This is a genomic window from Demequina soli (assembly GCF_000971195.1).
Taxonomy (GTDB): domain Bacteria; phylum Actinomycetota; class Actinomycetes; order Actinomycetales; family Demequinaceae; genus Demequina; species Demequina soli.
Map to the genome: position 1 here is coordinate 658338 of NZ_BBLZ01000001.1, position 57220 is coordinate 715557.

The window sequence follows — 57220 nt, forward strand, 5'->3', positions numbered from 1 at the left end:
CGGTGCGCAGCACCACCTTGAGGATGGTGAGCCACTTGGGCACGCCGAGCGCGTACGAGGCCTCGCGCAGCTCGTTGGGCACCAGCCGCAGCATCTCCTCCGACGAGCGCACCACCACGGGGATCATCAGCACCGACAGCGAGATCGCGCCGACGAAGCCCGTCTTGGTGCCCGGCCCGACGATGAGCGCGAACATCGCGTAGGCGAAGAGGCCCGCGACGATGGACGGGATGCCCGTCATGACGTCGACGAAGAACGTGATGGACTTCTTGAGCCACCCGCGGCCGTACTCGACCAGGTAGACCGACGTGAGCAGGCCGATCGGCACGGAGATGACCGCCGCCGTCAGCGTGATGAGGACCGTGCCCCAGATCGCGTGCAGGATGCCGCCCGACGGCATGCCGCCGAACACGCCGCGCATCGACTGCTGCAGGAAGTCCAGGTTGAAGTTGTGGTCGCCGTTGGAGTCGACGAAGAACCGGTCGATGCCCTTGGTCACCACGGTGATGGTCAGCCAGATCAGCGGGATGATCGCCAGCAGGAACGCGAGGTAGACCAGCACGGTCATGGCGCCGTTGGAGGCGCGGCGGCGCAGGCTCAGCGAGCCCATCGGGTTGACGCCCGTGCGGGGGGACGATGCGGTGGTCGTGGCCATCAGTTGGCTCCCGAGAACTCGGAACGGCGCGACACGATCCAGCGGGCCAGCATGTTGACCAGCAGCGTGATGACGAACAGCGCGAGGCCCAGCGCGATGAGCGCCGAGACGCCCTGCGTGTTCGCCTCGGGGAACTGGGCCGCGATGTAGGACGCGATGGTGTTGTGGCTCGACGCGTTGAGCAGGCTCCACGAGTAGCTGAGGCCCACCGACAGGATCATGTAGACCGCCATCGTCTCGCCGAGCGCGCGGCCCAGGCCCAGCATCGTCGCCCCGACGATGCCCGAGCGGCCGAACGGGAAGACGGCCATGCGGACCATCTCCCAGCGGGTGGCGCCCATCGCGAGCGCGGCCTCCTCGTGCAGCTTGGGCGTCTGGAGGAACACCTCGCGCGTGACGGCGGTGATGATCGGGATGACCATGATCGCGAGGACGATGCTGGCGGACAGGGCCACGCGGCCCGTCGCCGAGACGGTGCCGTCCTCGGCGGGCGCGAACAGCGGGAACCAGCCGAACCAGTCGGCGAGCCACTGGTAGAACGGCTGGAGGAACGGCACGAGCACCATGCCGCCCCAGAGGCCGTAGACCACGGAGGGGATCGCGGCGAGCAGGTCGACCATGTACGCGAGGCCCGTCGCGAGGCGGCGGGGCGCATAGTGCGAGATGAACAGCGCGATGCCGATCGACAGCGGGGTCGCGATGAGGAGCGCGACGGTCGAGATCAGCACGGTGCCGAAGATGAGGTAGCCCGCGATCTCGATGAGGCTCTGGCCCTTCTCGGGGCTGATCCACGCGACCTTGTCGAGGTAGTCGCCCGACGAGTCCGTCAGCGCGGGCCAGGCCTCGAGCAGGAGGAACGTCGCGACCGCGGCGAGGACGACGAGGATGAGGCTCGCCGAGGCGGCCGACAGCCCGAAGAAGATCTTGTTCGCCGCCCGCTCGGTGTGCGCGGTCAGGGGGGTCCCCTCCGCCGTCACCTCGCTCGCGGCCCTGGTGGTGCTCACGCTGATTCTCCGTCTACGCGTTGAAGGACGGTGGTGGACTCATCCTTGCGGACAAGCCCACCACCGTCCAATTCAGCCTTGATCAGGCTCAGCCCGCGATCTGGGCGAGGATGTCCTCGACCTGCGCGGAGAGGTCGGTCGGCAGCGGGGCCGAGCCGGAGGCCGAGGCCGCGGCCTGCTGGCCCGCCTCGGAGGCGACGTAGGAGAGGAAGCCGGTCACGTTGGCGGCCTCGGTCGCGTCGTCGTAGGACTGGCACACGATCGCGTACGACAGCAGCATGAGCGGGTAGGCGCCCGACTGGGTCGTGGTGCGGTTGATCGTGTACGCGAGGTCGTTGTCGCCGTTCACCGAGGCGACGGTCGAGTCGGACAGCGTGGTCGCGGCGCCCTCGGAGGACGGCGCGTTGTACTCCTCGCCGACCTTGATGGCGACCTTGCCCATGTCGCCGGCCTTCGAGTCGTCGGCGTAGCCGATCGCACCCTCGGTGCCGGTCACGATCTCCATGAGGCCCGAGGTGCCCTGGCCCGACTCGCCCTTGTCCGTGGGCCACACGCCCGAGGCGTCGTAGCCCCACGCGCCGTCAGAGGTCTGCGCGAGGTAGTCGGTGAAGTTCTTGGTGGTGCCCGAGTCGTCGGCGCGGTGGACGATCGTGATCGCGGTGTCGGGAAGCGTGACGCCGTCGTTCTGCGACGCGATCGCGTCGTCGTTCCACTTGGTGATCTTGCCGTCGAAGATCTTCGCGATGGTCGCGGAGTCGAGGTTCAGCGAGGTCACGCCCGGGAGGTTGAAGACGACCGCGATGGGCGAGATGTAGACGGGCAGGTTGATCGCGCCGTCGGTGCCGCAGCGGGCCGCGGCGGCGTCGTACTCGCCGTCGGCCTCGGACAGCGCCGAGTCGGAGCCGGCCCACGAGACCGCGCCGTCGAAGAACTGGGTGCGACCGCCGCCGGAGCCGACCGGGTCGTAGTTGATGACGAGGTCCGGGTTCTCGGACTGGAAGGCCGCGCGCCAGGTGTCCATCGCGGACTCCTGGGCCGACGAGCCGGCGCCGTTCAGCGTGCCCGAGAGGGCGGCCGTGGTCGCGCCCGCATCGGTGCCGGTGGTGGCCGTGTCGGAGGAGCCGGACGCCGCGGGCTCGTTCGAGGCGGAGCAGGCGGCAAGGGAAAGCGACAGCGCGGCGGCGGTCAGAACCACGCCGGTACGGGTCACAAGCTTCACTTCAGAAATCCTCACGTTGATGTGATGTCCCGGCTCCATGCCGGATGCCTTCACGTTAGGGAGGCCAGGTAACGGCGGACGGGGCGGAGTCTGAACTCACGGTGAACATCGGGTGAACCCGCCGCTCCCGCGTCCGCGCGGGCCCCCGCCACGCCGCACCCTCGGGCGATTTGGTAGATCATGGGCGGTTTCGCGGGATCCCCGCGTCGTATGGGTGGATGGTGGTCGGGCGGCCCGGTCGGCCCGGTCGGTACCTCCGGGGGCGCCCGGGGCGCACACCCCACGAACCCGCCGCTACGCCTCGAACGAGTACCCGACCCCGCGGACGGTCTGGATGAGCGTCGGCTCGGACGGGTCCGCCTCGACCCGCGAGCGGATCCGCTTGATGTGCACGTCGAGGGTCTTGGTGTCGCCGAAGTAGTCCGAGCCCCACACGCGGTCGATGATGACCTGGCGCGGCAGCACCCGCCCGGCGTTCTGCGCGAGCAGGTGCAGCAGCGCGAACTCCTTGGGCGGCAGCGACTGCGCCTCGCCGTCGCGGATCATCTGGAGGCGCTCGGGGTCGAGCGTGATGCCCGCGACCGTGAGCCGCTCCGGCTCGTCGACGATGTCGCGCTGGCCCGACGCGTAGCGCCGCAGCACCGTGCGGATGCGGGCGACCAGCTCGCGGCCCGAGTAGGGCTTGGTGACGTAGTCGTCGGCGCCGAGCTCGAGGCCGATGATCTTGTCCACCTGGTCGTCCTTCGCGGTGACCATGATCACCGGCACGTCGGAACGCTCGCGCACCGCCTTGAACACCTCGGGCCCCGACATCCCGGGGAGCATGAGGTCGAGCAGGATGAGGTCGGCGCCGTCGCGGATGAAGGCCTCCAGGCCGGCCGTGCCGGTCGCCGCGAGCTCGACCGCGAAGCCCTCGCGCTCGAGCAGGAACTGCAGCGAGTCGCGGTACGACTCCTCGTCCTCGACGACGAGGATCCGAGCCTCGGTCATGATGTCCCCTCCTGGTGCACTGCGAGCTTGAACGTGAAGGTCGAGCCCACGCCGGGCTCCGACCACAGCGACACCGAGCCGGAGTGCTGGTGCGCGATGTGCTTGACGATGCTGAGGCCCAGGCCCGTGCCGCCGGTCTCGCGGGAGCGTGCCGGGTCGGCGCGGTAGAAGCGCTCGAAGATGCGCTCCTGGTCCTTGACCTCGATGCCGATCCCGCGGTCGATCACGGACACGGACGCGACGCCGTCGCGCGAGAGGAGCGACACCACCACCTCCGAGCCGTCGTCCGAGTACGCGACCGCGTTGTCGATGAGGTTGCGCAGCGCCATCACGAGCAGGTCGCGGTCGGCGACCACCACCGGCCGGTCCTTGACGTCCGTGACGAGCCGGATCTGCTTGGCCTCGGCGCCCAGGCGCGCGGCCTCGACCGACTCGTGGACCACGCCGTCGAGGTGGAGCTCCTCGTGCTCGATCACGGATCCGCCGCCCTGGAGGCGCGAGATCTCGATGATCTCCTGGATCAGCTTGGTGAGGCGGCGCGACTCCTTGCGCATCTTCTTGGCGAACTTGCGCACCATCTCCGGGTCGTCGGCGCCCTCCTCGATGGTCTCCGCGAGGAGGCTGAGCGCCCCCACCGGGGTCTTGAGCTCGTGCGAGACGTTGACGGCGAACTCGCGACGGGAGGTCTCCGCGGCGCGGGACTCGGTGTTGTCGTTGGCGAGCGCGAGGCACAGCTCGTCGTCGAGCGGCGTCACCCTGACGTGGACGTAGCGCGGGGCCGACAGCACGCCGCGGCTGACCGCAATCTCCCCCTCGAGCGCCATGTCGCGCCGCCACGCCTCCTCGGCGAGGTCCGCGAGGTCGGTGTTGAGCGCGCCGTCGGGGCGCGCGATGCCGAGCGCGGCCGCCGTGTGGTTGCTGTAGGCGCTGCGCCGGTCCCGGCGGATGATCACGGCGCCGGCCTGCAGCACCGCCATGAGCTCGCGGGTGCGGTGCGGCACCAGGGTCGCGGCGATCGCGTCGTTGCGGCGACTCAGCTGCGTTGCGAGGAAGGTGACCAGGGCGCCGACGGCGGCACCGATGATCACGGCGACCCATACCTCCGGACTCATGGCGCCACAGTAACCACGGCCCTGGCAGTTCACCCAATGTTCACGGGCCGCACCGATTGTTCACCGTCGTCCCCGGGCGACCGTCGCATCGTCCCTGCCACGGATGCCAGACTGAGGGGGCTAAGCCAGAAGGAGAGCCATGCGCACCCTGTTCAACGCCGAGATGTCGGAGCTCGCCGACGACCTGATCGCGATGGCGCGTCACGTCGAGACCGCGATCGCCCACGCATCGGACGCCATCCTCACCGCGAACGTCGAGCTCGCGCAGAGCGTGATCGCCGAGGACTCGAAGCTCGACGACCTCGAGAGCGTGGTCGACGAGCGTTGCGTCCTGCTCATCGCGCAGCAGCAGCCGGTGGGCCTCGACCTCCGCACGATCATCTCGTCGCTGCGGATCTCCGCGTCGCTCGAGCGGATGGGCGACCTCGCCCAGCACATCGCCGAGGCCGCGCGCCGCGCGTACCCGGGCTCCGCGATCCCGGAGTCCCACCGCGAGATCATCGAGGGCATGAGCGCGGCCGCCAAGGAGGCCGCGTCCGAGACCGTCAAGCTGCTCGAGTCGCGCGACCTCAATGTCGCCGCGTCGATCGTCGCGGATGACGACAACCTCGACGCGCTGCACTCGCGCGCCTACAAGGGCATCGTCGACGGCGAGTACCAGGGCACCCCGCAGGAGACCCTCGACCTCGCGCTGCTCGCCCGCTACTACGAGCGCTTCGGCGACCACGCGGTGGGCGTCTCGCGCCGCATCGTCTACCTGGTCACCGGCGACCTGTCGGACGCGAGCGCCAAGATCTGACGCTCCCCGAACATAGAGGAAGGCCCCGACCGCATGGTCGGGGCCTTCGTCGTCCCGGTGGACGATGCGCGGGGCGAGCCGCGCATCGTCCCCGGGGCTACTTCTTCTTGCCCTGGTTCGCGACGGCCTGGATCGCGGCCGCGGCGGCCTCGGGGTCGAGGTAGGTGCCGCCCGGGTTGGTGGGCTTCAGGGTCTCCTCGTCGAGGTGGTAGACGAGCGGGATGCCCGTGGGGATGTTGACGCCCACGATCGCGTCGTCCGCGATGTCGTCGAGGTGCTTGACGATCGCGCGCAGCGAGTTGCCGTGCGCCGCGACCATGACGGTCTTGCCGGCCTTGAGGTCGGGGACCACGGCCTCCTCCCAGTAGGGAAGGGCACGCTCGAGGACGTCCTTGAGGCACTCCGTCTTCGGGATGGCCTCGCCGGCGTAGCGCGGGTCGCCCTCCTGGGTGAACGGGTTGTCGGCGGAGATCTCCGGCGGCGGCACGTCGTACGAACGGCGCCAGATCATGAACTTCTCCTCGCCGAACTGCTCGAGGGTCTCGGCCTTGTTCTTGCCCTGGAGGTCGCCGTAGTGACGCTCGTTGAGGCGCCAGTTGCGCTTGACGGGGATCCAGTGACGGTCCGCGGCGTCGAGCGCGAGGTTCGCGGTCATGATCGCGCGGCGCAGGAGCGACGTGTGGAGCACGTCCGGGAGGATGCCCTCCTCCTTGAGCAGCTCGCCGCCGCGCTTGGCCTCGCCCGTCCCCTTCTCGTTGAGGGGGACGTCGACCCAGCCGGTGAACAGGTTCTTCTCGTTCCACTCGCTCTCGCCGTGGCGGAGCAGGATCAGTGTGTAGGTCATGCGGTCAGCCTAGTGGGGACCGCCCGGATCGCGCCCGGCCAAGGTCCCGCCTGGACCGCCGCTCGATTCGCTCCGCACGGTCCTGGGCGCGACACGCCGGTGCAGAAGCGACACGGCGGGCGACACGCCGGGCGATCGCGGAGCAGACCGTGCGGAGCAAACGCGGAGCAGCGGCTCAGACGTCGACCACGCAGGCCGGGCTCGGGACGTCGCCCGCCTCGTAGGGCAGGTCGACCACGTCGCCGATGCCGTTCTCCGCGGGCAGCCCGAGCACGTCGGCCATCGCGAAGGACCGCACACGGTGCCCGCGCTCCTCACCCACGAGCAGCCGGTCGCCGAGCACCGCGAAGTACCGCGGCCAGTGCCCCGCGTCGAACGCACCTCTATAGGTGAGCTCACCCTCGGGCGCGACGTCGAACACGCTGATGACGTCGGGACCGCGCACGCTCACGAGCAGCATGTCGCCGGCGTGACCCGGCACGAGCGCGACGTGCGCGTCCTGCGGCTCCGCGCTGCGGGGCGCGGCCAGGGTCGAGGGGACCTGGGCGACCACCTCGGCGGTCGCGGACTCAGGGTCCCATCGCAAAGTCCTCAACATGTTGTCTAGTTCGCACGACACATACAGAAGGTGTCCCCGCACGGCCGCGTGCCGCGGACCGGCGCCCGGCGGCAGGGTCGCGGCGATGCCCGCGGCCTCGAGCAGGCCTCCGTCGAGGACGCGGTAGCGGCGCAGCTCGTCGGTGCCCAGGTCGATCACGAGCACGTGCGCGCCGCCGGGGGCGAGCACGGCCGAGTGCGCGTGCGGACCCTCCTGGCGGGCGGCGTTCGGGCCCGAGCCCGCGTGCCCGAGCAGCTGGGCCGGCGCATCGTCCACCGGCAGGCCGTCGGCACCGAGCCGCACCACCGCGACGTCGCCGCTCGAGTAGTGGCTGACGTAGATCGCGTCGCCGGAGGGCGCGAGCAGCAGGTGGCACGCATCGGCGCCGCCCGTGGCGAGCCTCGCGAGGATGCGCGGCGCCGCCGGGCGGGACACGTCGAGCACCACAAGCTCGCTGGCGGGGAGCTCGCACGCCGCGTACAGGACGGGCAGGGTGGGGTGCGCGACCAGGAACGACGGCGCGGGCAGCTCGAGCACGCGCTCGGCCTGGGGGGAGTCAGGCGCGGCGGAGCGCCACAGCCCCTCCCCCAGGCCGGCGGGCGTGCCGAGCCCCGCGGCCGGGTAGGTGCCCCAGAGGAGCGCCACTATGCGGCGTCGTAGGCCTCGCGGACCTTGGCCGGGATGCGGCCGCGCTCCGGGACCTCGACGCCGTTCGCCTTCGCCCAGGCGCGGATCGCCGCGGCGTCGCCGCCGGTGGACGATGCGCGGCGGGCGCGGGCGGGCGACTTGCGTGCGGTGGTGCGGCGGCCCGCGGAGATCCACGGCGCGAGGGCGTCGCGCAGCGCGGAGGCGTTGGCCTCGGAGAGATCGACCTCGTACGACGAGCCGTCGAGGGAGAACGAGACCGTCTCGGTCGCGACCGAGCCGTCGATGTCGTCCACGAGGACGACCTGGACCTTCTGCGCCACAGCGATTTCCTTTCACGGGAGGTGCCCCGATATTCGCATTACGGCGTACGCGAGTCAACGCGAATCGCGGTGAATTTCCGAAATCGGCCCCGGAGGGAAAGTCGGCGATATTCTTGCGCCCATGAAAAGGCGCGCGATTATCGGCGTGTGCGGCTAAACCGCGGGATTCTCTCCCGACGCGGCCGGCGCATCGTGCCGCGCCGCCTCGGCGGCCTCGCGGGCGTCCTGCTCGGCCTCCTCGCGGGCGAGCGCGGCGCGCTCGTTGCGGTCGGCGCGCAGCACGGAGCGCATCGCGAACCAGAAGATCAGGCCCACCCCGATGGACGGGATGATGCCGACGGCGACGGCCTGCCAGGTGGACATCCTCAGTCCTCCGTGGGCTTGACCAGGGGGAACAGGATGGTCTCGCGGATGCCGAGGCCGGTGAGCGCCATCAGCAGGCGGTCGATGCCCATGCCCATGCCGCCGCTCGGGGGCATCGCGTACTCCATGGCGGTGAGGAAGTCCTCGTCGAGGGTCATGGCCTCGTCGTCGCCCTGCGCGGCCATGCGGGCCTGCTGCTCGAAGCGCTCGCGCTGGATGACCGGGTCGACCAGCTCGGAATATGCGGTGGCGAGCTCGAATCCGCGGACATAGAGGTCCCACTTCTCGACGACGCCGTCCTTGGTGCGGTGATCGCGCGTGAGGGGGGACGTCTCGACGGGGAAGTCGCGCACGAAGGTGGGCTGGTGGAGCGTGTCGCCCAGGTGGTGCTCCCACAGCTCCTCGACCAGCTTGCCGTGGTTGACGCGCTTGGGGTCCACGGAGACCTCGAAGCGGTCCGCGAGCTGCTGGAGCCGCTCGACCGTGGTGGCCGGCGTGATCTCCTCGCCGAGCGCCTCGGACAGCGAGTCGTACATGGAGATGGTGCGCCAGGTGCCGGACAGGTCGTACTCGGAGCCGTCGGCGAGGGTGACCACCTGGGTGCCGAAGATGTCGTCGGCGGCGCCCTGGACCAGGCTCTGGGTGAGCTCGGCCATGGTGTCGTAGTTGCCGTACGCCTCGTAGGCCTCGAGCATCGAGAACTCGGGGCTGTGCGAGCTGTCGGCACCCTCGTTGCGGAAGTTGCGGTTGATCTCGAAGACCTTCTCGATGCCGCCGACGGCCGCGCGCTTGAGGAACAGCTCGGGCGCGATGCGCATGTAGAGGTCGATGTCGTACGCGTTCATGTGCGTGACGAACGGGCGGGCCGCGGCGCCGCCGGGCTGCGTCTGCAGCATCGGGGTCTCGACCTCGATGAAGCCGCGGCTGTGGAGGCTCTCGCGGAGGCTGCGGTTGAGCTTGGCGCGGTTGCGGACGGTGTCGCGCGCGAGGGGGCGGGCGATGAGGTCGACGTAGCGCTGGCGCACCCGGGTGTCCTCGGCGAGGTCCTTGTGCAGGGTCGGCAGCGGGCGCAGCGACTTGGCGGCGATGGCCCACTCGGAGGCGAAGACGGAGACCTCGCCGCGGCGCGACTTGATGGCGCGGCCCTTGGCGAACAGGTGGTCGCCCAGGTCGACGGTGCTCTTGAAGGCCGCGAGCGACTCCTCGCCCACCTCGGCCAGGCTGAGCATGATCTGGAGGCGCTCGCCGGTGCCGTCCTGGACGGACGCGAAGCACAGCTTGCCCGTGTTGCGGATGAAGACCACGCGGCCGGCGACGCCGACCACGTCCTGGGTCTCCTCGCCGTCCTCGAGGCCCGCGTACTGCTCCTTGACCTCGGCGATCTCGTGCGTGCGGGGCACGGTGACCGGGTACGCCTCGCCGCCGTCGGCGATGAGACGGTCGCGCTTCTCGCGACGCACGCGCATCTGCTCGGGGATGTCGTCGGTGGTCTCGGGGGCGGGCGCGGTCTGCTCAGTCACGCGGACAATTCTACGTGGGACGCCTCCCAGCTTTGCTCGGCACGGTTTCGCCCGCGACACGCGGGGCGCGGAGGGACGGTGCGCGGGATCGGGCGGCGTGTTGCGCGCCGAACCGTGCTGAGCGAATGTGGTGGGCGCTCGCGCGCTACGCCAGGTCGAGCCCCAGGTCCACGATCGGGCTCGAGTGCGTGAGGGCGCCCACCGACATGAAGTCCACGCCCGCCTCCGCCACGGAGCGCACGTTCGCCAGGGTCAGCCCGCCGGTGGCCTCGAGCCACACCTTGCCGGTGGCGTGCTCGCCGGCACGGACCTCGTCGACCAGCGCGCGCATCGTCTCCGGGGGCATGTTGTCGAGCATGAGGAAGCGCGCGCCGGCCGCGATGGCCTCGCGCGCCTGGGCGACGTCCTCGACCTCGACCTGGACGGGCACGTCGGGGAAGCGTGCGCCGATGCGCGCGATCGCGTCCGCGACGGATCCGGCGGCGACGATGTGGTTGTCCTTGACCATCGCGCAGTCGAACAGGCCCATGCGCTTGTTGACGCCGCCACCCGTGCGCACGGCGTACTTCTCGAGCGCGCGCAGGCCCGGGGTGGTCTTGCGGGTGTCGAGCACCTTGGCGTCCGTGCCCGCGAGCGCGTCGGCCCAGCGGCGGGTGTGGGTCGCGACGCCCGAGGCGCGGGACATGAGGTTGAGCAGGGTGCGCTCGGCGATGAGGACCACGTGGCCCGGGCCCTCGAACCGCGCGATGACCGCGCCGGGCGAGAGCCGGTCGCCGTCGCGCGCGACGATCTCGACCACGGGCGGCTCGAGGCCCAGGCGCGCGGCGACCTGGCGCATCGTCTCCCCGATCGCGTCGACGCCCGCCAGCACGCACTCCTCGCGGGTGGCGACCACGCCCGCCACGCGGGCGTCGGCCGCGATGGTCGACTGCGTGGTGACGTCGCGGCCCGGGGCGGCGCCGAGGTCCTCGTCGAGCGCCACGGCCACGATGCGCGCGAGCGCCTCGGCGTCGAGCGGCGCGTCCTGCGGGAGCTCCTCGGGGTGCGGGGTGCGGGTCATGCGCCCATGGTGGCACGGCGGGACGCAAGCCCTGCCGCGCATATACCCCCACGGGGTATCCTGGACCTCTTGAGCCACCCACCCGGAGGAGCACATCATGGCCGAGATCCACCTGAGCCCCGAGGACATGGACCCCGTCGTCAAGCGGCTGCGCCGCGCGCACGGCCAGCTCGCGGGGGTGCTCAAGATGATCGAGGACGGCCGCGAGTGCTCCGACGTCGTCACGCAGCTGGCCGCCGTGTCCAAGGCGATCGACCGCGCCGGCTTCACCATGATCGCGGCCGGCCTCGAGCAGTGCATCAACGCCGGCGAGGAGGCCACGGACGCCAAGGAGCGCCTCCAGAAGATGTTCATGTCGCTGGCCTGAGCCGGGGCCGCCCCGCGGCCCCGCACGAGCGCATCGTTCCTGGTACGTCAGGTCTAGGACCAAGGTCGGAATATACCCCCGGGGGTATCTGTTAGCCTGGTTCCGAAACCTCGACGGAAGGACCTCACATGCGCATCCTGGTGATCGGTGGAGTGGCAGGCGGCATGAGCGCCGCGGCCCGCGCGCGCCGCCTCGACGAGCACGCCGAGATCATCGTGCTCGAGAAGGGCCGCTACGTGTCCTTCGCCAACTGCGGCCTGCCCTATCACGTGGGCGGCGAGATCGAGCAGGACTCCTACCTGCTGCTGCACTCGCCCGAGTCGCTCCGCGCGGAGCTCGACCTCGACGTGCGCACCGAGCACGAGGTCATCTCGATCGACCGCACCGCGCAGACCGTCCTGGTCTCGACGCCAGCCGGCACCGAGACGCTCTCGTACGACGCGCTCGTCCTCTCCCCCGGCGCGGACGCGATCCTCCCGCCCATCCCCGGCATGGACCTACCCGAGGTCACCCACCTGCGCACCGTCGACGAGGCGCGCGAGCTCGCGGGCCGCGCGGCCACGGCGAAGCGCGCGGTCGTCATGGGCGCCGGCTTCATCGGCCTCGAGACCGCCGAGGCGTTCCGTCACCGCGGCCTCGACGTCACGCTCGTCGAGCTCGCCCCGCAGGTGCTGCCGCCGCTCGCGCCCGAGATGAGCGCACTCGTCGCCAAGGAGCTCACCGCGCACGGCATCGACGTGCGCACGGGCGTCGCGGCCACCGGCGTCCACCCCCGCACCGGGGACGATGCGGCGGTCACCGTCACGCTCGGCGACGGCACCGAGGTGCCCGCGGACATCGTCGTGGTGTCGGTGGGCGTCAACCCCAACACCGCGCTGGCCGCCGAGGCGGGCCTCGAGCTGACCGACCGCGGCGCGATCGTGGTCGACTCGCTCCAGCGCACCTCCGACGCGCACATCTGGGCCGCCGGCGACGCGATCGCGGTGCGCCACGGCGTCACCGGCCAGGTGGGCCCCGTCCCGCTCGCCGGTCCGGCCAACCGCCAGGGCCGCCGCGCCGCCGACTCCATCATGGGCCGGGCCGACGAGGCCCAGCCGGTGCTCGGCACGGCCATCGTGCGGGCGTTCGGCCTCACCGCCGCGATGACGGGTGCGTCGCCGCGCATGCTCGACGCCGCCGGCATCGAGTACTTCACGGTGCACACCCACCCCGCGAACCACGCGGGCTACTTCCCCGGCTCCCAGGTGCTCCACCTCATGGGCGTGTTCTCGCCCGAAGGCACGCTTCTCGGCGCGCAGGCCGTGGGCCCCGACGGCGCCGACAAGCGCATCGACGTCCTCGCGACCGCGCTGCGGGCGGGCTTCTCTGCCGACGACATCGCGGAGCTCGAGCTCGCATACGCGCCTCCCTTCGGGTCCGCCAAGGACCCCGTCAACATGCTCGGCTTCCTCGCGCAGAACGTGGTCAACGGGACCACCAAGGTGTGGAGGGGCGAGGACCTGGCGTGGGTCGTGGACAACGCCCTCCTGCTCGACGTGCGCTCGGAGCGCGAGTACGCGATGGGCCACCTTCCCGAGGCGATCAATCTGCCGCACACCCACATCCGTGAGTACATCGAGGGCGTCAAGCAGCTCGCGGCGGGCCGCCCGGTCCGCGTGATCTGCGCGTCCGGCGTGCGCTCCTACTACGCGCACCGCGTGCTCGCGCAGCACGGCCTCGACTCGGCGACGTTCGACGGCGGCATGTTCACGCTCGTCGAGGCGGTCCCCGAGCTCGAGCTCGCGACGGGCGCGTTCCAGCCCGCCTGAGACGCGCACGCCTCGCCGGTTCGCCGGTTCGCCGGTTCGCCGGTTCGCCGGTTCGCCGGTTCGCCGGTTCGCCGGTTCGCCGGTTCGCCGGTTCGCCGGTTCGCCGGTTCGCCGGTTCGCTGCGCACGGTCTCCAAGCCGACACGCCGCATCGTCCCCGCGTGGGGCGGTGCGGCGTCGGCGTGTCCCGGTCCAGACCGTGCGCAGCGAACTGACAGGGGGCGCAGGATGGTGCGCATGAGCCACGTGACCTCCGCCGACGGCACCGCGATCGCGTTCGAGACGACCGGCACCGGCCCCGCGCTGATACTCGTCGACGGCGCGATGTGCTTCCGCGACGCGGGGCCGATGCGCGGCGTGGCTGCCGCCCTCGCCGACCGCTTCACCGTCCACCTGTACGACCGCCGCGGCCGCGGCGCCAGCGGCGACACGCTCCCGTTCTCGGTCGACAGGGAGGTCGAGGACCTCGGCGCCCTGGTCGATGCGGCGGGTGGGTCCGCGGCGCTGCTCGGGATGTCGTCGGGCGCCGCCCTCGCCACCCGCGCGGCCGCACGCCTCGGCGCGGCCGTGACACACCTGATCGCGTACGAGCCGCCGTTCATGCCCGAGCCCGCCCGCGCGGGCGCGGCCGCGTACACCGTGGCGCTGGCCGAGGCGCTCGGGCACGGCGACCTGGACGCGGCGCTGGCGGCGTTCTTCACGCGGGTGGGCATGCCGCCGGCCGGGATCGAGGCGATGCGGGCCTCGCCCGCGTGGGCCGACAACCTCGCGATCGCGCCGACGCTCGCGTACGACGACGCCGCGATGGGTGACTCGTCGATCCCCGCGGCGGCGGGCGAGGTGACCGCGCCGGTGCTCGCGCTCGCCGGCTCGACGACGCCGGAGTTCCTGCAGTGGGGCGCGCGGTCGTTGGCCGGGGCCGTGCCCAACGGCCGGTTCGCGCTGGTCGAGGGCCAGGGGCACGCGGTCGACCCGACGGCGCTCGCACCACTCGTGGTCGGGTTCGTCGCGTAGGAGCGACACTCACCCACCCGTGTGACGCAGGGATCGCCGAAAACCGACAACCACCTACCAATTCCGGTGGCGCGGGGCCGCCTACCCGCCCAGCTCGAGCGGCGCCTTCGCGAACACCAGCTCGCCGTCCGGGTCCAGCCGTGCCGCGAGGTGCACCGCCCACTCCGGATCCGTGGCCGGGAAGTCCTCGCGCTGGTGCCCGCCGCGCGACTCCTCGCGCAGCAGCGCCGCCTCGCACAGCACGGACGCGGAGGCGACGATGTTGGTGGTCTCCCACTCGGCGACCTGCGGCACCACCTTCGCGACCGGGTCGGTGTGGAACCGCGAGCGGATCCGCGACAGCCGGGCCACGGCATCGTCGAGCCCGTCCGCGTCGCGGACCGGACCCGCGCCCTCGTGGGCGATGGCCTGGACGCGCGGGCGCATCGTCGCCGGGACCAGGGCGGACTCCCCCGTGCGCTCGATGGGAGCGACCTGCGTGAGGACCCCGTCCGCGACCATCGACGCCGCGTCGCGGGCCGCGCGGCGCGCGAACACCAGCCCCTCGAGCAGCGAGTTCGACGCGAGGCGGTTGGCGCCGTGCACGCCCGTGCAGGCCGCCTCGCCGATCGCGTAGAGCCCCTGCTGCGTGGACCGGCCGTTGAGATCGGTGAGGATGCCGCCGGAGTGGAAGTGCTGGGCGGGGGCGACGGGGATGAGGTCGTGCGCCATGTCGATGCCGTGCTCCTCGAGCGAGCGCCAGATCGACGGGAAGCGGCGCTCGAGGAAGCGCGCGTCGAGGTGGCGGCAGTCGAGGAAGACGGAGTCGGACTCGTCCTCGCGCATCACGTCGACGATGTTGCGGCTGACCACGTCGCGGGGCGCGAGCTCGGCGAGCTCGTGCCGGCCGACCATGAAGCGCTCGCCGGCGCCGTTGAGCAGGTACGCGCCCTCGCCGCGCACCGCCTCGGAGATGAGGGGCAGCTGGCCGCGCGCGTTGGCGCCCTGCCACAGCACGGTCGGGTGGAACTGCACGAACTCGACGTCCGCGACCGCCGCGCCCGCGCGCAGGGCGGCGGCGAGACCGTCGCCCGTGGACGATGCGGGGTTCGTCGACGAGCGGAACACCTGGCCGATGCCGCCGGTCGCGAACACCACAGCCTTCGCGAGCGCCGCGCCGACGCCGTCGCGCGAACCCTCGCCGATCACGTGGATGGTCGCGCCGCACACGGGGCCGGGACGGCCCTCGGCGTCGGGCGCGCCGGTGAGGAGGTCGACCACCATGGCGTGCTCGATGACCTCGATACCAGGGTCGTTGCGGATCGCCTCGAGCTGCTCGACGAGCGCGCGCGAGACCTCCGCGCCCGTCGCGTCGCCGCCCGCGTGGACGATGCGGTCGCGGTGGTGGCCGCCCTCGCGCGTGAGCGTGAGGTCGCCGTCCGGGCCCACGTCGAACTGCGCACCGCGGCGCAGGAGCTTGCGGATCGAGTGCGGGCCCTCGGTGACGAGGACGCGCACCGCCTCCTCGGAGCACAGCCCCACGCCCGCGACGAGCGTGTCCTCGAGGTGCTCCTCCGGGGTGTCCTCGGGGTCGAGCGCCGCGGCGATGCCGCCCTGCGCCCACACCGTGGACCCGGACGAGAGCAGCCCCTTGGTCACCACGAGGACGCGGTCGACCTTCTCGCGCAGGTCGAGCGCGGTGGTGAGGCCGGCGATGCCGGAGCCCACCACGATGACGTCGGTCTCGATGGTCCAGCCGGGCTCGGGCGCGGCCAGACGTCGCACGAAGGCGGTCATGAACGCCAGGTTACCGGCGCGGATGGGGGACCTTGACCGCGGCCGCCGAGTTCGCTCAGCACGGTATCGATCACGACACGCCGCGGAGATGGGGACGATGCGCGAGCGGCTCGGCGTGTCGCGCGCCGAACCGTGCGGAGCAGATCGGGGGGTCAGGCCCCGTACGCGCCCCAGCCCTGCGCGTGGAACTCGTGGACGGGCAGGCCCGACGGCTCGAGGCCCTCCGCGGACGCGGGCACCAGCCCGGGCTCGTCGGACAGCTCGACCACGCGGTTCGCGGCGTCGACGAACACCACGTGCGGCTCGAAGGTGCGGGCCTCGGCGTCGGCGAGCATGCCGTAGCCGATGATGATGACCAGGTCCCCCGCCTTCACCAGGTGCGCGGCGGCGCCGTTGATGCACAGCACGCCGGTGCCGCGCTCGCCGGGGATCGCATACGTGGTGAGCCGTGCGCCGTTGGTGACGTCGACGATGTCGACCTGCTGGCCCGGCAGCAGGTCCGCCGCCTCCATGAGGTCGACGTCGATGGTGACGGAGCCCACGTAGTGCAGGTCCGCCTGGGTCACGGTGGCCCGGTGGATCTTGGAGATCATCATCGGGCGCTGGAGCGAGGTCATGAGGGGGTCCTTCCGCGCGCGACGCGGAACCCGGAGGCGGGCCCGATCAGTCGATCGGGGGACCGAACCGCGTCACGACGTTGTCGATGAGCCGCGTCTCGCCCACCCGGGCGGCCACGGCGATCACTGCCTCTCCACGGTAGTCCCCCTCGAGCGGGACCGCCGACACCGGGTCGAGCGCCTCGAGGTAGTCGACCTCGACGTCGGGCTCGTGCGCGAGCGCCGCGTGCCCGGCCGCGAGCGCCTCGGCGAGGTCGGCGCCCACCCGGGCCGCCGCATCGGCCGCCTGCAATGCCCGCGACAGCACCAGGGCACGCGCGCGCTCGGGTGCCGACAGGAAGACGTTGCGCGAGGACAGCGCGAGGCCATCCGCGTCGCGCACGGTGGGCACGGCGACGATCCGCACGGGCATCGACAGGTCGCGCGCCATGGTGCGCACGGCGATGATCTGCTGCGCGTCCTTCTGCCCGAAGAACGCGAGGTCCGGCTGGGTCATGTGGAGCAGCTTGCACACGACGGTGAGGACGCCGTCGAAGTGCCCGGGACGATGCGCGCCCTCGAGCACGCGGCCGATCTCGCCGGCGGCGACGGTCACCACGGGGTCGCCCGCCGGGTACATCTCCTCGACCGAGGGCGCGAAGACCACGTCGACGCCGAGCGGCTCGAGCAGCGCGCAGTCGGCGTCGAGGGTGCGGGGGTAGGAGTCGAGGTCGGCGGCGTCGTCGAACTGGAGGGGGTTGACGAAGATGGTGACGACGACCTCGTCGGCCTCCTCGCGCGCGGCGCGCACGAGCGCGAGATGGCCCTCGTGCAGCGCACCCATCGTCATGACGACGGCACGGCTCGCGCGGTCGCCGGCGCGGCGGCCGGGGCGGCTCGCGAGCCCCCGGAGCTCGTCGGCGGTGTGGACGATGCGCATCAGTCACCCATTCCTTCCGTGCCGAGCGTCGCGATGAGGTCGGCGTACTGCGCGGGGCCGATGCGGCCGCCGCTGAGCGCCAGGTCTGCCGTGGCGCGCGCCATGGCACGATACGCGAACAGCGCCTCCGGCTGCCCCTCGAGGGCCCGCAGGTGGGCCGCGACGGTGCCGGCGTCGCCGCGCACCACGGGTCCCGTGAGGGTCGAGACCGCGCCCGGAGCGTCGCGGAGGGCGCCGTCGACCGAGGCGTGGATGAGCGGGCCGAGCACCCTCGCCGGCTCCTCGATCCCGATCCGCGACAGCACCTGGCTGGCCTGCGCCACCGCGGTCACCACGTGGTTCGCGCCGTGCACCAGCGCCGCGTGATAGAGCGGGCGGTCCCACTCCTCGACGACGATCGGCTCGCCGCCCATCTCCACCACGAGCGCCTGCGCGATGGGCAGCAGCCCCGGCGGCGCGGTGACGGCGAACACCGCGTCGATGAGCCGCGGCCGGTCCATCGACGTGCCCGTGAACGTCATGGCCGGATGGATCGCGAGCGGGACGATGCCCGGGGTCGCGTGCTCGGCGAGCACGTCGATGCCGTGGCGGCCCGACGTGTGGACCACCAGCTGGCCGGGGCGCCACGCCTCGACCTTGGCGAGTCCCGCGGCGACGGGGCCGATCGCGTCGTCCGGCACGGTGAGCAGGACGAGCTCGGCGGCGCGCACCACCTCGTCGGGGTCGGCGACGGGCACGCCGGGCAGCAGGGCGTCGATGCGGCTGAGCGTCTCCTCCGAGACGCCGGAGGCGGCAACGATCTCGTGGCCGGCTTCGCGCAGCGCGGCGGCGAGCACCGCGCCGACCTTGCCGGCCCCGACCACGCCGATGCGCAGCCGGCCCGGCCGGCGCGTGTTGCCGTTGACCGCGTGACCGCGGACGTCGTCCATCTCAGGCTCCCGTCTCGAGCCCGACGGCCCGCATCCACTGCTCCGGCGACTGCCGGCGCCTGCCCTCGCGCGCCCGGGCGGCCTGGGCGTCGAGCAGGGCGATCGCATCGTCCACCGCGAGGTGCGCCGCGACGGGCCGGACGGTGCCGGCCGTCGAGTGGACCTCGACGTTCGCGAGCCCGAGTGCGCGCCGCAGCGGGCCCTGGCTGAGCGCGAGCGACTGGGTGCGCTCGTGCGGCACCACGAACAGCTCCTTCTCCCACCGGCCCCGCCGGATGAGCAGCGCGCGCTCGGTCGCGCGCACGCCGCGGAAGCGCCACTGGAACGGGTCGACGCGGCGCGCGGACTCGGGGCTCGCGAGGAAGCCGCCCTCGTCGCCCGCGCCGTGCATCGCGCGGCCGAGCGTGCCCGCGGGGTCCGGGTCGCCCAGGTCGGGCAGCACCAGCCACACCGCGCGCAGCGCCTCCTCGCGGGTCGCGACGGGGTGGAGGACGGTGTCCGTGGACTGGTCGTCGACGCCGTAGCCGGCGACGTTGATGGTGATCCGCCACCACCCGCGACGGCGCCACAGCCAGGGCTGATGCAGCCGGATCGCCTGGACGCGGCCCGGCGGCACGGTCTGGCGGCGGGTCTCGGTGAGGCCGTGGCGCAGGCGCAGCCCGTCCGCGGAGATGCCCGCCGTGAACCCGAACCCGCCGTTGAGGCGGCTCCAGAAGAATCCCAGCAGCGCGGCGAGCGCCGTCACGATCGCGACCAGGCTGGTGCCGACCACCGCGAGCAGCACCCCCAGCACGTCGACGTGCGCGACCAGCGCCACGCCGACCGCGATCACCGGCACGGACGCGAGCGTGAGCGCGGGCCCGCTCAGCACGATCGACCCGATCAGGCGGCCCACCGGCACGCGGTAGACCTCGCGCTCCTCCGCGGCGGCGACCGCGGTACGCACCCGCTCGCGGCCGGCGAGCAGCGCCTCGGGGTCGCGCAGCGCCTGGGTGCGCTCGGCGAGGTGGTCGCGCAGGCCGGTGGACGATGCGGGGGCGGGCTCGGCGCCCGCGGTCACCGGCGCATCGTCCCCGGCCGTGATGCCGGCCGCGAGCGCGAGGATCTCGTTGCGCAGCGCCTCGGCGTCGCCGAGGCGGAGGAACTTGAGCGCGACGCCGGCCTTGTCGCCGCCCGCGACCTGGACGGTGATGGCGGCGAAGCCGAAGACGCGGGCGAGCAGCGGCTGGACCACGTCGACGGCCTGGAGGCGGTCCAGGCGGGCCTGCCGCTGCTGGCGGGTGACGATGCCCTGGCGGAGGTAGACGGCGTCGTCGCCGATCCGGTACTCGGTGCGGCGCCACTGCCACACCGAGATGCCGATGGTGATCGCGAACGCGAGGGCCGCGGCGCCGATGAGCCACAGCAGGGGGAACTGGTCGAAGAAGGCCCACTGCTCGTCGCCGCCGTCGACCCACGCGGGCAGCTGGTTGTGGATCCAGTAGGCGAGCAGGATGCCGAAGAACGCCCAGCCGCCGAGCAGCGGCGACACCGGGTGGAGGCGGGTCCACTCGCGAGGGGCCTGGTAGATGTGGTCGTTCATGCGCGGGTTCCGGGGCCGGTCACAGGCCGGCGAGGCGGGCCTCGCCGCGCGTGGTGAGGCGGTCGCGCAGGCGCGCGGCCTCGTCCGCGGGGACGCCGGCGATGGAGGCGTCGGTGCCGGGGCTCGCGGTGTGGAGCTGGACGGTCGCGAGGCCGAGCATGCGGTCGAGCGGCCCCGCCTTCACGTCGACGAACTGCATGCGGCCGTAGGGCACCACCGTCACGGAGCGGAACATGCGGCCGCGGCGCACGAGCAGGTCCTCGTCGCCCTCGGCCCACGCGTGCGCGGTCACCTGCCGGACGATGATCCAGGTCAGCCACCCGCCGATCGCGGCGAGAGCGAGCGGGACCGTGAGGACCCAGGCCTCGCCGGTGACGGCGGCTCCGACGACGCCGCCCACGATGAGGAGCCCCGTGACCACCCAGAGCCGCGTGAGGCGCGCCGTGATCAGGCGGCGAGAGACGGGGATCCAGGGCGCGGCCGCGTTGTCGTACCAGCTCATGGTTCCCAGTCTGCCAGCGGTGGGACGGGGCGGATGGCGGGGCGGGTCAGGGCGCGGCGGGCCGGGAGCCCGAGTCGTCGTCGCCGCCGTCCTTGCACCAGTGCTCGGCGACCAGGCCCGCGATCACGAGCACCAGTCCGCCGGCCGCCGCGACGAACGCCGAGATCGCGACGTCGCGGCGCGGACCGTGCGACCACTCGTCCGCGATCGCGAGGCCGTAGCCGGCGAACGCTCCCGTGATGATGGCCCCCGTGTACGCGCACGCCTGCGCGAACACCGCCGTGCGGGCGGCGCGCATGCCTGACAGCCCGGGGTTCTTGCCGCGGCGATAGCGGCGCACCGTCCAGCCGAGCCACAGCGCGGCGACCGCGCCCGCGCCCGCCACCAGCAGCACCGTCCACGGCACCGACATCGGCGACGAGCCCGACCCCACCGCCATCCGCGCGATCGCCCACGCGACCACGCCCATGACCGCGGCGAGCGCGGTCAGCCGCGTCCAGCTCAGCGGCGACATGGCACGGAAGACGCGGAGCGCATCGTCACTCCTGGGCGCCCGGCGCCTCGGCGGCGTCGGGCGCCGGGGCCGCCTGCTGGCGCGGCCAGTTGGCCTCGAGCAGCTCGACGCCCTCGGCGCCCACGGCCGCCGCGACATCGGCCACGCGGCCGGCGCCGGGGATCGAGTAGTCCGGCGCCACGGTCGCCCAGGGCTGGAGCACGAACGCGCGCTCCGCGGCACGCGGGTGCGGGATCACCAGGTCGTCGGCGGCGATGGTCGAGAAGCCGTACGCGAGGATGTCGACGTCGAGCGTGCGCGGGCCGTTGGCCTCGAGACGCTCACGGCCGTGCAGCACCTCGACGCCCTGGCACGCGGCCAGCAGCTCGCGCGGCGCGAGCGAGGTCTGGATCTCGATGACCGCGTTGAGGAAGTCGTCCTGCTCGGGCCCGCCGACGGGACGGGTGCGGAACAGGGAGGACACGCGCTGCACCAGGATCCCGGGGATCTTGTGCAGCTCCCACAGCGCCTCGCGGAAGGTGCGGTCCACGTCGCCGATGTTGCCGCCCAGCGCGATGTACGCGACCACGGGCTGCAGCGGCGGGTTGTCGGCCGGGTCGTCGGACTGGACGCGCGGCGCGAACGGGTCGCCCGGCAGGCCCGCCGACGAGCCGATGCGCTTGTCCGCCCACAGCCCGCCCGACTTGAGGTCGCGGCGGATCTTCACCATCACGTCGCGGAACTCGACGTGCAGCGGCGCCTGCGGCTTGTGCACCACGACGTCGACGCAGTGCACGCCGTCCATCTCGAGGATCGCGCGCGCGATGTGCTCGGCGACGGTCTCGAGCAGGTCGGACGGGTCGCCGCCGAGGACGTCGGCGGCGGCATCGGCGATGTCGGAGTAGTTGACGGTGCGCGCGAGGTCGTCCTTCGAGGCGGCGCCGCGGGTCGACACGTGCGCGACCACGTCCGCGAGGAACAGCTGGCCGGTCTGCTTCTCGGGTTCGTACACACCGTGGTACCCGGTCATCCGGATCCCCTGGACGATGATCTGGTCGAGCTCGATCCCGTCCTTGACGTACGGGCTGATCGTGGGCGTCGTCATGCCTGCCATCCTTCCGGTCGGGCGGCGTTCTCCCAAGCCGACACGACGCGGACCGCGTCGACGGCCGCGCGTGCGTCGTGGACCCTGACACCCCAGGCACCTGCCTGGGCGGACAGGGCGGTGACGGCCGTCGTGGCCGCCTCGCGGACGCCCGGGTCGGCGGCGTCGACGCCGGGCCGGGCGATCGCCGCGCCGAGGAACCGCTTGCGGCTCGCGCCGACCAGCACGCGCCGGCCCCGCGACCATGCGTCGAGGTTGGCGAGCAGCGGCCAGTTGGTATCGGTCACCTTGGAGAAGCCCAGGCCGGGATCCAGGACGATGCGGTCCTCCCCCACGCCGGCGGCCACCAGGGCGTCGACGCGTGCGTCGAGCTCCCGGCCCACCTCCGCCACGACGTCCTCGTAGGTGTCGCGCCCGTCCATCTCCGTCGAGTGGGCCCGCCAGTGCATGGCGATGTAGTCGCAGGCGAGGTCGGCGACCACCCCGGCCATCGCATCGTCCGCGAGCCCGCCCGACACGTCGTTGACGATCGACGCCCCCGCCTCGACGGCGGCGCGCGCGGTCGCGGCGTTCATGGTGTCGATGCTCGTCGCGACGCCGGCCTGCGTGAGCGCGCGGATCACGGGCACGACGCGTCGGATCTCCTCCTCGACCGGCACGCGCTCGGCGCCGGGCCGGGTGGACTCGCCGCCGACGTCGACCAGGTCCGCGCCGTCGTGCGCCAGCTGGACGCCGCGCGCGATGGCGGCGTCCACCTCCGCGTAGAGGCCGCCGTCGCTGAAGCTGTCGGGCGTGACGTTGAGGATCCCCATGACGAGCGTCATGCCTGGAAACCTCCTACTTGCCGACGATGAGGCTCATCGCCTCGGCACGCGTGGCGCCGTCGCGCATGATCCCGCGGACGGCGGACGTCACGGTGCGCGAGCCGGGCTTGCGGACGCCGCGCATCGACATGCACAGGTGCTCGGCCTCGACCACGACGATGACGCCGCGCGCGCCCAGCTCGTCCACGAGCGCGTCCGCCACCTGCGTGGTGAGACGCTCCTGCACCTGCGGGCGCTTCGCGAACACGTCGACGAGGCGGGCGAGCTTGGACAGGCCCGTGATGCGGCCGTCCGCGCCCGGGATGTACGCGACGTGCGCGACGCCGTGGAACGGGACCAGGTGGTGCTCGCACATCGAGTACAGCTCGATGTCCTTGACCAGGATCATCTCCTCGTGGCCCAGCTCGAACACGGCGCTGAGGACGTCGGCGGGATCCTGGTGCAGGCCGCCGAAGAACTCCTCGTAGGCGCGCGCGACGCGGCCCGGGGTGTCCTTGAGGCCGTCGCGCTCCGGGTCCTCCCCGATCGCGGCCAGGATCTCCCTGACCGCGGCCTCGATGCGCGGCTGGTCGACGCCCACCGTCACTGGTCCTTCGGCTCGAGCAGGTCGGGCGCGGGGACCGCGTCCTCGTCCGGCTGGTCGCCCGAGGCGACCGGCGCATCGTCCACCTGCTCGGAGGCGGGAAGCTCCGAGGCGGGAAGCTCGATGGCGTCGCCCTTGGCCTCCGCGGGGGCCTGCGCGATCCATGCGCCGGAGATCCACTCGTCGCGGTTGGGGATCTGCTCGACCTCGGCGAAGATCGCGGCGAGCTCGACCTCGTTGAGGGTCTCCTTCTCGAGGAGCTCCTCCGCGAGGCGGTCGAGGATGCCGCGGTTCTGCGTGAGCGCGAGCGTCGCCTCGGCCATGGCGTTGTCGAGCAGCGTGCGGACCTCCTGGTCGACGGTGGAGGCGACCGACTCGGAGAACTCGCGGCCGTGTCCCATGTCGCGGCCGAGGAAGACCTCGCCGGAGCTGCCGGACAGGCGCACGGAGCCGATCTTGGTGGACATGCCGTACTCGGTGACCATCTGCTTGGCGATCTCGGTGGCCTGCGAGATGTCGTTCGACGCGCCCGTGGACGGGTCGCCGAAGATCAGCTCCTCGGCGATGCGGCCGCCCATGGCGTACGCGAGGTTGTCGAGCAGCTGGTTGCGGGTCTTGGAGTAGCGGTCCTCCTGCGGCATCACCATCGTGTAGCCGAGGGCGCGTCCGCGCGGCAGGATCGTCACCTTGGTGACGGGGTCCGTGTGGCGCATCGCCGCTGCTACCAGGGCGTGTCCGCCCTCGTGGTACGCGGTGACGCGCTTGTCGTGGTCGTTCATCACGCGGGTGCGCTTCTGCGGGCCGGCGATGACGCGGTCGATCGCCTCGTCCATCTCGGACGGGCCGATGAGCTGCTTCTCGCGGCGGGCCGTGAGGAGCGCCGCCTCGTTGAGGACGTTCGCGAGGTCCGCGCCGGTGAAGCCGGGGGTGCGGCGCGCGAGGGCGTCGAGGTCGACCTCCGGGGAGATCGGCTTGCCCTTGGCGTGCACCTCGAGCACCTTGACGCGGCCCTTGAGGTCGGGCGCGTCGACGCCCACCTGGCGGTCGAAGCGGCCCGGGCGCAGCAGCGCGGGGTCGAGGATGTCGGGGCGGTTGGTCGCCGCGATCATGATGATGTTGGTGTGGGCGTCGAAGCCGTCCATCTCGACGAGCATCTGGTTGAGCGTCTGCTCACGCTCGTCGTGACCGCCGCCCAGCCCGGCGCCGCGGTGGCGGCCGACGGCGTCGATCTCGTCCACGAAGATGATCGCGGGGCTGTTCTTCTTGGCCTGCTCGAACAGGTCGCGGACGCGGCTCGCGCCGACACCCACGAACATCTCGACGAAGTCCGAGCCGGAGATGCTGAAGAACGGCACGCCGGCCTCGCCCGCGACGGCGCGCGCGAGCAGCGTCTTGCCGGTTCCCGGGGGGCCGTAGAGCAGGACGCCCTTGGGGATCTTCGCGCCCACGGCCTGGAACTTGGCGGGGTTCTCGAGGAACTCCTCGATCTCCTTGAGCTCCTCGACGGCCTCGTCCACGCCCGCGACGTCCTCGAACTTCACGGTCGGGGTGTCGGGCGTCACCATCGAGGCGCGCGACTTGCCGAAGCTCATGAGGCGCCCGCCCCCGCCGCCCTGCATGTTCGACATGAGGAACCAGAACAGGCCCACGAGCAGCAGGATCGGGAGGAACGTGAACGCCAGCGTGGCCCACACCGAGGTCTGCGGGACCTCGGAGTTGTAGCCGCCCGAAGGGTTCGCGTCGTTGATCGCCTGGACCACCTGGTCGCCCTGCGGGGCGACGTAGAAGAACTGCACGGTCGTGTAGTTCTTCCACTCCTCGGGCGTGCCGTCGGGGAACTTGCTCGGGTCGACCAGGGTGAGCTCGACGCTCTGGTCGCCGTCGACGATCTTGGCCTGCTCGACCACGCCATCGTGGAGCATCTCGAGGCCGACGGACGTGTCCACCTTCTGCACATGCGGCGAGAGCAGGCCGGACACGAACCAGCCCACGAGCAGCGCTGCCGCGACATAGAAGAGGATGAGGCGGAGGTTGAGGACGTTCTTCATCGTGTGGTCGACTCTACGCGGTGGCTCCGACGCCATGTAAAGGTTTCGCTAAGGGCTTGGGCCCTCACTTCGCTCAGCACGGTTTCAAAGGCGACACGCGGCGGGATCAGGGTCATATCCGCATGAACGACGGCGTGTCGCATCGCGTTCCGTGCTGAGCGAATCTCGCGGCGAGCTCGCAGGCGCGCAAGCCAGCGGGCGTGCGACTCAGGCCGCGCCAATGCGCCAGAGCATCGCACGCACGTCGGCGATGATCTCGTCGGGCTGCTTCCACACGTCGTTCCATGCGTAGTGCAGCTGCGGAATGCCCCGCATCATGAGAGCGTTGGCGCGCTCGAGGTCGCGCCGGTGGCTCTCCGGATCCGAGTGGAACGCGAACCCGTCGCACTCGATCACCAGCCGTCGCTCGACGACGAAGTCCACCCGGCCCACGCCCTCGATGGGCACCTGGATCGCGAAGCCGATGCCCGCATCGATCAGTGCCGCGCGCGTGAGCGACTCCATCGGCGACTCGCTCCGGGCATCCGCATGCGTGACGAGCCACTCGCGGTCCGCCGTGGGCGCGACGCGGAAGCCGCGGATCTGATCCCTGGTCAGGGTGCCCGCGCGCAGCGCCGCATCGACAGCGGCCAGCAGCCCGGGACGTTGGAGACAGCGCGATGCGAGGTCGACGGCGACCGGCACCCGGCCCATCTGCGCGGACGGGTACAGGTCGCACCGGTGGAACACCGCATCGTCCAGCGTGCGAAGCCCGGGGCGCGCCAGGCTCCGGTCGTTCGGCAGGAGGAGGTGCGGCACCGTGTTCCTCGGTACCACGGGAAGCTGCGCCCGCGTGAGCACCGACAGGCAGCACGGGTCCGCGCGGAAGGAGACGGCCGCGACGTCCACCGGGTCCGCATCAGGAAGCGCGTAGACCCCGCGGTGCGGGCGGACGATGCGGCCCGCGGCCACGCCCTCGCGCACGCGGCTCATCGGGACGCGTGCCTCGACGAGATCCAGGAAGCGCGCCACGCCCTTCCTCGACTGCAGCTCGCGGATCGGGTCCATGAGCCGAATGTCGTGTCCGCGCGTCCCAGGGCCAAGTGGCGCGCGCGGATCTGTGGACGATGCGAGGGCCGGCGGGGCCTGTGGGCCACCGTTCCCGGCAGGTCAGCGCAGCGCCCCGCGGCGGTCCCGCCGTTCGCTCAGCACGGTTTCGCTCGGGACACGCCGACAATCGCTATCAGATCCGGCAATTCCGCGGCGTGGCGGATTGAGAACCGTGCTGAGCGAATATGCGAGCGCGAGCGCGAGCGAGCGCGCGCCGCCCCTACTTGTCCCCGTACACCTCGGGCTTGAGCACCGCCACGAAGGGCAGCGTGCGGTAGTTCTCCGCGAAGTCCAGGCCGTAGCCCACCACGAACTGATTGGGGATGTCGAAGCCGATGTACTTGACCGGCACCTGCGTCACCGCGGCCTCCGGCTTGCGCAGCAGCGCCGCGATCTCCACCGAGGCCGCGCCGCGCGAGCGCAGGTTGCCCAGCAGCCACGACAGCGTGACGCCGGTGTCGATGATGTCCTCGACGATCAGCACGTGGCGGCCCGTGAGGTCCGCGTCGAGGTCCTTGAGGATGCGCACCACGCCGGAGCTCTTGGTCCCCGAGCCATAGGACGAGACAGCCATCCAGTCCATCTGCACGTGCGGCGGCATGCGGCGCGCGAGGTCCGCCATCACCATGACGGCGCCCTTGAGGACGCCCACGAGGAGCAGGTCTTTGCCCTCGTAGTCGGCCCGGATGGCGGCGGCCATCTCGTCGAGCTTGGCGGCGATGTCCGCCTCGGAGACGAGCACCTCCGAGTAGTCGCTCATGTCGTGCTGGAAGCTCACGCTCGTCTGTCCTCCTGGTCGGGGTGGCTGATGACCAGCCTGCCATATTCGCGCCGGGCCTCGTAGCCGCCCGGGAGCGAGATCGCGCCCTGGCCCTTCCACGCGGTGACCAGCCCGTCGAGCGCCGCCACGTGGGTCGCGGTGAGGGGGCCGGCGCCCCGGTTCTCCGCGAGCATCTTGAGCATGCGCGTGCGGATCGCGTCCGGCAGCGCGGCGAGCATGTCGCAGCGCCACTCGTCGGAGCGCACCGTCGACACGGACGTGCCCATCGCGGAGCGCGCCTGCCGGTCCAGCTCGTCCGCATCGGCCTGCAGCAGCGCCGCCGACCGCGCGAGCCCCGACACCACCCCGGGCCCCAGCACCTCGACCAGCGACGGCATCACGCGCGTGCGCAGTGCGGAGCGCCGCGGCCCGTCCTCGGAGAAGTTGGAGGGGTCGTGCCACGGGTCGAGCTCGAGCGCCTGGCACGCCGCCAACGTGTCCTTGCGGCGCACGTTGAGGAAGGGGCGGACGATGCGGCCCCGGCGCGCGGGGATCCCCGACAGCGCCCGGGCGCCGGAGCCGCGCGCGAGCGCGAGCAGCACGGTCTCGGCCTGGTCGTCCATGGTGTGGCCGGTGAGCAGCAACGGCGACAGTCCGCCCTCGGCGTCGATGCGCGCCTCGAGGGCCGCGTACCGCGCCTCGCGCGCGGCGGCCTCCATGCCGCCCGCGCGGCCCACGACCACGCGCTCGATGTGCACGGTGTGAATGCCGGCGCGGCGCACCTGCGCGGCGGCGCGCTCGGCCACGACGGCGGAGTCGGCCTGCAGCCCGTGGTCCACGATGATCGCCCCGGCGAACAGCCCCTGCTTGCGGGCCACGAACGCGACCGCGGCGGCCAGCGCGAGCGAGTCGGGGCCGCCCGAGACGGCGACCCACACGCGCGTCCCGAGCTCGAGGTCCCCGAGGGCGTCGCGCACCGCGACCCTGCACGCGGCTACGGAGGGATGGGGTCCCGTCACGGAAACACCCTCACCCTGCACATCCGCATTCTGCCAGCGCGCCCAGGAAGTCGTCGAACGCGCCCATCGGCCCCACCTGGCCGTAGCCCATGCCGTCGGCGAGCAGCGCGATCGCGAGGGGGCGCCCATCAGCGGTCATCTCGACCCCCACGATGGCGGTCACGCCGGTGAGCGAGCCCGTCTTGGCGCGCCAGTAGCCGGCGGACGGCAGCCCGTCGTAGCGGGTCTCGACGGTGCCCTCGAGCCCCGCCAGCGGCAGCCAGTCGAGCAGCCCGTCGAGCGCCGGCACGTCCTTCGCGGCGAGCAGCGCGCTCGTGAACGTCGCGGGCGAGATGAGGTTCTTGTCGGAGTAGCCGGCGCCGTCGTGCAGCACCAGGCCGGTCGTGTCGACGCCCATCGCGTCCAGCGCGGCCTTGATGGCGTTCGCCTCCCCCTTGGGGGTGACCTGGCGTCCGGTCTCGCGGGCGAGGTCGCGCGCGACCTGCTCGGCGACCGTGTTGTCGGACACGGACAGCAGGTGCCGCACCACCGAGGCGAGCGGCGCGGACTCGACCGAGGCGACCTCCCGGGCCCGCGCATCGTCCGCTACCGGGGACGATGCGCGCGTCACCTCTCCCGTCACGCTCACCCCGCGCTTCTCGAGCTGGGTGGCGAGCGCCTTGCCGGCGTCGAGCGAGGGGTCGTCGGAGCGGGCGGCGTAGTTGTCGTCGGTGAGGCGGCCGGCGTTGATCGCGAGGCCGGTGACCTTGCCGGCGTAGCCGTTGGCGAACGCGTAGTCGGGCCACTCCTTGGGCCACGCGGGGCCGGGGTAGGCGGAGTCGTCGATCTGCACCTTGACGGGACGCGCATCGTCCGCGAGCGCGTCGGCGACCTCGGCGGCGAGGTCGCCGATCCCTGCCCACCCGACCGCGGCGTCCTCCTCGGACTGGACGTCGCCGTGGTGCCCCTCGCCGGCGGCGAGCAGGACGTCGCCGCCCGCGACGAGCGTGAGCGTGCGGGTCTTGGGCACCCACATCACGGTCGTGGTGGTGGTGAAGTCGCCGCCGAGCTCGGAGACCGCGGCGATCGCCGTGAGCAGCTTGGTGGTGGAGGCGGGGGTCTGGGGGTCGGCGGCGTCGACGTCGGCGTAGACGGTGCCGTCGAGGTAGTCGACCACGGAGACGTTGGTGGAGGTGCCGGTGCGGTCGTCCTTCCGGACCTTCTGGGCGAGCCGCTGGACCTCGGCGGCGGACGGCTTGGGGGCGTCGGGGTCGACGTCGGTGACGGCGGTCTCGGGGCTCGGCGAGGCGACGGCGACGGGCTCCTGCGTGATGAAGGGCGCCTGCGGCACCTCGGCGGGCTGGACCGTGAACCAGCCGGGCACCCAGTCCTGCGCGTCCGCGTACAGGTAGCCGCCAGCCACCACGAGGGCGCCGACGCTCACGCCGACGATCAATCTCCGCACCCAGGACCTCCGAACATGCGCCACACTAGTACCGTTCCTCACCAGGACCTCTGACCTAACCCGTAAGGACGCCAGGCATGGAATTCGACGTCACCATCGAGATCCCCAAGGGCTCGCGCAACAAGTACGAGGTGGACCACCACACCGGTCGCATCGTTCTTGACCGGATGCTCTTCACCTCGACGCGCTACCCCGATGATTATGGCTTCATCGACGGCACGCTCGGTGAGGACGGCGACCCGCTGGACGCGCTGGTGCTGCTCGAGGAGCCCACGTTCCCCGGCTGCCAGATCCGCTGCCGCGCGCTCGGCATGTTCCGCATGCGCGACGAGGCCGGCGGCGACGACAAGGTCCTGTGCGTGCCGGTCGGCGACCAGCGCCAGACCTGGCGCCAGGAGCTCACGGACGTGTCCGACTTCCACCGGCTCGAGGTCCAGCACTTCTTCGAGGTCTACAAGGACCTCGAGCCGGGCAAGTCGGTCGAGGGCGCCAAGTGGGTCTCGCGCGAGGAGGCCGAGGAGGAGATCCGCGCCTCCTTCGAGCGCGCCAAGGGCACGCCCTTCGCGAACCTCAACCCGCTGCTGCCGCCCACCGGGCACTGACCCCGCTGACCCTCGCCCCCGCGCCGCCCCCCGACCTCTTCCCACACAAGATCGGCACCTCGGGGCGCTCTGGTCGAGGTTTGCCGCGCGAGTTGCATCGCTGGGGACGATGCAGGGCCCACGTGTGTGGGAAGAGGTAGGGGTCACCTCGGCGCGCCACGGGCGCTCATGGGTTCGACGCCGATGTCCCCGGCCCCTCACGTCCGTCTGATCCGTCCCCAGCTCAGGCGTGACGCCGGCGCCAGCATCCGCGCCGCGCGCACCCTGGCGCCATGGATCCGACCATCGTTCTTCGCACGTATCGCGGCGCCGCTCGGCGCAAGACCCTCCTGAAGAAGGGCGTCACCCGCGGCGTGCTCGCCCGTGCCGTGGCCGACGGCCGCGTGGTCCGCGCGCTCTACGGGGTCTACGCGCTGCCGGACGCCCCGCGTGCGCAGATCCTTCGCTCGGCCTATCAGGCACGCGTGTCGTGCCACAGCATGTGCGAGACGCTGGGGCTGCCGATCATCAAGGCGGACGCCAGCGTCCACCTCTGGGTGCCGCGCGATCGCGCCCGGCGCCACGATGACACCCGCCCGCGCGACGGCGTGGTCATCCATCGGCACGACCACAAGGCGCCCCAGGGGCGCGAGCAGATCGCGATCGCGCTCGACCTCCTCGGCGTCTGCCACGGACGCCTGCAGCAGATCGTGGCCATCGACCAGGCGCTGCGCCGTGGCCTGATCACGCGTGAGCGGATCGCAGCGTTCAGCCACACCCCTCCGGATCAGGTGGCGTGGCTGGTCGCGCGATGCGATCCCAAGGCGCAGTCCCTGATCGAGACCATCACCCGCGTGACCCTCGCCGACGCGGGCTTCCGGGTGAGCTCGCAGGTGGACGTGCGCGGCGTCGGCCACGTCGACCTCGTGGTCGAGGGGATTCTCGCGGTGGAGACGGACGGCGAGGAGCACCACAACAATCCCACCGCGTGGGCCGAGGACATCCGCCGCAACAACGCGTGCCTCGATGCTGGCTTCATACCCGTGCACTTCACCTACAAGGACGTGATGTTCGGGCTCGCTGGCGTGGTCGCCCAGGTCCGCCGGCTGCTGCCGCACATTCCCACCACCGACACGACCGACCCGTGACCTCTTCCCACACACCGCACCGACTCCGACGCCGTTCTGGATGCAACTCGCGCGGTAAACCTCGACCAAGAGGCTGCCAATGGCAGATCTTGTGTGGGAAAAGGTCAGGCGGGAGGCGGGAGGCGGGAGGCGGGGGCAGGGTCAGGGCCGGCCGATGTACGGCATCATGTTCGACGTCATCCACGCGTAGAGCGGGCGCACGCCGGCCGGCTTCGAGTAGTTGACCGCCTCCATGACCATGCCGTTGCCCACGTAGATGGCCACGTGATAGATGGTCGACGGGTCCGACGGGTTGGTCGCGTAGAACACCAGGTCGCCCTCGCGGATCTGCGAGTACGGCACGTGCGACACCGCCGCGTACTGCGACCGCGACGAGCGCGTGATCCACAGGCCCGCCGAGGACCACGACTCGGACGTCACGCCCGAGCAGTCGTACTTGGGGCCCGAGCCGCCCAGCAGGTACTCCCTGCCCACGAGCGTGAGCGAGTGCGCCGCGGCGGTCCGGCCCTGCGCGGCCGTCGAGCGCCACGAGGTCGACACCGGCGGCGTGGTGGGGGTCGGCGTCGGCTTCGGGGTGGAGGTCTCCACCGGCGCCGGCGTCTCCACCGGGTCCGGGGTGGTGACCGGGTCCGCCGTCTTGGAGGGCGTGGGCCGCGGGGTCGAGGTCGCCGTCGCGGACGGCTTCGGCGTCGAGGTCTCGGAGGGCTTGGGGGACGATGTGCCGGTCGGCCGGGGCGTCGACGTCGCCGTCGCGGTGGGCTGCGGGCGCGTGGGGGTCGGGTCCGCCGTGGCCTGCGCCGCGGCCTCCGCCTCGCGCTGCCTGCGCTCCGCCTCCGCCTGGGCCGCCGCCTGGCGGTCGGCCTCGAGGCCGGCCTGACGCTGCTCCTCGAGCGCGACGGTCACGCCGCGCATCGCGGCCAGGCGGGTGACGGCCTCGGCGCGCGTCTCGTTGGCGACCGCCACGGCCTGCTCGGCGTGCGCCTGGGCGTCCCGCGCCTCGACGTACTTGGCCTGCGCATCGTCCGCGGCCTTCTGCGCGGTGGTCGCCGCATCGTCGGCGTACTGGCGCATGGTCGACGCGACCAGCTCGGCCGCCTTGACGCGCTGCACGTAGATGTCGGCCTGGTCGGAGCCGCGGTCGAAGGCCTCGGAGCGGGTGATGACCTGGTCGACGGTCTCGGCACCCACGACGGCGCCCAGCTGGGTCATCGACCCGCCGTCGCGATACGCGGCCTGCGCGACCCCGGCGAGCGCCTCGCGCGCCTTGGCGAGCTCCTTCTCGGCCGCGTCGGCACGCTTGTTGGCGGCCTTGAGGGTGTCCTGCGCGCTGTCGGAGGCGTCCTTGGCCTGGACGTAGTCCTCGCCCGCGCTGAGCGCGTTGGCGGTGGCCTGGTCGCGCGCGTCGGCGAGGGACGCGATCGCGCTGTCGAGGTCGTCGATGCCGGCGGCGAGGTCGTTGGCGGCCTGCTTCGCGGCATCGATCTCGGCCTGGCCCGGGTAGTCCTCGGCCTGGGCACGATGCGTCGGTCCCGCGACCACGATCGAGCCCGCCAGAGCGAACATCGCCGCGAGCGCGAGCACCCGTCTCATCGCTGCCGTCACTTCCACCACCTTTGTCACATCTGTCACACAGGCCACGCCAGTGACCGACCCTAGCCCGGTCGACGCGATCCGTGAACCCCCCTGTGACCCAGAACACGGCCGCGCCCGCGGCGCGAGGCGGCCGCGCATCGTCGCAAAGGGGCTCGAACCGGACATCGGCAGGCGGGCGCGAGGGCTTGAGGGCGGACACACGTCGGCGGCGCCCGGAGGAGGGTCCGAGCGCCGCCGAGGTGGGCTTGTCAGAGCGTCCGGAGGAACGCCTCGTACTTGCGCGCCGCGTACTGGTGGCCGACCACGGACAGGTGGGTGGAGTCGTAGCCGAGCGCGTTCTTCTGCGCCGCGATGCTCCAGTCGAGGCCGCCCCGGTCGCGGTTGTTGAACACCGCGATGCCGTGGAGAGCACACCGGGCGACGATCGCGTCGATATACGGGTCGAACGCCGCGCTGTACCGGTACGGCGTGATGAAGGCGACCCGCGAGATCGGGTACTTCGCCAGCAGACCGTCGCACAGCACGTTGAGGGCGCCGTTGAACTCGGCCTTGTTGGTCGAGTCCTCCGCGCCGAGAGCGACGTTGCCGTTGGCGTCGTTGGTGCCCGCGAACACGGTTACGTAGTCGGCGCCGCTGGGCATGGTCGAGTACCGGTCGACCACCGCATCGGCCCCGTTGCTGGACAGGTACGTGCCCGCGACGCCGTACGCCTGCATCGTCATCGAGTTGCGCGTGGCGAGCACGCTCCCCCAGTCCTCGGTGCCGAAGGTGACGCCGTAGCCGGAGGCCATCGAGTCGCCGTAGATCGCGATCGACTTGCCCATGAGCGGGTTGAGCATGCCCATGAAGGTGGTCATGGAGTCGGCGACGTCGTACGGGCTGGTGAGCGTGAACGCGAAGCCCATGGCGTTGCCGTCGAGCGCGGTCATGCCGGTGATGACGTCGTTCGCGGCGAAGGTGAAGATGTCCGACCTGTTGTAGTCGTAGTAGTACCCGATGCCCGAGCCCACGTTCGGGTCGTAGCCGACCGAGATGCCGGACTGGATCTGCAGGCCGACGTACTCGCCCTGGGCCACCTCGAAGTCGGTGGCGAGGCTCGCGACCTGGCCGGTGGGGCCGACGGGCAGCGACATCGTCGGCGAGACGTGCGTCACCACGAAGTCGCCCGACGTGTTCCTCGTCATCGCGAGCAGCTGCACCTGGGCCGTCGAGAGCCCGCCGGAGTTGCGGGTGATGCGCACACGGATCGAGGACACGGTGCCGGTGTCCGCGACGGGCACGTTCGGGATCACGATCTCGCCGCGGCCGTCGGTGTCGAACGTCGCGGTGGTCGCGTCGCCGTACGCCGTGTCCTGGGTCGCGCCCGGATCGGAGACGCCGGTCGCGTCCGCGATCTTCGCGTCGATGTCGTCGGCGTTGATGAACGCCGGCAGGTTGATGTACCTCGTGGTGCCGTCGCCGACCCGGAGCCGTCCGGTGTCGGTCTCGTACCCGGGCTCCCCGAGCTTGAGGACGGGATTAGCCGCCTGCCACTCCGCCCACGTCCCTCGCCGAAGCAGGATTGTTGCCACGTCGCCCCCCTCAGTGCGTTCGCGTCCGCCCCCGGCTAGGGACGGCCGCCGTCGATCTCGTCGGTGTCGTCTGCCCCGTCGGCCACCAGGCCCGGCGCGGGCGCGGGTGCCGCCGCGACCGAGGCCGCGCTGCCGATCAGGAGCGCCCCGAGGACGCCCCGCCGCCCGATCACGGCGTGCCCCCGTCCACGGTTCCGTCGCCGGGATCCGGCGTCGCGGTGACCGTGACGGTCGGGTTCGGCGTCGAGCCGCCGCCCTGGAGGCTCGCGAGCCACTCGTCGAGCGTGCCGTCGAAGCCCTCCTGGACCGCGAGGTCGTAGGCGGAGAGGCCGGCGGATCCCGTCGCGCCCTTGGCGCCGGTGAGGCCGCGCGGGCCCATCGACCCCGTGAGGCCCTGCGGACCGGTCTTGCCGATCGAGCTCAGCGGCACCTTCTTGGTGGTGGACCCCGACGGGCACCGGCCGTTGACCGGCGGGACCACGTAGCTGGTGGTGGTCCGCACGCACACCTTGACGTAGCCGCCGTTGGTCCCGATCGGGACGCGCGTCTTGACGGTGCCGCTCGGGCACCTGCCATGCGACGGCGCGACCACCATGTTGTTCGAGCTGCGCACGCACGCGTATGTCGCGCCCGAGCTCGACGAGGTGGTGGCGGCGGTGGCGGCACCGATGCCCGCGACCCCCAGCAGCACCACGGTCGCGGCCGCGATGATCCCCCAGCGCTTGTTCATCCGAAGACCCCCCAGTCCCCTGCCTGTGAGTGGAGGCTATACCCGGACAAATGGGATTACCAGGGGTCACAACGGACTTTTTTGGGAATCTTGCGCAGAGGCACATATTCACCCCCAGCTGGACACGTGTACACCCGCAAGCGACGCCCCCGGCGACCCCCGGAGCGGCCCCCGGGGCGGCGCATCGTCACCGTCCAATACGCTTCAGCCATGGATGACGACGGCATCGAGACCGACGCGCTCGCCGCGGACCAGGGCCCCGGCCCCGGCGCGCCGATCCCCGCGAGCGCCGCGTGGCGCGAGGGCGACCACCCGGGCCGCCGGCTCTTCCTGCCGCTGGGCGACCTGCCGCTCGAGGCGGACCCGCTGGGGTCGCTGCCCGGCGCCGTCCTCGCCTACGAGACGTGGGGCGAGCTCAACGCCGCGCGCGACAACGCGGTCTACGTCGCGCACGCCCTCACGGGTGACAGCCACGTCTTCGGACCCGCCGAGCCCGGCCACCACACCGGCGGCTGGTGGAACGCGATGGTGGGCCCGGGCAAGCCGATCGACCCGGCCCGCCACTTCATCGTCTCCGCGAACGTGATCGGCGGCTGCCAGGGCTCGACGGGCCCCGCCTCCGCGCACCCGGGGGACGGCCGGCCGTGGGGCTCGCGCTTCCCCTACGTGACGATGCGCGACATGGCCCGCGCGGAGATCCTCCTCGCGGATCACCTGGGGATCGACCGGTGGCGCCTCATGACCGGCCCTTCGATGGGCGGCATGCGGGCGCTCGAGTGGATCGCGATGGTCCCCGAGCGCGTGGGCGCGATCGCGCCGGTGGGTTCGACGGGCGCGACCACCGCGGACCAGATCGCGTGGTCGACGGCGCAGGTGGCCGCCATCCAGGCCGACCCGCACTTCAACGCGGGCGACTACTACGACGCCCCCGACGGCCTCGGGCCGCACGTGGGGATGGGCATCGCGCGCATGATCGCGCACACCACTTACCGGTCCGCGGGCGAGCTCAACGAGCGCTTCGACCGCTCCTACCAGGGGGAATCCGACCCGCTGGGTCGCGGAGGGCTGTTCGCGGTGCAGTCGTACCTCCAGCACCACGCGCGCAAGCTCGCGCGCCGCTTCGACGCCAACACGTACATCCGGCTCGCGCAGGCGATCCAGTCCCACGACGTGGGCCGCGACCGCGGCGGCGTCGAGACGGCGCTCGCGCGCTACACGGGCCCGGCGCTGGTCATCGCGATCGACTCGGACCGCCTCTACCCCATGGCCAACTCGCAGCGCCTCGACGCGGCGCTATCGGGCTCGGACGGGATCAAGGTGGTCCACTCCAAGGTCGGCCACGACGGCTTCCTGGTCGAGACGGCGCAGATGAGCGCGTTCATGGAGGAGTTCGAGCGCTCGCTCTGAGCCGCGCGGCACTCGGTGCCGTTACCTTGCTCCACACGGCACTGGCGCCGAGAGCGCTCTCCGATGCAACTCCCGCGCCATCGCCCGACCAGAGCCATCGCAACTGCAGAATCCGTGTGGGAAGGGGTCGGGGCGGTCGAGCCGCCCGGAGCACACCCCTGCCCATGTCACGCTCCTCTCCGTTTTCATGCAGTTAGGAACAGCTCGGCGGCTGCACAGGCGGCTCAGACACCACCTGGAGACGATGCGGCACCCTTCCACGGGTGCCAGATGGCCCGCCCGGGCGTCCGTCACCCCACTTTCATGCCGCCGCTGCGCCGCGCGGTGCGACTAAGTCCATGAAAACGGAGAGCGTCGCGGTGGCGGCACGGCATGGAGTCGCGGTCGGGGCGTGGGGCCGGAGGCACGGGGTGCCGTTACCTTGCTCCACACGCGGCCAGCCATGGATGCGCTTGTGGATGCAACTCGCGCGGCAAAGCCCGACCAGCATGAGCGCAAATGCAGAATCCGTGTGGAGAACGGTCGGGGGGGTCAGCGGTCGGGGGCGAACGGTCGGGGGATCAACCCTCGATGGCCTCGGCGAACACGGACGCGAACGCCTCCGGGTCGTGCGTGAGGATCGCCGGGGAGACGATGCGCCCGGCCGGGGCGGCGGCACGGCGGCGCATCGCGTCGGCCACGGCCGCGACGGACCCATCCACGATCTCGACGCCCTCCATGCCCTCCACATCAGGCGCGACGCCGCACACGTCGGACACGATGGCACCGCAGCCGGCCGCGAGCGCCTCGTTGACCACCAGCCCCCAGACCTCCTCGTTCGACACGAGCACGAGCGTGTCGGAGTCGGCGAGGAGCGCGGGCATGCGGTCGTAGGGCACGTTGTCGACAAACGAGACGGACAGGCGCGGCAGCGACTCCGCGCGCAGGCGCAGGTCCTCCGCGAGGGGGCCGGAGCCGACGAACACCAGCTCGTCGTCGGCCGAAGCGCACAATGCGAACGCCTCGAGCGTCTCGAGCGGCCGCTTGCGGTCGATCAGCTGGCCCACGAACACGAACCGGTGCCCACCACCGGAGCGCGCCGGCGCCTCGAGCGCAGCGGCCGCGAACGCCGACACGTCGACCGCGTTGAAGCCCCGGTGGATCCGGGCGGCCGGGACCCCGAAGGACAGCACCGCCGCCTCGGCGGCACGCCCCGGCACCACCACCGCGTCGCAGGACCGGAAGAACCAGTCCCGCACCCGCGCCACCGGACCCGCCGAGTGCCCGATCGCGGCCAGCGTGTTCTCGTAGAACGCGACCGTGCGCACCCGCCGCAGCCGCGCGCTCAGCAGCGCCCAGATGTATGCGGGGCTTTCCCACCCGCCGAGGATGACCGCGTCGGTGCCGCGGCGCATCGTGCGCCCGAGGTTGGCGTACATGAGGATCCGGCCGCGCTCGACGCGCAGGCTGCGCACCGTGCGCAGCGCGACGCCGGGGATCGCGGCGGCGTGGAAGTCCGCGGGGCGATTGCCCTGGTGCTTGCGGAACTGCTCCTGGCTCTCGAGCATCGCGGCCTCGAAGTCGAACCGCCGCGACAGCGCCTGCCACACGGGCCGCCGGTACGGCGAGGCGTGGCTCGCGAGCCAGGTCACCCGAGCGCGAGGGGACGATGCGCCGGCGACACCGGGCGACACGGTTGCCGCCCCCGGGCGCGTGGAATCGACAGTCCCCGTCACAGCTGTCCCTGCAGCTCGGGCGCCAACCGCTCGATGAAGGTCGCGCTGATGTGGTTGGTGTCGCGGTAGACCAGGTTGTCGCCGATGATCGCCGGGCAGACGTCGCCGTCGCAGAGGTAGCCGTTCATGTCGATGATCCCGCTCGCGCCGGGCAGCTTGCTCGCGGCGACGTCGAGCGACGTGTCGACGGGCGCCAGGGCGCACTCCCCCGCGTCGGAGAGGTTCTTCGACAGGCAGATCGGGACGGCCTCCACGCCGGAGGGGGTGTCGGCCATGATCAGCACGTGCGACTCGGCGGGCAGCCGGTCGATGATCGCGGAGACCCCGTCCGCCCAGGCGGACACCGGGTCGGCGTCCTCGCGCACGTAGTTGGTCGAGTAGCTCGACAGGATGATGGTGTCCGGCGGGTTGGCGGCGAGCTCGTCGATCACGCCGTCGCGCCACTGGCCGCACTCCGGCACGCGCGAGACGAAGATGTCCGCGGCCGGGCACATCGCCTTCGTGTAGCTGGTGAAGAGGATGTCGCCGTCGTCCGCGAGCTTCGACAGCGCCGGGTACCACTGGGCGGCGTGCGAGTCGCCGAAGATCGCGACGGTCGGGGCGTCAGGGTCAGAGCCGACGGTGCAGCCGGTCGGGTCGGCGTCGCCGAAGCCCTTGTGGCAGCCGTTGGAGTCGACCAGCGGCGTGTCGCCGGCCGCGGAGGCGAGGCCGGGCGTGAGGTTGCTCGGCACGAACGGCGTCCCGATCGGCGCCGCGGAGATGTCCACGGACGCTGCCGCGTCGGCGGTCGCCAGGGGCTTCTGCCCCACGGCCATGAAGCCCAGCCCGGCGACCAGGGCCACCACGCCGGAGGCCGCCAGGGCCGCGAACAGCGTGCGGCGAGGGCGTGCGAGGGTGAACCGGCGCATCGTCCGGAAGGGCGTCTCGACGTAGCGGTACATCACCCACGCGAGCGGCACCGCCGCAGCGCCGAGCGCCAGCGTCACCCACAGCGGCAGCGGGTTCTCGAGGCCCACGGCGGACTGCGGGATGATCAGCAGCGGCCAATGCACCAGGTAGAGCGAGTAGCTGATGGCGCCGATCCACACCATCCACCGCACCGACAGCCACCGGCCGGGCGCCCACGCGTGGCCCGGAGCGAGCGAGCCGGCCAGGATCACCAGCACCGCGCCGCCGACCGGGAGGGCCGCGTGCCACCCCGGGAACGGCGTGGTCTCGGTGAAGGTGAAGGCGGCGTAGAGGATCAGCGCGGCGCCGGCCCAGCCCAGCACGGCGGCGGCCCAGCCGGGCACGCGGGCCCGCCCACCGGCGACCGCGAGCGCGAGGAGCCCGCCGGCGCCGAGCTCCCACGCGCGGGTGGGCAGCAGGAAGAACGCGAACGGCTGGTTGGTGACCGTCAGCATCACGCCGAGCGCGAAGGAGCCGACCACCACGACGCCGATGAGCGCCGCGAAGATCCTCTTGTGGCGGCGCGCGAGCCAGAACGCGATCACCATCCCGAGCGGCCAGATGAAGTAGAACTGCTCCTCCACGCCCAGCGACCAGTAGTGCTGGGTGGCGGGTGGGGCGGAGTCGGCGAGGTAGTCGGCGCCCTGGGCCGCGAGCAGCACGTTGGGCACGTACAGCGCGGTCGCGACGGCGTAGGCCATGTCGCGCGCGACGCGCAGCGGGGCCACCCACAGCCAGGTCGCGACCACGGTGACCGCGAGCACCACGAACGATGCGGGCAGGATGCGGCGGGCGCGCCGCGCGTAGAACTGGCCGAAGTCGATCCGGCCGCGCTCGCGCAGCTCGCGCCAGATGTGGCCCGTGATGAGGAAGCCCGAGATCACGAAGAACACGTCGACGCCGACGTACCCGCCCCCCAGGGTGGTGAGCCCCGCGTGGAATAGCAGCACCAGCAGGATCGCGACGGCGCGCAGCCCCTGGATGTCGGGCCGGAAACGCTCGGCGGCGCGAGTCTCGCGGCGGGGGCCGCGGGTGCGCTCGGGCTGCTCGTCGGGCTCGGTCTCGGTACGTGTCCCAGTCGACGGCGCGGCGCGCTGCGTCATCTCGGCCATGGCTATCCCCCCTCACCAGGCATGCCGCCGATGCAAGCATCGCCGGCGATGCGGTCAGGCTAACCCGCCGCCCCGAAGGTCCGTCAATGCCCTTTATGAGAGTTTCGCACGATTGCGGCGCAGGATTCGTGCGCCGGCCCCCGCTTCGCTCAGCACGGTTTCCAAGGCGACACGCCGGGTGCAGGGGGACGATGCGCGGGTTCCGGCGGCGTGTCGCGCGCCGGACCGTGCGGAGCAACGCGGGGCGCGGGCTTGCGCTCCCCGGTACTAGGCCCCTACAGTCGCACCCATGTTCCGTCGAATGTGCCGCTGACCCAGCGCACGTTCGGCGTGCCCCCGCACGGGGGCAGCCTGCGAGTGAGGCCCTAGGAGCCCCCGCAGCACAGACCGCACGTGTCGCACCGCATCCCTGAGGGCTGCGGCCGGTCGGCGCGCTTGCACGCCCGACGGCCGGTGCCACCTGACTCGGGGATGCGGATCCAGTCCCGCCAGACCAGATCCAGCAGACACACAGGAGCCACCATGACCACGCACGACTGGGCCTTCGAGACCCTCCAGATCCACGCCGGCCAGACCCCCGACGCCGAGACCGGCGCCCGCGCCCTCCCCATCTACCAGACCACGAGCTTCGTCTTCGAGGACACGAACCAGGCGGCGGCCCGCTTCGCGCTCGGCGAGCTCGGCCCCATCTACACGCGCCTGGGCAACCCCACCACGGAGGCCGTCGAGACCCGCCTCGCGGCGCTCGAGGGCGGCGTCGGCGCGCTCCTCGTGGCGAGCGGCAGCGCCGCCAACACCCTCGCGATCCAGAACATCGCGGAGGCGGGCGACCACATCGTCGCGTCCCCCTCGCTCTACGGCGGCACCTACAACCTGTTCCAGCACACGCTGCCCAAGTTCGGCATCACGGTCACCTTCGTCGACAACCCCGACGACCCCGAGGCCTGGCGCCGCGCGGTCCGCCCCAACACCAAGGCGTTCTTCGGCGAGTCGATCTCCAACCCCAAGCAGGACCTGCTCGACATCGAGGCCGTCGCCGCGGTGGCCCACGAGAACGGCGTCCCGCTCATCGTCGACAACACGGTCGCCTCGCCGTACCTGGTCAACCCGCTGAGGTGGGGCGCGGACGTCGTCACGCACTCGGCCACCAAGTACCTGGGCGGGCACGGCACCGCGATCGGCGGCGTGATCGTCGACGGCGGCACGTTCGACTACGCGCAGCACCCCGACCGCTTCCCGCAGTACAACACGCCCGACCCCAGCTACAACGGCCTGGTCTACGCGCGGGACCTCGGGGTGGGGAGCGCGTTCGGCGCGAACCTGTCCTTCATCCTCAAGGCGCGCGTCCAGCTGCTGCGCGACACCGGCGCGGCGATCAGCCCGTTCAACGCGTTCCTCATCGCGCAGGGCATCGAGACGCTCAGCCTGCGCGTCGAGCGCCACGTCGAGAACGCCAAGCGCGTCGCCGACTTCCTCGAGGGGCACCCGCAGGTGCTCTCCGTCGCCTACTCCGGCCTCGCAAGCAGCCCGTGGAACCACCTGCAGCGCAAGTACGCCCCCAAGGGCGGCGGCAGCGTCCTCGCGTTCGAGATCGCGGGCGGCAGGGCCGCGGGTCAGGCGTTCGTCGACGCGCTCGAGCTGCACTCCCTGGTGGCGAACATCGGCGACGTGCGCTCGCTCGCGATCCACCCCGCCACCACCACGCACTCGCAGCTCACCGAGGACCAGCAGCGTTCCGCCGGCGTCACGCCCGGGCTGGTGCGCCTCGCGGTGGGCATCGAGCACATCGACGACATCCTGGGCGACCTGGGCACCGGCTTCGAGGCCGCGGCGCGCGTCCAGGCCGGCACCAGGGACGATGCGGCGGTACCGGCATGACCGACCACGTCGAGACCGCGTGGGCGCCCGGGCGCGACCCGGCCCCCGCGGAGGCGAGGCGGACGCTCGGCCCGATCCCCGCATCGTCCGCCTGGCGCCCGGGCGACCATCCGGGCAACCGGCAGTTCGTGGACCTCGGGTGGCTGCCGCTGGAGGCGGACCCGCGCGGCGGCATCGACGTCACGCTCGCCTACGAGACGTGGGGAACCCTCAACGAGGCGCGGGACAACGCGGTGTACGTCGCGCACGCGTTCACGGGCGACAGCCACGTGCTCGGGACCGCCGGCGAGGGCCACCTCACGGGCGGCTGGTGGGGCGGGCTCGTGGGGCCGGGCCGGCCGATCGACACGGACCGCTACTTCGTGGTGAGCGCGAACGTGCTGGGCGGATGCCAGGGCACCACCGGGCCCGCGCACCCGCACCCCGAGGACGGCCACCCGTGGGGCTCCCAGTTCCCGTACGTCACGCTGCACGACATGGTGGTGGCCGAGGCGCGCCTCGCGGACCACCTGGGGATCGACGCGTGGGCGCTCGTGATCGGGCCGAGCATGGGCGGGATGCGCGCGGTCGAGTGGGCGGCGAGCTTCCCGGAGCGGGTCAAGGCGATCGGGGCGATCGGCTCGACCGCGGCGACCACCGCGGACCAGATCGCGTGGCACGCGACCCAGGGGGCCGCGATCCGGCTCGACCCGCACTTCCGCGACGGCGACTACTACGACGCCGCCCCCGGCGACGGCCCGCACACGGGGCTGGGGATCGCGCGGGCGATCGCGCACACCACCTATAGGAGCGGGCCGGAGCTCAACGCGCGCTTCGGCAGGGGCGCGCAGGAGGGCGACGTGCTGCGGCCGGAGGGGATCTTCGCAGTCGAGTCGTACCTGGACCACCACGCGGACAAGCTCGCGCGGCGCTTCGACGCGAACACGTACCTGCGGATGCTGCACGCGATCAACACCCACGACGTGGGCCGGGGGCGCGGGGGCGTGGAGGCGGCGCTGTCCAGGTATGACGGGGAGGCGCTGGTGGTCGCGATCGACTCGGACCGGCTGTATCCGTTGGCCGACTCCGAGCGGCTGGCCGCCGCGCTCCCACGCTGCTCCGGGGTGACCCTCCTCCATTCGGAGGTGGGGCACGACGGGTTCCTCGTCGCGGGATCGGGCCTGGACGATGCGGTGCGCGGGGTGCTGGCGCGCGTCACCGCGGGCGAGGCGCGGGAGGGAGCGGAAGTCGGGTAGGCGTCAGCGCGACAAGCGGCCCGTGACGACGAGGCGCTCGCAGTCATACTGGCGGTCCCGCAATAATCTGGGCGCGCCAGCCATGAGGGGACTTCGCTCGCCGATACATCTACCGGGCACAGCGACACAGGAACCTACGGATGCGGGACTCGTAGTCAAACTTGAGCGCTCTGCGCATATGACCCTCGAGCTCCCCGATATTGCCCTCCATCTCGTGTGAGGTCCCGCCGCGAGCAAGCGGAGCTGCGGCTTCATAAACCGAACGCGGCCCGAGCAGGGCGAACGCACCCCAAGCAGCACTCATGCTGTCCAGCGCCTTGTTGTTGCGCTCGATAGCGCCCTTGACTCTCGCGTGGGCAGCCTCCAACGCGGCCTCGCACCCATCCACGACGCCCTGCTGTCGAGCTCGGTCCCTCTTCGTGCTCGCGGCTTGAAGTTCCGCCCGGGCGTGATCGAGTTGCGAGTTGAGTTCACGCTGCGCTCCAGTCTCCCGCTCCACGACGTAGGTCACGTCGAGAAGAGTTCGAGCGAGCGTAAGAGTGTCCAGATACGCACGCAAGCGTTGGTCGCGCTTCCAACGAATGTGGTCACGTCGATATTGCAGCGCCGCACCGGCGAACCCAGCGACCGCAGTCACAAACGCCGCACCGAAGATCGTGACCAACACCCACGCAACCGAGTCATGGGCATCCTCGGACCCGCCCGCAGCGGCATCGGCGGCATCGTGGAGAAGGAGCTGAACTGAGAGAATCACGGGTCGAGTTTGCCAGGATATCGATGTAATCCAGGCACTTCGCTCTCAGCCCTCCACGCTCGGAAACGGTTGACCTCGCTACGTGCCCTAGCTATCGCCGGGGCCACAGGCCCGCAATTAGCCGCGTCGCGAAGCGGCGATCAGATTCGATGCTTTGGATTTGGGGCGCCCAAACGCGTCAGCGCGCCTGGCTCCCCGCGGAGACCAGGTTCACCCCGCCCGACTTGGCGGTGAGCATGTAGTCGACGCGGGTGGCCTTGGCGACGTCCGACTTGACCGCGAACTTGAGGTTGGTGGTGCTGCGGTGGTCGCTGTCGAGCGGACCCGTGTAGTGGTACTTCACCACCCAGAACTCGCCCACGAGCACGCCCACCAGATCCGCGACCCAGCCCGCCCCGATCCCGGAGGCGAGGGTCTTCTTGGGCTGGTCGGCCATGACCGTGCCGTCGGACTCGACGCGCGGGATGCGGAACTCGACCACGAGGTCGGTGATCGCGGGGCCAACCGGCCAATACGGGCCGGTCCACGCCTGCGAGACGTCGAACATCCAGGCGTCGACCTTCGGGTTGCTCGAGTACCACTCCTGGAAGCGGATGGCCGAGCCGTTCGCGAAGGTGGCCGAGTTGGCGGCGAGCGCGGCGCTCGCCACGGTGACGGTCGCGGGCAGGACGGCCGAGCCTGTGGAGGTGCCGCGCGCGGTCGCGGTGACCGATGCGGCGGACAGGTCGTTCGTCTTGGGCACCGCGACCGTGAGCGGGTTGGCGGCGGAGTTGGTCGCGGACAATCCGTCGAGCTGCCACGCGAAGGTGAAGACCGTGTTGGCGCCGCTCGTCGCCTTGCCGGAGTAAGCCCAGCCGGCGCCCTGCGAGATGGCCGGCGTTGCGCCCGTGACGCGGGCGGTGGGGATCGCGAACTCGAGGGTGACGCCGGTGACGGCGGCGCCGCTCGTGCCCGTCGACGGACCGCCGTAGGCGACGGTGCCCTCGAGCACGAAGTCGTTGGCGTTGATCGCGGCGGCGACGCCCGCGAGCGCGAGCGTGCCCGGCGGGAGCGTGCCGCCGGTCTCTCCGGAGGCAGCCGCCGCAGGCGTCGCCGTCGCGACGAGGATCGCGGGCGCCGTCCACGCGGCGGCGTGGACGGCCCGGCGACGCGTCATGCCCGGCCGGGCGGGCGCGGCGGCGGGAGACGCGGGGGCAGCGTCGGTCATGGGGATACGTCCTCAGGCTGGAGGCGCCCCTCAGCGAGCGCGGGAATGCCTAGATTACGTCGTCATTCGATGCGAAGGCGACGGACGTCGCTCACGTGTCGCACTTGCCTCCCAGCAAGCAGCCAAGCACCGGACAAGGTCACGCGACGGTGAATGCCCCGACCGTCGTCGTCTTCACGGTGTCACCGTCCGACTCCTTGCCGCCGGTGACCGAGAGCGTGTAGTTGCCCGAGATCGGCTTCTTCACCTTGAAGCGTCCCTTGAGCGCGGTGCCAGCGGTCACCGCGCCGTAGGTGATGGTGATCGACGTCGTGACGATATCAGTTGCAGGGCTGACGCTGGGCGTTCCACCCGCGACGACCGAGAAGGACTCGTACGCCTGCGAGGGCATGGTCAGCGTCAGGACCAGCGACGTCACGTTGATCCCATTCGGGGTGAGCGTGTAGTCCGCGAAGTAATTGACACCGTTGTTCGACGGAGTGAAGGTCAGCCCGCTGAACGTGACGTTCGGCGAGGCCGCAGCGGCAGGCGCCGCCGTCGCGATCAGGATCGCAGGCGTCGCCCACGCAACGCCCTGAACAAGGCGGCGGCGCGAGACGCCGTGCGTCTGGCGGGTGTTCGGCGATTCGATGGCCATGGTGCTCCCTCAGCGGTCGTCGACTCGTCCCTCAACGAGTTGCTCTCGGAAACCATAACGGCTCGATGGGCCCGCGGCTAGAGAGGAAACGCGCAGCATTCCGCCGAAATCACGGTCACGACCCGTGGATCGCCGCGTACCCGAGCATCGCCACCAGGATCGCGACGGCGACGATGATCGCCCATCCCGGCATCCCGCCGTGGTCGCGCACGAGCCAGTTGCGGTGCGCCATCGGCACGTACGAACGGCGGCGCCTTGCCCCCATGAGAGACCCCCCAGTGACTCACAGACCTGCGGGCAGGTTAGCGGGCGCCGCGCGATTTGGAAAGACCCTTGCGCACCGCCAAGCGTCAGCCGCTCTGCGCCGGCGCGACGAGCCCCAGCGCGCGCAGCTCCTCCACGAGCACGCGCACATCCTCGGCGATCCGTGCGACCGGAGCGCCATAGCTTTCCGCGAGCTCACCAACCAGCTCATCCTCGGTCCGCGTGCCGTCGATGCCGCTCCAGATCTCGAACGCTGGCCCCTCGAAGGAGCGCGGCACCTGCTGCTGCTCGAGACGCGCGAGGTTGAGCACGAACGCGCGGCCGTCCCGCACCACCTCCGCGAGGGACGATGCGCGCGCCAGGATCGCGGTCATCTCGCCTCTTCCGTCAGGATGGAGGCATCGGTGATCCCTCTGCGGGCGAGCGCGCGCCCCCTGAGCGCACGTGGAACGGTGCGCAGGCCCCTGCCGATGCGCGACCAGCGTCCGCGTAGCGCAGCAGCAGAGCCGGGTGGCGTCTCGGGATGAATGGCGCGGAACTGCCGCTCGGTCGGCCAGATCATGCGTGCGAGCATCGTGGGCCGCTCGTACCACCGCGCGGCAACCAGCAGCGGGATCCACTGTGCGACGATGGCGCCACGACCGCCCACGCGCGCGCGCCAGGCGTCGAGCGCGGCGCTCTCGCCGTGCGGGGTGACGGCGGCAAGCGGCACCCCGAGCTGCTCGAGCACCGGACGAGCGGTGTCGATCGCGCCCGTCGCCGTCGCGAGCAGCACCAGGTCCGCGCGCTGCTGATGGTCGAGAGCCGGCAGCACCTCGGCAGCCAGCCGCCGGATCTCCTGGGCGTGACGAGGAGTCTGGGCAGGGGTCCGCAGCGCGTGCAGCGCGGCGATGAGGATCGCCGAGCTCCGGTCGACCATGTCCACCTCGACCCCAGCCAACGCGAGTTGCTCCCGGCGCGCCCAAAGCGCGTCGAACACGTCGGCGGTGGGAGCTAGGAACCCGGGGAACAGGTGGTGGACATCGATGTCGCACGGCCACTGCGGATGGATCACCGTCACCGAGTGCTCGGCCTTCGGCCCGAAGCCGCCGCCGTAGGGCCGCTCGGCCCAGCCGCAGTCCTCCAGCGCCGCGAGGTAGGCATCGAGGCCCACGGGCTCGACCCACACATCCACGTCCGCGCTCACGCGCTCGGGCCGCAGGCAATGCGCGGCGGCGGTCGGCCCCTTGATGATCAGCGCCCGCACCCCCGTCCGGCGCGCCACATCGACCGCGAGTGCGTGCGCCAGCGGCACCGCCGCGTCGATGGGCAGCGCCGCGTCGGTCACGGCCCGGCCTCGACCGACAGCACGCCGCGGCCGATCAGCGCGTCGATCAGCACGCGCACCATCGCGCCGATGTCGCCATCTGCCGGCTCCCCGAACTCCCGGACCAGGTGATCGCCGAGCGAGGCGACCGTGATCCCCTGGCGCGCGGCAAGGACAGCCTCGGTCGCGACGGGCGACAGCAGCGACACGTCGTTGCCGGCGAGCACGAGCATCTCTCCCCCGCGCTCGAGGGCGTCGTCCCACGCGGACCGGACACGTGCATCGTCCGCCAGCCGGTATGCGTCCTCCATCATCCCTCCCCCAACAGTGCGGGCATCAGCGGCAGGAGGTCGCGCGCCTCGCGGTAGCGGATCCGCACCAGCCCGCCGACGGACTCGACCAGGTCCGCGAGCGCGTGGAGCTTCTGCGGCAGGCGCGACAGGTAGGACACCTGCTCGGCGAGGACGGCGAGGCCGTGGAGCAGCGGCAGCTCCTCGACCACGGGCGTCTCGCCGACGGAGGGGTCACGCTCGACGAGCGCGAGCCGCACCAGGCGCAGCCGTCCGGGCGGCACGGGCATGAGGTCGAGCGACTCCGGCCCCCACTGCTCCTTGGTCGGCTTGCCGCCCTCGATCACGGACAGCGGCTTGGGGTACGGCAACACGGTGCGGCCCACGTCGACCGCGAGCGTCTCGTCGGTGACGTAGCCGTAGTGGGCGCCGAGGGTGCGCGACAGAGTCGTCTTGCCCGTGCCCGAGGGAGCGATGAAGCCGACGACGTCGCCGCTGGGCGACGCGAGCCCCGCCGCGTGGAGCATGACCAGCGAGCCGACCCGCTGGTCGATCGCGCGCACGGTGACGGCGCTCGAGAGGAAGTGCAGGGCGGTCTCGACGTCCGGGTAGGCCAGCGCGCCGCGCGTGCGAGCGGCGGCGAGGACCTCGGGATCGGGGTCGACCACCACGTCGACCGTGACGTCGGCGGTGCCGCGCTCGACGTCGCAGCGACTCCACGCGCGCCGGCCGGCGGCGTTGAGCTCGGCGCCGAGCGCTCCGTCCACGTGGATGCCGACCCTCACGCCGAACGCGTCGACCACGCAGGTGTGCGACGGCTCGGCTCGGGAGCGCGCGGGCTCGCTGGGGACGGGCGACATGGCCGCCCAGGTGTCGGCGAGCCGGATGGCGGCGTCGTCGATCCGGATGCCGACCGCGACGGCGCGCTCCTCGAGGTCCTCCCAGGCGGGCAGCTCCCAGTCGTCCGCGAGGTCGGCGTCGAGGCGACCCCGCTCGAGGATGGCGGGGTGCTCGTGCAGCGGCGCGGCGCGGTCGAGCGCCGCATAGAGAGGTGCGAACTCGGCCAGGGTGAAGGACCGGCCGCGGGCGCGCGGGTGGCGGCGGATGAGCTCGTCGCGCTCGACGCCGGTGCCGACCAGGAAAAGGTCGGTGACGTCGACCATCGCGTCGCTGAGCGAGCGCGCGCGGAAGCCCTGGGCGCTGCCGCCGTGCCGCTCGATCATGTCGCGGGTGAGGTCCTGCATGCGGGCGCCGTCCTCGGCGTTGAGCCCGGCGGAGGTGATGCGGATCCGGTCGGGCCCCACGCCGCGCGCCCACAGGTGCTTGCGCAGCAGCCGCTCGCCCGCGACGGAGCGGCCGGTGTTGGTGGCGTCGACCAGCAGCACGCGGAACGCGACGCCCGACTCCCAGGGCACGTCAGGCCTTGCGGTGCTCGGCGGGCTCGGGCGACTCGTCCGAGCCGACGATCTCGTCCCAGCTGAGCGCCCCAGCCGTCTCCTTCGGCGCCGCCGCCGTGCGGGCGGACGATGCGCGACGCGCCTCGCTGCGAACCTCGCGGCCGGCGTCGCTCGAGTACTCGTATTCGTACGCATAGGCATCCTTGTAGGCGCCCTTGCGCGGCATGCCGTCGATGATGATGCCGAGCGCGCGGCCGTTGACGCGGTCGAGGTTCTGGAGGGCACGGTCGAGCACGTCGATGGTGGTGCGGCCCGAGGCGGCGACCACGAGGGCGCCGTCGGTGCGCGCGGTGAGGACCGCCGCATCGGTCACCGGCACGAGCGGCGGGGTGTCGATGAGGACGAGCGCGTCCTTGGGGAAGCTGTAGAGGAGCTTGTGCATCGCGTCGGAGGCGAGCAGCTCGGAGGGGTTGGGCGGGATGGCGCCGGCGGCGAGGACGTAGAAGTGGTCGGTGTCGCCGTAGGGCTGGAGGACGTCCTGGGCGCGGGCGCGGCCGACCAGGACGTCGGTGAGGCCGGCGCCCTCGATGAGGCCGAGGTTCTTGGCGACGGAGGGGCGGCGGAGGTCGGCGTCGATGAGGACCACGTCGCGGCCGGACTCGGCGACGGCGTCGGCGAGCTTGATCGCGGTGGTGGACTTGCCGTCGCCCGGCAGCGAGGACGTGACGACGATGACGCGCGGCGGATTGTCGACGTCCATGAACTGGAGATTGGTGCGGACCTGGCGGATCGCCTCGGTCATGGCGAAGTCGGACTTCGCCATCGCGACGCCGCTCTTGGCGATGGCCGGATCGAAGGGCAGGGCGCCGAGGACGGGGAGGTCGAACTCGCGCTCGACGTCCTCGGGCTTGCGCAGGCGGCGGTCGAGGGTGGACTTGATGAGCGCGTAGCCGATGCCGAGCGCGAGGCCGACGAGCAGGCCCAGCGCGACGTCGAGCTTGACGTTCGGGCTCGAGGGCGCGCCCGGGAGGACCGCGCTGTCAAGGGTCTGAAGGCCGACGACGGACGGCGTGGACAAGTCGGTGGAGCCCTCGTTCTCGATGTCGGCAACAGCCGTGGTCATACCTGCAATCCAGGCCTCGACGAGGTCGCGTGCCTCGTCCGGGCTGGAGCCGTTCGCCGAGACGCGGAGGACGGCGGTGTCAAGGGGGTTGGAGACCGTCACGCTCGCGACGAGCGCATCGGGGCTCGCGTCAATGCCGAGGCCCTCGATCGCGTACTCGGCGACCTTGCGGGATTTGGCGATGTCGAGGTAGCTCTTGACGCGCGACTTGGCGTAGTTATCGCCGACAAGCGCGCTACCTAAGTCTTCGCTGGGACCAGTCGTGATAATCGCGGAGCCTGTGGCAGTGTAGACACTTGGCTGCGTCAGCGTGTAGGCGAATGCGGCCGCGGCACCTAGCGCCGTAATGAGCACGATCGCGGCCCAATGCGCACGAACGACCTGCGTGTACTCCGAGAGGTTCATCTGAGCCGTCGCCCTTCCATGGCATTCCGCGCAATTCTAGGCCCAGCGAGGACTCTTCAAGCACGACTCAGGGATCCGCGATCTCGGGTTAATAGGGCTCTTCACAGATGAGGCTGTAGCGCTGTCCCGCGGGTGAGTGGTCGGGGGTAGGGGTCGAGGTCCCCCAGGATGGAAGTTCTCACACTGCCCATCTGAAAGACCTCGACTTGCTCAACGCTACCTTCGGCGCGCCCGACCTCACGACCTTTTGCAACCTCGACGTCCTCGGCCTGACCGTCACCGGGCAGCGGATCGACGCCGACCGGGCGGTGCTCGAGTGCCGCGTCGCCGTGACCGACGACGTCTGCCACGGGTGCGGTGATCGTGCTCGCTCGCTGGGCACGCAGTCGCGCTACCTCGCCCATGAGCCCTTCGGCTGTCGCCCTACGACACTGCTGGTGCGGGTCCGCCGGTACCGGTGCGACCCGTGCGACCGGTTCTGGCTCGACGACCTGCGTGCCGCGGCGGAACCTCGGGCGAAGGTGTCCCGCGGCGGACTCGCGTGGGCGCTTCGCGCTCTCGTCGTGGACCACCTCAGCGTGTCGCGGATCGCGGCAGGGCTCGGCGTCGCATGGAACACCGCCAACGATGCCGTCCTGACCGAAGGGCACCGCCAGCTGATCAACGACCCGACCCGGTTCGAGGGCGTCGCCGTGATCGGCGTCGACGAGCACGTGTGGCGGCACTCCAGGTTCGGCGACAAGTACGTCACCGTCATCATCGACCTCACCCCTGTACGCGACAGGGTCGGCCCGGCACGTCTGCTCGACATGATCCCTGGCAGGTCGAAGGCCGTGTTCAAGACGTGGCTGTCGGAACGGGCGAAGTCCTGGGCGGACGCGATCGAGGTCGTCGCCATGGATGGCTTTGCCGGATTCAAGACCGCCGCCGCCGAAGAGCTGCCGACCGCGACGGCGGTGATGGATCCGTTCCACGTCGTGAAGCTCGCCGGCGACGCCCTCGACCAGTGCCGACGCCGCATCCAACAAGCCATCCACGGCCACCGCGGCCGCGCCGGCGACCCGCTGTACATGTCCCGCCGCGTCCTGCACACCGGACTCGAACTGCTCACTGAACCGCCAGTGGGATCGGCTCGATGCCCTCTTCGACGCCGACGACCATGCTGAGGTCGAGATCACTTGGAGCGTGTACCAGCGGATGATCACCGCGTATCGCAACCCCGACCGCGCCGTCGCGCGGGCCGACTTCGCGGCGCTCATCGAGTCCTTGCGCACCGGCGTGCCCGCCGCCCTCGTCGAGCTCCGCCGCCTCGGCAGGACCCTGAACAACCGGGCCCACGACATCCTCGCGTTCTTCGACCGACCCGGCACGTCCAACGGCCCCACCGAGGCCATCAATGGGCGACTCGAGCACCTCCGCGGCTCGGCGCTGGGTTTCAGGAACCTCACCCACTACATCGCCCGGTCGCTACTCGAGGCAGGCGGCTTCAGGCCGCAACTACAGCCTCATCTGTGAAGAGCCGTTAATAGCTGCCGCAAGATGTCAGCGGTCCTGCCGGGCTTCGCAATGGGTCCCCGCCACGTCACACTGGCAATCGAAGCCAACCCGAAGGAATCCACACGAACTACTGGCGCCCTGCGAGTGCGACCAGCGACTCGCGATAGTCTTGCCGTCGGGGCGCAATGCCCCGCCAGTCGCCGTGGGCCACGAGCATCACCACGCACACTACAAGTTGAGATGCTGCCACAGCGCCCGCGAGCGTCAATGCATTCCGGAAATCCACTGGTAACAACCACGCCGATGCCAACACGGCAACACCAGCCAAATACGACACGGTCATCGCACGTCCCTGGCGCCGAGCACCTAGAAACGCAGTAAGCGCGGTATTTGCGGTAAGCGGCATCGCCGCCACCGATAGAAGTGCCGCGGGCCCGACGGCCGACGCAAATTCGGGCCCGAAGACCAATGGTACAGCCCACGGCACGATTGCCAGCAACAGAATTGTGACAATCAGCCCGAGCGCGATGGCCTGGCGTACCGCGTCGGCATAGCGCGCATTGAGGCCCTGCGTCGCCACGTCGCGCGCAATCCGAGGATGATGCGCAGCCCCCAGCGCAGTTCCAATGGCAATTGGCATTGCGAGAATCGTTGCCGCGACCGAATATATGCCAGCATCTGCACTCGAAGCCCACGGCAAGGCGATCATCGCAGGCAACTGAGCGAGGGCGATTTCACCTACGCGCGCGCCAGCAAACCCGCTACTCGCCCGGTAGATGGGCCAGATCGCAGAGCGCGGGCCACGGATGCCAACTCTGAAACACGCAAGCGCGACAACAAGCGCTATTGCCTGGGATCCAGGAATCAGCAGAATTACGCTGAACGCCGAAGCAGCATCGCGTACTAGCAATATGAGCAAACCCGCCAACATGCTAACTGGCGCAACCAGACGGATGGCGAAGACCGCACCAAAGCGCTCCCGGGCCATGAGCACAGAAGTGCGCATCGTTACCGCAATCGCCACCGGACTTGCCGCCACAGCCATCGCGGCGGCAAGCTTCGTGCTATGCGATAAGCCGCTGAAGAAGGTAAGCCACAATATGAGCGTCACAGCCGCGGCGGGCACAAGTGAAGCGAAACTTGCAAGACGGGCCGCCCTCACCAACGGCGCCGGATCTTCGCTCGCAGCTCGATTCCTCAGCTCTAGCGGAGCGCCAAACGACAGCAGGATCGGCACAATAATCGTTGCTGCCGCAACTGCTGCGACAGCTCCTCGGTCCTCAGGACCAAGCGCGCGTGCCTGGACCGGCGAAGCGACCAGTCCGATTGCTGACGCCGACAGGCCAGCAAGTGCAACGGCACCCGGACCACTGAGGCGTGTGGAGATTCCCGTGATCGCAGACCGACCGTACTCCCAGACCACGCCGCACGCCTGAAACACGGCACGACGCGACGCCTGAGAGCGCAATGGAGACTCGCTAGCCACGAGCGATGCCCCGAAGCGTTCCGGCAAGAGCGGTCAACGCTTTGTGCGCGCTGCGTGGTTCACGATTTCGAATAGGTGCGAATACGAGCCGCAGAGTTTCACGAGCGCCCGAGCCCACAACGAGACGCCACGAACTGATGCCCAGGCTATGCGCCAACCGTACTCGATTCTCGCTCATGAACCGATAGTATGGCGCGCCTCGCAATGGCTCACGAGCTCCAGTGCCACCCTCTTCATGCCACAAATACCATTTATCAGAAACAGCAAGACGCATTCCAAGGCGCCGGGCACGCAGTGACAACTCGACGTCTTCCCAATACATGAAGTAGCTCTCGTCAAACCCGCCGAGACGATCCCACGTTGAGCGAGCCATTAGCATTGCAGCGCCAGAAAGAAACTGAGATTCGCGAATGCCAACCTCTCCCAGCAGATCGATCTCGCGACCGAAGTCGACATGTGAGGCGCTACACGACACCGGATTGAACCGCCCCCCCGAGAACCACGATGTCGGTTGACTCATTGAGCCGCCGACAATGTGAGGGGACACAATATCGCAAGTGCCCGCTTTCAGCGCCTCCACGATCGAATGCACACTGCCGGAGTGCGACCGCGTATCGGGATTAAGGATGCAGACAACGTCGTTCGGCGCCATGGCAACACGGCGCCCGATTGAATTCAGAGCTGCACCGTACCCCAAGTTTCCTCCTGACGAAAAGACCTCGATCGGAAAGTCTCGCGAATTCAGTTGTTGCAGTCGAGCTACTTCTTCAGTACTTTCGGAATTATCAACGACCACCGCGTCCGTTACGCCATTATTCCTCAGCGATCTAATGCAAGCCTCCACCAAGTCACAGGAATTGTAGTTGACGATCCACGCAGAAACCCTCAAGACTTGCCCTCCAAAAGATCGCGACCAACAAATACCCCGATGTCAAGCATCACCGATGCAATCTGTGGCGTCGCAGCGCGACATGAACCTACGGGTGAGACCTGAATAGCATAAACAAGCGCAACGACACCGAAGCGCCTAGTTTGCGCCCTCCGATACCTCGCGCCCACGAACCGCAAGCTGCAAGCCGCCAACGTGCTGCCCGATCCAAACATCGTGCAGCACGTACCCCTCAGGAGACGAAAGCCATCGGCCAGAGCGCGTCGGCGTCGACTCGGCCGCGCTCGTCGACCACCGCACGCACCACCAGTCGCGCTCGACATCATAGATGCACTCGCGCGCATGACCGCCAGCACCGCTGAATCTACCGCTCCCCCACCAGGCGCCGATAGACTCCCTCGTACTCGAGCGCTGCGCGTTCAATTGAATACATATTGCGCGCCTTGCGAACCGCGAGTGCCGCAGTAGCTGCGTACTCATCCTCGTCAAGATCGGCAATTGAGAGGAGCGCACGTGAGAGCGCCTCGGGGTCATTCGTCGGTACACAGTGCGACTGATCCACGACGATACGCCGCGAGTCGCCAACGTCCGTGCAAATGAACGGCACACCCGCAGCGAGAGCTTCGATGCCCGCCATCGGGAGCGCTTCGCCGTATGCGCTCGAGAGAACTACTACATCAGCCTCATTCAACAGCTCCCGCACATCGGTAACTGACCCGCGAAGGCTCACCACTCCGGCGGCGCCCGTCGTCTCCAGCAGGCAAAGCAGCTCCTCGTTGTCCGTGTCCATGCCGTGGCCCGCGCAAATTAGGGAGGCGCGGTAACCGCAGTCAATTTCCATGATCCGCGCTACTGCTTCAAATAGGGTCGCGTGATCCTTCATCGGGTGCCAACGCGCGAGTGAGAGCATGGTGAGCCGACCCGGTTCCTTGTGCGCGATGGCCGACCGCGGCGGGATCGGCACACCATTGAGAATGGTCGTCGTACGCGCCGCTGGATACCTTGAGACCTTCATGTACTCCCGTGCAGACACGCTGCAAGCCACGATCGAATCGAATCGTCGAGCAAATGTGAGGCCGGCAAGGCGATTGAGAAGTCTTGTAAGGAATGGATCCGTTGTTGAGACGCCGCTTGAGTGAACGGTGGATACGATTGCAGTGGCCTGTGGCACCGCAATGGCCGCCAACAAATCGGAGTGGATCAGATGGGAATGGACCACGTCAATTTCGAGACGCTTGGTAAGCCCATGAATCGCCGCCGCCGCACGCAACATCGAGAAAGGCGTTCGACCCATTCTTAGGTAGGTCACCGATGTCGCAACGGATTCGACCCGCGCGCTTAGTGCACCACGATGCTTGAGGCACACCACGTGCACCTCGACATCACGCCCGTGCCGTGCGGAAAGGGCTTCGACCAGCGTTTGAGCGCCGCCCGTTTCCAAATCGTTGATCACGTGCATTACTCGTATTTGCATTCCGCTGACTCCTTTCGCTTGAAGTTCCGGCGCCTATTTGATCTGTGGTGAGCGCAATGCCCAAGCACAGGCCAGGCAGGAACCAATCCCAAGTCAATGATTCATACGACGTCGTTACACCAACGGATAGCAACCAGACAGACGTCGCAATTGCAGCTTCAGCGCGACTCAATACCATCGCCGCACCTCGATAAGTAATGACGCACAGCCCGGCCGAAAGGACGATTCCACCGAGACCCATCTCCATAACCCAGCGCATGAGCACCGAGTAAACATCGCTCACGCTATCCGACACATCAAACCCCGTGAGCGGCACATCCCCATTCCGGAATAGTTGGGACGAATTTCCCCTACCCACACCGCCTATAAATAGCTGCAAGCTTGACACCACGTACCGCCCCGCGCCGATAATTGAAGCAGCGCGGTCAGTCCACGACTGGTTCTGAACGCCAATTCCGCGTTCAGCGATCACATGGACGCTTATCCAATACGTCACGAGTCCAGAGAGCGCAAGAAGCAACACGCGAGTTACGCCGCGGAGTCGAGTCCACGACAATAGGAGC

The 57220-nt window shown here is 70.8% G+C and carries 53 protein-coding genes and 1 pseudogene (1 of these 54 running past the window's edge); 10 read left to right on the forward strand and 44 right to left on the reverse strand.

The annotated features are described in order from the left end of the window. The 5 genes from pstA to AOM04_RS03145 form a co-directional block, all read right to left on the reverse strand. Positions 1–655 carry the 5' portion of a phosphate ABC transporter permease PstA gene (gene pstA / locus AOM04_RS03125; RefSeq protein WP_062462064.1) on the reverse strand. 323 nt of this gene lie to the left of the window's left edge, so 655 of the gene's 978 nt are visible here — the first part of the coding sequence; its start codon is at positions 653–655; its stop codon lies off the left edge, out of view. Next, positions 655–1665 carry a phosphate ABC transporter permease subunit PstC gene (gene pstC / locus AOM04_RS03130; RefSeq protein ID WP_082104316.1) on the reverse strand — a complete coding sequence of 337 codons (1011 nt, stop codon included), beginning with the start codon at positions 1663–1665 and terminating at the stop codon, positions 655–657. Before pstC ends, pstA begins: the two co-directional genes overlap by 1 nt. 82 nt (positions 1666–1747) lie before the next feature. Further along, positions 1748–2878, reverse strand: a complete 1131-nt coding sequence (gene pstS, locus AOM04_RS03135; RefSeq protein WP_062462067.1) for a phosphate ABC transporter substrate-binding protein PstS — start codon at positions 2876–2878, stop codon at positions 1748–1750. A gap of 294 nt (positions 2879–3172) precedes the next feature. After that, entirely contained in the window at positions 3173–3868 is a 696-nt protein-coding gene (locus AOM04_RS03140; RefSeq protein ID WP_062462070.1) for a response regulator transcription factor, read from the reverse strand. After that, positions 3865–4980, reverse strand: a complete 1116-nt coding sequence (locus tag AOM04_RS03145; RefSeq protein WP_082104318.1) for a sensor histidine kinase — start codon at positions 4978–4980, stop codon at positions 3865–3867. The genes AOM04_RS03140 and AOM04_RS03145 overlap by 4 nt, the downstream gene beginning before the upstream one ends. 139 nt (positions 4981–5119) lie before the next feature. On the opposite strand from AOM04_RS03145, the gene phoU reads away from it, so the two are divergent. Beyond that, the gene (gene phoU / locus AOM04_RS03150; protein ID WP_062462076.1) at positions 5120–5779 is read left to right on the forward strand and encodes a phosphate signaling complex protein PhoU; all 660 of its coding nucleotides are present in this window, start codon (positions 5120–5122) and stop codon (positions 5777–5779) included. A 97-nt stretch (positions 5780–5876) separates the two neighbouring features. Here phoU and AOM04_RS03155 read toward each other — a convergent pair whose 3' ends face one another. The 6 genes from AOM04_RS03155 to nadC all read right to left on the reverse strand — a co-directional run bounded on the left by AOM04_RS03155 (position 5877) and on the right by nadC (position 11132). Then, positions 5877–6623, reverse strand: coding sequence for a phosphoglyceromutase (locus AOM04_RS03155; protein ID WP_062462079.1), 747 nt, complete (start codon positions 6621–6623; stop codon positions 5877–5879). Between the two features lie 175 nt (positions 6624–6798). Beyond that, entirely contained in the window at positions 6799–7866 is a 1068-nt protein-coding gene (locus tag AOM04_RS03160) for a lactonase family protein (RefSeq protein ID WP_062462082.1), read from the reverse strand. After that, positions 7866–8189 (reverse strand): histone-like nucleoid-structuring protein Lsr2, encoded by a 324-nt coding sequence (locus tag AOM04_RS03165; protein ID WP_062462085.1) that lies wholly within the window; start codon positions 8187–8189, stop codon positions 7866–7868. The genes AOM04_RS03160 and AOM04_RS03165 overlap by 1 nt, the downstream gene beginning before the upstream one ends. A 153-nt stretch (positions 8190–8342) precedes the next feature. Continuing rightward, complete coding sequence (locus AOM04_RS03170) at positions 8343–8552, reverse strand: hypothetical protein (protein ID WP_062462088.1); 210 nt, start codon at positions 8550–8552, stop codon at positions 8343–8345. A gap of 2 nt (positions 8553–8554) precedes the next feature. After that, entirely contained in the window at positions 8555–10018 is a 1464-nt protein-coding gene (lysS, locus tag AOM04_RS03175) for a lysine--tRNA ligase (protein ID WP_062462390.1), read from the reverse strand. 199 nt (positions 10019–10217) lie between these two features. After that, the gene (gene nadC / locus AOM04_RS03180; RefSeq protein ID WP_062462091.1) at positions 10218–11132 is read right to left on the reverse strand and encodes a carboxylating nicotinate-nucleotide diphosphorylase; all 915 of its coding nucleotides are present in this window, start codon (positions 11130–11132) and stop codon (positions 10218–10220) included. Positions 11133–11238: 106 nt separating this feature from the next. Here nadC and AOM04_RS03185 point away from each other — a divergent pair, with 106 nt between their 5' ends. The 3 genes from AOM04_RS03185 to AOM04_RS03195 all read left to right on the forward strand — a co-directional run bounded on the left by AOM04_RS03185 (position 11239) and on the right by AOM04_RS03195 (position 14320). Continuing rightward, positions 11239–11499, forward strand: coding sequence for a metal-sensitive transcriptional regulator (locus tag AOM04_RS03185; protein WP_062462393.1), 261 nt, complete (start codon positions 11239–11241; stop codon positions 11497–11499). A 128-nt stretch (positions 11500–11627) separates the two neighbouring features. After that, positions 11628–13307, forward strand: coding sequence for an FAD-dependent oxidoreductase (locus tag AOM04_RS03190; RefSeq protein ID WP_062462094.1), 1680 nt, complete (start codon positions 11628–11630; stop codon positions 13305–13307). Between the two features lie 236 nt (positions 13308–13543). Next, the gene (locus AOM04_RS03195; protein WP_062462097.1) at positions 13544–14320 is read left to right on the forward strand and encodes an alpha/beta fold hydrolase; all 777 of its coding nucleotides are present in this window, start codon (positions 13544–13546) and stop codon (positions 14318–14320) included. Positions 14321–14401: 81 nt separating this feature from the next. On the opposite strand, the gene AOM04_RS03200 is transcribed toward AOM04_RS03195, so the two are convergent. The 15 genes from AOM04_RS03200 to dacB form a co-directional block, all read right to left on the reverse strand. After that, positions 14402–16096, reverse strand: coding sequence for an L-aspartate oxidase (locus AOM04_RS03200; protein WP_062462100.1), 1695 nt, complete (start codon positions 16094–16096; stop codon positions 14402–14404). Between the two features lie 152 nt (positions 16097–16248). Further along, a complete protein-coding gene (gene panD / locus AOM04_RS03205; RefSeq protein WP_062462103.1) occupies positions 16249–16713 on the reverse strand; it encodes an aspartate 1-decarboxylase in 465 nt (154 codons plus the stop codon). Between the two features lie 46 nt (positions 16714–16759). Further along, positions 16760–17632 carry a pantoate--beta-alanine ligase gene (panC, locus tag AOM04_RS03210; RefSeq protein WP_062462106.1) on the reverse strand — a complete coding sequence of 291 codons (873 nt, stop codon included), beginning with the start codon at positions 17630–17632 and terminating at the stop codon, positions 16760–16762. Beyond that, positions 17632–18561 (reverse strand): Rossmann-like and DUF2520 domain-containing protein, encoded by a 930-nt coding sequence (locus tag AOM04_RS03215; protein WP_062462109.1) that lies wholly within the window; start codon positions 18559–18561, stop codon positions 17632–17634. The genes panC and AOM04_RS03215 overlap by 1 nt, the downstream gene beginning before the upstream one ends. Position 18562: 1 nt before the next feature. Continuing rightward, complete coding sequence (locus tag AOM04_RS03220) at positions 18563–20143, reverse strand: PH domain-containing protein (RefSeq protein ID WP_062462112.1); 1581 nt, start codon at positions 20141–20143, stop codon at positions 18563–18565. 19 nt (positions 20144–20162) lie between these two features. Further along, positions 20163–20645, reverse strand: a complete 483-nt coding sequence (locus tag AOM04_RS03225) for a PH domain-containing protein (protein ID WP_062462115.1) — start codon at positions 20643–20645, stop codon at positions 20163–20165. Positions 20646–20691: 46 nt separating this feature from the next. Continuing rightward, entirely contained in the window at positions 20692–21159 is a 468-nt protein-coding gene (locus AOM04_RS03230; RefSeq protein WP_062462118.1) for a DUF3180 domain-containing protein, read from the reverse strand. A gap of 25 nt (positions 21160–21184) precedes the next feature. After that, positions 21185–22243 (reverse strand): 2-amino-4-hydroxy-6-hydroxymethyldihydropteridine diphosphokinase, encoded by a 1059-nt coding sequence (gene folK, locus AOM04_RS03235; protein ID WP_062462121.1) that lies wholly within the window; start codon positions 22241–22243, stop codon positions 21185–21187. Then, positions 22240–23067 carry a dihydropteroate synthase gene (gene folP, locus AOM04_RS03240; RefSeq protein WP_062462124.1) on the reverse strand — a complete coding sequence of 276 codons (828 nt, stop codon included), beginning with the start codon at positions 23065–23067 and terminating at the stop codon, positions 22240–22242. The genes folK and folP overlap by 4 nt, the downstream gene beginning before the upstream one ends. Before the next feature lie 13 nt (positions 23068–23080). Next, positions 23081–23647 carry a GTP cyclohydrolase I FolE gene (gene folE / locus AOM04_RS03245; RefSeq protein ID WP_187327580.1) on the reverse strand — a complete coding sequence of 189 codons (567 nt, stop codon included), beginning with the start codon at positions 23645–23647 and terminating at the stop codon, positions 23081–23083. Between the two features lie 2 nt (positions 23648–23649). After that, positions 23650–25698 (reverse strand): ATP-dependent zinc metalloprotease FtsH, encoded by a 2049-nt coding sequence (gene ftsH / locus AOM04_RS03250; protein ID WP_062462130.1) that lies wholly within the window; start codon positions 25696–25698, stop codon positions 23650–23652. Positions 25699–25905: 207 nt separating this feature from the next. Beyond that, entirely contained in the window at positions 25906–26745 is an 840-nt protein-coding gene (locus AOM04_RS03255) for a type IV toxin-antitoxin system AbiEi family antitoxin domain-containing protein (protein ID WP_062462133.1), read from the reverse strand. A gap of 262 nt (positions 26746–27007) precedes the next feature. After that, positions 27008–27547: a hypoxanthine phosphoribosyltransferase gene (hpt, locus tag AOM04_RS03260; protein ID WP_062462397.1), complete on the reverse strand. Its 540-nt coding sequence runs from the start codon at positions 27545–27547 to the stop codon at positions 27008–27010. 14 nt (positions 27548–27561) lie between these two features. After that, positions 27562–28566 (reverse strand): tRNA lysidine(34) synthetase TilS, encoded by a 1005-nt coding sequence (gene tilS / locus AOM04_RS03265; RefSeq protein ID WP_062462136.1) that lies wholly within the window; start codon positions 28564–28566, stop codon positions 27562–27564. A 10-nt stretch (positions 28567–28576) separates the two neighbouring features. Next, positions 28577–29989: a D-alanyl-D-alanine carboxypeptidase/D-alanyl-D-alanine endopeptidase gene (gene dacB / locus AOM04_RS03270; RefSeq protein WP_156160578.1), complete on the reverse strand. Its 1413-nt coding sequence runs from the start codon at positions 29987–29989 to the stop codon at positions 28577–28579. 98 nt (positions 29990–30087) lie between these two features. Here dacB and AOM04_RS03275 point away from each other — a divergent pair, with 98 nt between their 5' ends. Together AOM04_RS03275 and AOM04_RS03280 are read left to right on the forward strand one after the other, a co-directional pair. Further along, on the forward strand, positions 30088–30612 hold the full coding sequence (locus AOM04_RS03275) for an inorganic diphosphatase (protein WP_062462142.1): 525 nt from the start codon (positions 30088–30090) through the stop codon (positions 30610–30612). A 272-nt stretch (positions 30613–30884) separates the two neighbouring features. Then, positions 30885–31739 carry an endonuclease domain-containing protein gene (locus AOM04_RS03280; RefSeq protein WP_062462145.1) on the forward strand — a complete coding sequence of 285 codons (855 nt, stop codon included), beginning with the start codon at positions 30885–30887 and terminating at the stop codon, positions 31737–31739. Positions 31740–31880: 141 nt separating this feature from the next. Here the strand turns inward: AOM04_RS03280 and AOM04_RS03285 are convergent, their stop codons facing one another. From AOM04_RS03285 to AOM04_RS14430, 4 genes are all read right to left on the reverse strand, one after another. Beyond that, complete coding sequence (locus AOM04_RS03285; protein ID WP_156160579.1) at positions 31881–33341, reverse strand: C40 family peptidase; 1461 nt, start codon at positions 33339–33341, stop codon at positions 31881–31883. A gap of 239 nt (positions 33342–33580) precedes the next feature. Continuing rightward, complete coding sequence (locus AOM04_RS03290; RefSeq protein WP_062462151.1) at positions 33581–34903, reverse strand: hyaluronate lyase N-terminal domain-containing protein; 1323 nt, start codon at positions 34901–34903, stop codon at positions 33581–33583. 35 nt (positions 34904–34938) lie between these two features. Beyond that, positions 34939–35076 (reverse strand): hypothetical protein, encoded by a 138-nt coding sequence (locus AOM04_RS14425; RefSeq protein WP_156160580.1) that lies wholly within the window; start codon positions 35074–35076, stop codon positions 34939–34941. Further along, the gene (locus tag AOM04_RS14430) at positions 35073–35633 is read right to left on the reverse strand and encodes a hypothetical protein (RefSeq protein WP_062462155.1); all 561 of its coding nucleotides are present in this window, start codon (positions 35631–35633) and stop codon (positions 35073–35075) included. The genes AOM04_RS14425 and AOM04_RS14430 overlap by 4 nt, the downstream gene beginning before the upstream one ends. Positions 35634–35843: 210 nt before the next feature. On the opposite strand from AOM04_RS14430, the gene metX (AOM04_RS03300) reads away from it, so the two are divergent. Next, on the forward strand, positions 35844–37040 hold the full coding sequence (metX, locus tag AOM04_RS03300; protein ID WP_082104323.1) for a homoserine O-acetyltransferase MetX: 1197 nt from the start codon (positions 35844–35846) through the stop codon (positions 37038–37040). Between the two features lie 560 nt (positions 37041–37600). On the opposite strand, the gene AOM04_RS03305 is transcribed toward metX (AOM04_RS03300), so the two are convergent. Next, a complete protein-coding gene (locus tag AOM04_RS03305) occupies positions 37601–38671 on the reverse strand; it encodes a glycosyltransferase family 4 protein (protein WP_062462158.1) in 1071 nt (356 codons plus the stop codon). Between the two features lie 80 nt (positions 38672–38751). Further along, a complete protein-coding gene (locus AOM04_RS03310; protein WP_062462162.1) occupies positions 38752–40815 on the reverse strand; it encodes an acyltransferase family protein in 2064 nt (687 codons plus the stop codon). A gap of 522 nt (positions 40816–41337) precedes the next feature. Here AOM04_RS03310 and AOM04_RS03315 point away from each other — a divergent pair. Beyond that, the gene (locus AOM04_RS03315) at positions 41338–42693 is read left to right on the forward strand and encodes a bifunctional o-acetylhomoserine/o-acetylserine sulfhydrylase (protein WP_062462165.1); all 1356 of its coding nucleotides are present in this window, start codon (positions 41338–41340) and stop codon (positions 42691–42693) included. Further along, complete coding sequence (gene metX / locus AOM04_RS03320) at positions 42690–43928, forward strand: homoserine O-acetyltransferase MetX (protein ID WP_082104324.1); 1239 nt, start codon at positions 42690–42692, stop codon at positions 43926–43928. The genes AOM04_RS03315 and metX (AOM04_RS03320) overlap by 4 nt, the downstream gene beginning before the upstream one ends. Positions 43929–44037: 109 nt before the next feature. Here the strand turns inward: metX (AOM04_RS03320) and AOM04_RS03325 are convergent, their stop codons facing one another. The 9 genes from AOM04_RS03325 to AOM04_RS03360 form a co-directional block, all read right to left on the reverse strand. Next, positions 44038–44682: a hypothetical protein gene (locus tag AOM04_RS03325; RefSeq protein WP_062462168.1), complete on the reverse strand. Its 645-nt coding sequence runs from the start codon at positions 44680–44682 to the stop codon at positions 44038–44040. Between the two features lie 178 nt (positions 44683–44860). Continuing rightward, on the reverse strand, positions 44861–45889 hold the full coding sequence (locus AOM04_RS03330) for a hypothetical protein (protein WP_062462171.1): 1029 nt from the start codon (positions 45887–45889) through the stop codon (positions 44861–44863). A 139-nt stretch (positions 45890–46028) separates the two neighbouring features. Continuing rightward, positions 46029–46526: a hypothetical protein gene (locus AOM04_RS03335; protein ID WP_062462174.1), complete on the reverse strand. Its 498-nt coding sequence runs from the start codon at positions 46524–46526 to the stop codon at positions 46029–46031. Between the two features lie 115 nt (positions 46527–46641). Next, positions 46642–46791, reverse strand: a complete 150-nt coding sequence (locus AOM04_RS14435) for a hypothetical protein (protein WP_156160581.1) — start codon at positions 46789–46791, stop codon at positions 46642–46644. A gap of 85 nt (positions 46792–46876) precedes the next feature. Continuing rightward, positions 46877–47164 carry a PqqD family protein gene (locus AOM04_RS03340; protein WP_062462177.1) on the reverse strand — a complete coding sequence of 96 codons (288 nt, stop codon included), beginning with the start codon at positions 47162–47164 and terminating at the stop codon, positions 46877–46879. Then, positions 47161–48117 carry a nucleotidyltransferase family protein gene (locus AOM04_RS03345; protein ID WP_062462180.1) on the reverse strand — a complete coding sequence of 319 codons (957 nt, stop codon included), beginning with the start codon at positions 48115–48117 and terminating at the stop codon, positions 47161–47163. The genes AOM04_RS03340 and AOM04_RS03345 overlap by 4 nt, the downstream gene beginning before the upstream one ends. After that, on the reverse strand, positions 48114–48407 hold the full coding sequence (locus tag AOM04_RS14765) for a hypothetical protein (protein ID WP_062462183.1): 294 nt from the start codon (positions 48405–48407) through the stop codon (positions 48114–48116). The genes AOM04_RS03345 and AOM04_RS14765 overlap by 4 nt, the downstream gene beginning before the upstream one ends. Further along, complete coding sequence (locus AOM04_RS03355; RefSeq protein ID WP_062462185.1) at positions 48407–49801, reverse strand: arsenate reductase/protein-tyrosine-phosphatase family protein; 1395 nt, start codon at positions 49799–49801, stop codon at positions 48407–48409. The genes AOM04_RS14765 and AOM04_RS03355 overlap by 1 nt, the downstream gene beginning before the upstream one ends. 1 nt (position 49802) lies before the next feature. Continuing rightward, complete coding sequence (locus AOM04_RS03360; RefSeq protein WP_082104326.1) at positions 49803–51311, reverse strand: tyrosine-protein kinase domain-containing protein; 1509 nt, start codon at positions 51309–51311, stop codon at positions 49803–49805. Positions 51312–51517: 206 nt separating this feature from the next. Here AOM04_RS03360 and AOM04_RS03370 point away from each other — a divergent pair. Beyond that, positions 51518–52826, forward strand: a pseudogene (locus AOM04_RS03370) (ISL3 family transposase). A gap of 109 nt (positions 52827–52935) precedes the next feature. On the opposite strand, the gene AOM04_RS14215 reads toward AOM04_RS03370, so the two are convergent. The 3 genes from AOM04_RS14215 to AOM04_RS14225 form a co-directional block, all read right to left on the reverse strand. After that, entirely contained in the window at positions 52936–54294 is a 1359-nt protein-coding gene (locus AOM04_RS14215; RefSeq protein WP_369401309.1) for a lipopolysaccharide biosynthesis protein, read from the reverse strand. Then, the gene (locus tag AOM04_RS14220) at positions 54287–55183 is read right to left on the reverse strand and encodes a glycosyltransferase (RefSeq protein ID WP_228373596.1); all 897 of its coding nucleotides are present in this window, start codon (positions 55181–55183) and stop codon (positions 54287–54289) included. Before AOM04_RS14220 ends, AOM04_RS14215 begins: the two co-directional genes overlap by 8 nt. Positions 55184–55547: 364 nt before the next feature. Beyond that, entirely contained in the window at positions 55548–56642 is a 1095-nt protein-coding gene (locus AOM04_RS14225) for a glycosyltransferase (RefSeq protein ID WP_169816402.1), read from the reverse strand. Positions 56643–57220: the final 578 nt, after the last annotated feature.

Excerpts from the sequence above, each read along its gene's own strand:
- panC (WP_062462106.1), bottom strand. The coding sequence starts at position 17,632 with ATGCGCATCGTCCACACCGCCGACGAGCTCCGGGGGCTCGCGAGCCGC.
- lysS (WP_062462390.1), bottom strand. The coding sequence starts at position 10,018 with ATGCGCGTGCGTCGCGAGAAGCGCGACCGTCTCATCGCCGACGGCGGC.
- AOM04_RS03140 (WP_062462070.1), bottom strand. The coding sequence starts at position 3,868 with ATGACCGAGGCTCGGATCCTCGTCGTCGAGGACGAGGAGTCGTACCGC.
- AOM04_RS14435 (WP_156160581.1), bottom strand. The coding sequence starts at position 46,791 with ATGGGGGCAAGGCGCCGCCGTTCGTACGTGCCGATGGCGCACCGCAAC.
- AOM04_RS03170 (WP_062462088.1), bottom strand. The coding sequence starts at position 8,552 with ATGTCCACCTGGCAGGCCGTCGCCGTCGGCATCATCCCGTCCATCGGG.
- nadC (WP_062462091.1), bottom strand. The coding sequence starts at position 11,132 with ATGACCCGCACCCCGCACCCCGAGGAGCTCCCGCAGGACGCGCCGCTC.
- AOM04_RS03255 (WP_062462133.1), bottom strand. The coding sequence starts at position 26,745 with ATGGACCCGATCCGCGAGCTGCAGTCGAGGAAGGGCGTGGCGCGCTTC.
- AOM04_RS03340 (WP_062462177.1), bottom strand. The coding sequence starts at position 47,164 with ATGACCGCGATCCTGGCGCGCGCATCGTCCCTCGCGGAGGTGGTGCGG.
- AOM04_RS03230 (WP_062462118.1), bottom strand. The coding sequence starts at position 21,159 with ATGTCGCCGCTGAGCTGGACGCGGCTGACCGCGCTCGCCGCGGTCATG.
- AOM04_RS03200 (WP_062462100.1), bottom strand. The coding sequence starts at position 16,096 with ATGACCGCCTTCGTGCGACGTCTGGCCGCGCCCGAGCCCGGCTGGACC.
- phoU (WP_062462076.1), top strand. The coding sequence starts at position 5,120 with ATGCGCACCCTGTTCAACGCCGAGATGTCGGAGCTCGCCGACGACCTG.
- AOM04_RS03315 (WP_062462165.1), top strand. The coding sequence starts at position 41,338 with ATGACCACGCACGACTGGGCCTTCGAGACCCTCCAGATCCACGCCGGC.
- ftsH (WP_062462130.1), bottom strand. The coding sequence starts at position 25,698 with ATGAAGAACGTCCTCAACCTCCGCCTCATCCTCTTCTATGTCGCGGCA.
- metX (WP_082104323.1), top strand. The coding sequence starts at position 35,844 with ATGGATGACGACGGCATCGAGACCGACGCGCTCGCCGCGGACCAGGGC.
- AOM04_RS03220 (WP_062462112.1), bottom strand. The coding sequence starts at position 20,143 with ATGAACGACCACATCTACCAGGCCCCTCGCGAGTGGACCCGCCTCCAC.
- AOM04_RS03195 (WP_062462097.1), top strand. The coding sequence starts at position 13,544 with ATGAGCCACGTGACCTCCGCCGACGGCACCGCGATCGCGTTCGAGACG.
- metX (WP_082104324.1), top strand. The coding sequence starts at position 42,690 with ATGACCGACCACGTCGAGACCGCGTGGGCGCCCGGGCGCGACCCGGCC.
- AOM04_RS14225 (WP_169816402.1), bottom strand. The coding sequence starts at position 56,642 with ATGCACGTGATCAACGATTTGGAAACGGGCGGCGCTCAAACGCTGGTC.
- AOM04_RS14430 (WP_062462155.1), bottom strand. The coding sequence starts at position 35,633 with ATGAACAAGCGCTGGGGGATCATCGCGGCCGCGACCGTGGTGCTGCTG.
- AOM04_RS03225 (WP_062462115.1), bottom strand. The coding sequence starts at position 20,645 with ATGAGCTGGTACGACAACGCGGCCGCGCCCTGGATCCCCGTCTCTCGC.
- AOM04_RS03275 (WP_062462142.1), top strand. The coding sequence starts at position 30,088 with ATGGAATTCGACGTCACCATCGAGATCCCCAAGGGCTCGCGCAACAAG.
- AOM04_RS03215 (WP_062462109.1), bottom strand. The coding sequence starts at position 18,561 with ATGGACGACGTCCGCGGTCACGCGGTCAACGGCAACACGCGCCGGCCG.
- AOM04_RS03335 (WP_062462174.1), bottom strand. The coding sequence starts at position 46,526 with ATGGCCATCGAATCGCCGAACACCCGCCAGACGCACGGCGTCTCGCGC.
- folP (WP_062462124.1), bottom strand. The coding sequence starts at position 23,067 with ATGACGCTCGTCATGGGGATCCTCAACGTCACGCCCGACAGCTTCAGC.
- folK (WP_062462121.1), bottom strand. The coding sequence starts at position 22,243 with ATGACGACGCCCACGATCAGCCCGTACGTCAAGGACGGGATCGAGCTC.
- AOM04_RS03330 (WP_062462171.1), bottom strand. The coding sequence starts at position 45,889 with ATGACCGACGCTGCCCCCGCGTCTCCCGCCGCCGCGCCCGCCCGGCCG.
- AOM04_RS03155 (WP_062462079.1), bottom strand. The coding sequence starts at position 6,623 with ATGACCTACACACTGATCCTGCTCCGCCACGGCGAGAGCGAGTGGAAC.
- AOM04_RS03360 (WP_082104326.1), bottom strand. The coding sequence starts at position 51,311 with ATGAACCTCTCGGAGTACACGCAGGTCGTTCGTGCGCATTGGGCCGCG.
- AOM04_RS03190 (WP_062462094.1), top strand. The coding sequence starts at position 11,628 with ATGCGCATCCTGGTGATCGGTGGAGTGGCAGGCGGCATGAGCGCCGCG.
- AOM04_RS03310 (WP_062462162.1), bottom strand. The coding sequence starts at position 40,815 with ATGGCCGAGATGACGCAGCGCGCCGCGCCGTCGACTGGGACACGTACC.
- AOM04_RS14765 (WP_062462183.1), bottom strand. The coding sequence starts at position 48,407 with ATGGAGGACGCATACCGGCTGGCGGACGATGCACGTGTCCGGTCCGCG.
- panD (WP_062462103.1), bottom strand. The coding sequence starts at position 16,713 with ATGACCTCGCTCCAGCGCCCGATGATGATCTCCAAGATCCACCGGGCC.
- hpt (WP_062462397.1), bottom strand. The coding sequence starts at position 27,547 with ATGAGCGACTACTCGGAGGTGCTCGTCTCCGAGGCGGACATCGCCGCC.
- AOM04_RS03280 (WP_062462145.1), top strand. The coding sequence starts at position 30,885 with ATGGATCCGACCATCGTTCTTCGCACGTATCGCGGCGCCGCTCGGCGC.
- AOM04_RS03145 (WP_082104318.1), bottom strand. The coding sequence starts at position 4,980 with ATGAGTCCGGAGGTATGGGTCGCCGTGATCATCGGTGCCGCCGTCGGC.